Here is a 42729-nt window from a genome sequence, read left to right on the forward strand (position 1 = left end):
GGCGGCGCACCGGCGGCGCCGCCGCCGCCGGACGGCGCACCGACGCCGGCGCCACCCGCCAACCCGGACGCCTTCGGCGACTTCAGTTCCGCGGCACTGGGCGTCGGCGCCGCGCTCAACGGTGCGGTCGCCTTCCCGGCTGACAACGCGTGGAACACCGACGTCTCCGCAGCCCCGGTCGACCCGAACTCCGATGCGCTGATCGCGAGCATCGGCCTGACGACCGGCCTGCACCCGGACTTCGGCGCGGGCCTGTACAACGGATCGCCGATCGGCATTCCGTACGTCGTGGTCGCCGGCACGCAGGCGCTCGTGACGATCGGCTGGACCGCCTACGGGGACGAAAGCGATCCCGGTCCGTACCCGGTGCCTTCGAATGCGCCGGTCGAAGGGGCGCCCGACACCAGCGGCGACCGGCACGTGATCGTGATCGATCGGGATCACGACCGTTTGTACGAACTGGCGCGCGCGTTCATCCATCCCGACGGCTCCTGGAACGCCGACTGCGGCGCCGTCTTTCACCTCGACAGCAACAACGTGCGGCCGACGGCGCAGGCCGGCTGGACCAGCGCCGATGCGGCCGGACTGCCGATCTTCCCCGGGCTGGCGCGCTACGAGGAGGCCGCGCTCGGGCCGGGTGGCATCCGGCACGCGCTGCGGTTCACGGCGCAACGAACGCGCCGCGCCTATGTGCCGCCGGCAACGCACTTCGCGTCGAGCAACACCAGCCTGAACCTGCCACCGATGGGCATGCGCGTGCGGCTCAGGTCGAGCTTCGCGATCCCGGCCGGCTTCAGCGCCGCGACCCGCGCGCTGCTGACCGCGATGAAGACCTACGGGATGATCGTGGCCGACAACGGCAGCAACTGGTACGTCAGCGGTGCGCCCGACGAGCGATGGGACAACGACGCGCTGGTGAGCGAACTGTCGCAGGTGCACGGCAGCCAGTTCGAAGTCGTGCGCATGGACGGGCTTGTCGCCGGCTAGGGCCTGTTAACAGGCCCTAGGAACGCGCTCGCTTCGCTGCCGACAATCGGTGGCGTGCTGCCGGGCCCCGGCTGAGCGCCCGTGGCGCCGACCCGTGGGCACGTCGTTTCAGGCTCGCGGTCTCGCTGCGAACCTTTGTTGCGATCGAGTGGGCCGGCAGCGCTGCCCGCGCGACCAGATACCTGGACAGGATCTGCTTCAGCGCACTCAGCTCGAACGGCTTGCCGAGGACCGCGTCGGCCCCGACTTCCGTGGCTCGCGCGTAGTCCACGCCCAGCATGCTGGCGGTCCAGATGACGATCGGAAGGCGCCCGCCTTCGCGCCGTTGCGCACGGATGGCGCGGCAGGCATCCAGCCCGTCCATGTCCGGCAGAAGCATGTCCAACATCGCGAGGTCGTAGTGCTTTCGCGCCGTCGCCGCGACGGCAGCGGCGCCGTTGTCGACCACGTCGACCGTGAGTCCGAGGGCGTTGAGATGCAACTTCGCCACCAGCTGATTGACAGGATCGTCCTCGCAGATCAGCAGGTGGCCGCTGAAGCTTTGCGACGCGTCCGCGCACCGGGTCGGCACCGGCGCGATCGCCGCGCCTTTTGGGAGGCACACCGTGAACCAGAAGGTGCTTCCCAGGCCGAATTCGCTGCGCACGCCGACCTCGCCGCCCATCAGGTTGGCGAGCTTCTTGCAGATGGCGAGGCCCAGCCCGGTGCCCTTGTACCTTCGCGTCATGGACGCATCGGCCTGGGTGAAAGGTTCGAACAAGGTTCGCTGCGCCGTCTCGGCGATCCCGATGCCGGCGTCCTCGACCTCGAGCCTGATCGTCGCGTGGGTGTCCGTTTCGTCGAGCAGGGCACAGCGCACGCTGACCCGGCCCGAGTGCGAGAACTTGATGGCATTGCCAAGGTAGTTGGTCAGTACCTGCCGGACGCGCGCCGGATCGCCCTTCAATTCGTCCGGCGTCTCGAACGCGATGTCGAGTTCGACATCGATTCCCTTTTCACGGGCCTGGTACTCCAGCAGCTCGACCACGTCGCTCACGGTTCGCCGCAGGCTGAAATCGATGCTCTCCAGATCGAGCTTGCCGGCCTCGACCTTGGAGAAGTCCAGGATGTCGTCGATGATGCCGAGCAGTGTCTTTCCGCTCTTCGCTGCGGTCGCTGCGCAGTGGCGCTGGTCCGGTGACAACCCGTCGGCGAGCAGGTAGTCGAGCATGCCCAGCACGCCGTTCAGCGGCGTCCTGATCTCATGGCTCATGACCGCGAGAAATTCGCTCTTCGTTCGATTGGCCTGCTCGGCAACCTCGGTCGCCAGCATCGCCACCTTCAGATTGTCCTTCTGCTCCTTCAGCCTTCGCGACAGTTCCTGCGCATCGGCCAGGGCCTTGTTCTTCGTCTGCAGCAGGAACAGCAGGTCGACGGCGGGGTCGTGCACCGCGAAGTCGTTGAGCGACAGCCCGGTCTGCTGCACGTCGGTCATGCCCGTTACCCAGGGCGAACCCAAAAAGAAAAGCTGCTGCCCCTGTGCGACGATTTCCCCGCGCAGCCGCAGTGGCCCCCCTCGATGCTGCAGCACGAGCAGTGAATTGTGGTGCTTCAGCAGCGCGTCGAAGTCCACGCGCGGCAGCACGGGGCGCTGGACGGAAAAATGGTCGCCAAGCGCCGCGCCCTCGGTCAGCCCCGGACAGAGCCGGCTCAGCACCGCGCCGGTTTGGAGCACGCGCAGCCGATCGTCCAGGACCATGTGAAACGGGAACGCTGCGGCGAACGCTTGCGCAGACAGGTTCAGTGCAGCGGCACACATGGCATGGCTCAGCGCGACGCGCCCGCTCCGACGTAGTCGATGCGAAACACGTCGTGGTCGTCGAGGCCGCGATGAGCCGTCTGGCGGACGTCGATGTCCTGCGAGAACCGGCGCCCCAGGCCCTTCAGCAATCCGATCACCATCGGCGCCAGTCCCGCGCGCTCGCTGCGGTAGTGCAGCAGCAAGCCCTGTCCGCGTTCGATGCGCTCGACCTGGAACGATGGCGGCCGAAGTGCGGGGAACGTCAACCCGACGTGGCTGTGCAGGTTGTCCAGGTTGAGGAGGAATTCCTCGAGGTTCGAGCCGAACATCGACAGCATCTGCCCGTAGCCTTCTTGCGCGGTGTAGAGCACCCAGTGCTCTCCGAAGGCCTCGAGGATTCGCGCCGCATCGAGATTCAGCACCTCGGTGGCAGCTCCGACGAGCTTGTACGTGACCTCGTCCGGATAGCTGTCCATCGAGACGAACATCTCCAGGTTGACGCCTGCGTCGTCCCGAATCTGCTTCCATGCGGCATCGCCGAATCCCCGCCTGACGAAGTCTTCGAGCGCCTGATTGACCAGACCGTACATGCCGTGTCTCCCCGAACCGTTGTGTTGATGGTCATGCTCACTATCGGCCTCGTCCTGCCGTGGGGCCAGTCGGCAGAGTGCCGAGGGCTGTCGGTGCATTGACTACAGGGGTCGTCCCATTTCGGCGAGTCGGCCGGCAAATTCAGGGACGATCTGCAGCAGCCTCTCGAGCTCCGTGCCCTTGTGCAGAAAGTGATCGGCGCCACAAGCGAAGGCCTCGGTGCGCATCGCGTGCTCGGAATGCGCCGTCAGGATGATCGCCAGACAGCGCGTCTTGCCCTCTTTCGCGCGAATCGCCTGCAGCACCTGGAACCCGTTGAGTTCGGGCATCTCGATGTCGAGCACCACGGCATCGGGCGAGGCGTCGTCGAACAGCCGCAGCGCCTCGGCCCCATCGCGGGCCGGGCCGACGATCGCGGCGCCGGCTTCGCGCAGCAGTGCGCTGACGAGGGCCGCCATCGCCGGCATGTCGTCGGCGACGAGAAACCGGGGCCGTGCGCGCTGACTTTCCATGCGCAGATCGTGCCACCGCGCACCCGCCGGGCCTGTGCGCAATTGCGCTGGCCGCTGTAGGCATTTTGCCGACGCGGCGGCGCGCGTCGCACTCAGTCGACGAGGCCGTTCTTCAGCGCGTAGCGGGCGATCTCCACGTGGCTGGTGAGGCTCGTTTTTTCTCGGATGCGGGCCAGATAGGTCGCCACTGTCTTCTCGCTCAGGCCCAGATCGAAGCCGATCTCCTTGATTGCCCGCCCGAGGGCGATGCGCCGGAAGATGTCGAGCTCGCGTGCCGACAAGTCATGGTGAGGCAAAGTGGGTTTGCGCGCCTGCAGCGTCTTCGCAATCGCGGCGGCCGTGTCTGCGTGCAGATAAGTGCCGCCGTCGGCAATGCGCTGCACGGCGCGCAGCAGATCGTCGACCGCGTGGTGTTTGTGGATCAGGCCGTTCGCGCCAGCCTTCATGGTCTCGATGACGTATTCGATTTCGTTGCTGGCCGTCAGGACAAGCACCGGTACGCTCGGGTTCACCCCGCGGATCAGGCCGAGCAATTCGAGGATGCTCGGGCCCGGCATCATCACGTCGAGCAGAATCAGATCCCACGCCTGTGACGGGAGCGCGGCCAGCGCGGCGTCACCGTCCCCCACGCCGACGACCTGCACCCCTTCGAAAGCGTCGCGCAGGAGCTCCTGGATTCCGTGGCGCGTCACGGCATGGTCGTCAGCGATCAGAACGTGCTGCATGCCTGCTCTCCGTGTCGGGTGGGCGAGGGATCGTCACGGTGGCGAGCGTGCCGCCGTCCGAGAGACGCTCCACGCAGAAGGTGCCGCCGATGGCTTCGGCGCGCTCGATCATGCCCAGCAGCCCCAGCGAGGATACGCGGCCCGTCATCTCGACCGGGATGCCGACCCCGTTGTCGCGCACCCGCATGACCCAGGCCGCGGCTTCGTCCGCCAGCGTGATGTGGAGCGAAGACGCATGGGCGTGGCGCGCGGCGTTCGTCAGCAACTCCTGCAGGATGCGAAACAGCGTCGTCGCGGCCACTCGATCCGGAGGCGCCGACGTGCCGGCCTCGACGACAGTGATGACCCCGCTCCGGTCTTCGAACCGGCGCGCTTCGTCGCGGATCGCGGCCGGCAAGCCGAGCGCATCCAGCACGCTGGGGCGCAGTTCGACCGCGATTCGCTGCACCGATGCGACGGTCTGATCGACCAGCGCTTCGGTCTCGGCGAGTTTGGCAAGCAGGTCTTCGGCCGCAGCCCCCGCCGTCAGCCTGCGGATCATCCAGCGTATGTCCATCTTCAGGCAGGTGAGCAACTGCCCGAGGCCATCGTGAACCTCGCGCGAGATGCGTGTGCACTCCTCCTCGCGCAGCGTTCGCAACCGGGACGTCAGATCGCGCAGCAGCCGTTCGCGGGTGGCCTGTTCGGCAACGAGTCTCTGCAATTCGGCGTCGCGGCGCTCAGCCACGGTGACGATCGCGTCGTCGGAGGACTCGACGATGGCTGCCAGTCGCTGGCGTGCCTCGTCCACGCGTCTGCGCTCGGTGACGTCGAAGAACGTCGCCAGGAAGTCGTTGCCGATGCCGATGCCGGAGATCACCATGGCACGCACGGCACCGCTCTTGCACGTGACGCGCGTTTCAGCCGGCTCCATGGGTGTGGTCGTCGCGCCGACACGCGCGACGGCAGCGTTCCAGGCGTCGATCGCCGAGGACCGGGCGGCCGGGTCGGGATAGGCGCGCGGCCACCAGTCGGACAACGTGGGCACGTCTTCCAGGCTGTAGCCAAAGACCTGCTCGAAGCGCGCGTTGAGATCCACGAACGTGCCGTCCCTGGCGATCAGTGCCTGCGGCAGCGGCCCTTCGTAGAAGAGGCGGCGAAAGCGCTGTTCGCTGGCGAGCGACGTGACTTCGGCCGCCTCACGCCTTTGCGCGGCTTCGTCGAGCAGGCGCCGCACGGTGGCGATTTCGGTGATGCCCGGCGCCTTGCTCCCGGGCGCCGATGGCTGCGCCAGCGATGTCACCGATCTTCCGAGTCGGCGACCGGCCAGCGTGCCGCCGACGACACCCGCCAGGGTCGCACCGAGGACGGCGAGCGCCAGCACCACAGCGGCTTCCAGCAGTGGTGCCCGATAGACGTCGCGCGGGATTTCGAGCGCGACGGACCACGGCGATGCCGCCGACTTCACGACAAAGCGCCCGCTGGCGTCGACGTCCGCGGCAGGGTCGAGGCCCGGCGGCGAGCGGCGGGCGATCGTCGCGCCGTTGCCGTCGAGCAGAGCGAGCGACCAAGCGGATGGCAACGCCATCGGGTCCATGTGCTTCTGGAACTGGTGGGCCTCGAAGACCGTGAGCAGCAGCGCGACGGTCTTCCCGTCGCGCAGTGCCGGCACGGCGACTGCAACCAGCGGCAGCGTCGCGAGCGGGCCCTCGAAGGTATCGCCGACCGCGGGTCTTCCGCTTTCCGCCGCGATCGGCGCAGCGGCGCGACCCTTCGGCCGCGGCAGCATCGGCAGCGGCGATCCGAACGGCACGCGCGTGTTGAACAGCATGTGCATCTGCAGGTCGGCAAGAATGACGTGGCTGCCGAAACTCCGGCGAAAGCCTTGAGCCTCCTGGTAGAGATCCTTCCAGCGCGAAGCATCGTCCACCAGCGGCGACTCGGCCAACATCTTCAGCGCGGCGATGCGCGCGTTCAAGTCCTGGTCGACCGCGGTCGCGAGGGTCTTCGCCAATTGGGTCGCTTCGAGCCGGCGCTCGTCATGCACTTGGCGGACGCGGTCAACGGCCAGATAGGCAGCCAGCAGCACCAGAGGCCCCACGCACAACCAGATCAGGCGAATGAGCAATGCATCGAGCGACATCCCCGGATGAGTGCGAGCCATGTCACGTCGACCGAAAAGACGGACGTTCATGGACGCCGGGGGTCTTCACGGGTCCCAGGTCCGGCACCTGGTGCGGATGGCCTCGCCCAGGCCATCCACCCCGCCGGTCGCAAGCGCTGCTCGATGTTTTGTCGGTCCTTGCGCCACATCTGCCTGCTTCCCGCGCGGAGCTGAAGCGCCGACCGACGCGCCCGCCTAAGCCGCCTGCAGCGAGGCGAGCCGCGCGGCTGCCTCCTTCTTGCCCAGGTGCCTGAGCGCCGCGATCGCCGACAGGTGCTTGGCCCGCGGGCGCACCGTGCCGGCCTCCCAGTTGTAGATCGACTGCCCCGAGGCGCCGACGAGCAGCCCGCAGTCCTCCGCCGAGAGCCCGAGGCGCTGGCGCTGCGAGGCCAGGCCCTTGGCACTGAAGCGCAGCGCCTGCGGCGACGACTCGTCGGCCGTCGCGGCCGGTGTGGCGCTCGCGCCGGCCTTGGCGAGGCGGCGCAGTTCCTGCTCCAGCGCCTGGGCACGTCGTTTCAGCGCGGCGATCTCGGCGCGGTACGTGCTGACCGCTTTCTTCAGGCTCGCGGTCTCGCTGCGAACCTCTTTGCGGGCGACGCGCGAAATCTCGTCTTTGAGGATGGAGGCAATGTTTGGCATGAACGTGATTGTGCCCGGGTCGCGAGCGTGCCGATTCCCCAACAACCCGCACCTAGAATCGCCCGGCCCGCAGATTTCGGGCGCATCTCAATTTCAGGACACACACGACCCCATGGCAACTGCAAAGAAGACGACGACCAAAGTTCCGGCCAAGAAGGCCGCGCCGGCGACCAAGGCGGCGAAGACCGCGAAGACCGCGGCCCCGGCGAAGAAGCCCGTCATGGCCGCGAGCCTGAAGCCGATCAAGAGCGCGTTCAACAAGACCAGCCTGATCAGCCACCTGGCCGAAACGGCCGCGGTCGAGATCAAGGCGGTGAAGGCGATCATCGCGTCGCTGGAGGCCACGATCCTGGCCTCGGTGCACAAGAAGGGCCTGGGCTCGTTCACGCTGCCGGGCCTGCTGAAGGTCAACGTCATCAACGTGCCGGCGAAGAAGAAGCGCACCGGCATCGACCCGTTCACGAAGGTGGAGCGCGTCTTCGCGGCCAAGCCCGCGACCGTGAAGATCAAGACGCGCGCGCTGAAGAAGCTGAAGGACGCCGCGCTCTGATCTGAGCCGAGCGAATCGCGAATCGCGCACCTTCGCGGGTGCCGGGCCGGCCGTGGCACGCAGTGCCGCCGCCGGCCTTTTCGTTGTCGAGAATGTCGTCGGGAACGTCGAGTGCCGGCCATCTGTCGTATCGAGGGCGTGAACTCGATCGCGCGCGAAAGGACCGGAAATGGACGAGCCGAGACACGACGAGGCGGGGTCATCGCCGCCGCGATCACCGCAAGACATCTATCGACGCGGCCGAGACCGAGCCGCCGACCCAGACCGAGCCCTGACCGCATCGGCGCAGCGCGTGAGCTGTGGTTATCCACAGTATCATCGCGCGATGCCGATGCGCCGCCACCCAGGGTTTGCAGGCTGTCCGAGTGGCGGCGGCGGCTGACTGTGCAGTGGCCGTTCGCGAACTCTGCGAGTTCGCGGCCAAGCAAGGTGACCTCGACCTGCGGTTCACGCCGTCGCCGACCGCCGAAGAAGGCATCGCCGGGCATCGAAAGGTCGCGGCGCGGCGTGGCGCGGCGCATCGCGCCGAGGTCGTGGTCAGCGGAAGGTACGAGGAGCTGCTGGTACGCGGCCGGGTCGACGGCTACGACCCCACCCGGCAACGGCTCGAAGAGGTCAAGACCTACAAGGGCGAGCTCGACCGACTGCCGGCGAACCACCGCGCGCTTCACTGGGCCCAGGCCAAGGTCTACGGCTGGCTGCTGTGCCAGCAGTTCGGTCTGAGTGCGTTGACCGTCGCGCTCGTGTACTTCGAGATCGGCTCGCAACGCGAGACGCCGCTGCAGCAGCACTGCAGCGCCGACGAGCTCCGGCAGGTGTTCGAGACGCTGTGCGCGCGCTTTCTCGTGTGGTCGCGCCGGCAGGCGGCGCATCGCGCCGCGCGCGATGCGAGCCTGCTGTCGCTGCAGTTCCCGCACGCGTCGTTTCGCGCCGGGCAACGCAGCCTGGCCGAGAACACGTTCCGGGCGGCGCGGCTCGGGCGTTGCCTGATGGCGCAGGCGCCTACCGGCATCGGCAAGACTGTCGGGACCCTGTTCCCGTTGCTGAAGGCCGCGCCATCGCAGAAGCTCGACAAGGTCTTCTTCCTCAGCGCGAAAGGGTCGGGGACGGCGATCGCGCTCGAAGGCATCGAGCGGCTCCGGCGCGATCAGCCGACCATGCCGTTGCGCACGCTCGAACTGGTCGCGCGCGACAAGGCCTGCGTGCATCCCGACAAGGCCTGCCACGGCGATTCGTGCCCGCTGGCGAAGGGCTTCTACGACAAGCTGGCCGATGCGCGTCGGGCGGCCGTCGCGGTCAATGGGCTCGTCGCAGACGCGCTGCGCGAGCTGGCGCTCGCACATGCGGTCTGCCCGTACCACCTGGGTCAGGAGCTCGCCCGCTGGGCCGACGTGATCGTCGGCGACTACAACCACTACTTCGATGCCGGCGCGCTGCTGCACGGCCTGACCGTCGCGAACCAGTGGCGCGTGGCGGTGCTGGTCGACGAGGCCCACAACCTCGTCGAGCGGGCCCGCGCGATGTACAGCGCCGAGCTGAGCCGGGAGTCGCTCGGCGCGCTCGCGCGATCGGTACCGCCGGCGCTGAAGGCGCCGCTGGGCAAGCTGAAGCGCGCGTGGGACGCGCTGACGAAACAGCAGCACGGGCCCTACCAGGTCCACGACGAACTGCCGCCGCGTTTCATCGCGTGCCTGCGCGAGTTCACCGGCGCGGCCGCCGACGTCCTGTCGGGCCCGGGCGGGCCCATCGCGGACGACCTGCTGCGCTTTCACTTCGAGGCGCTGCGCTTCTGCGGTCTGAGCGAGTCGTTCGGCGCACACTCGCTGTTCGATGCGCGCGCTGCGCCGGCCGACGTGGGCGCGGTGCCGTCGGCGCGGGCTTCGTCGACGCTGTGCATCCGCAACGTCGTCCCGGCCAGTTTTCTCGCGCCGCGCTTCGCCGCGGCGCGCACGGCGGTTCTGTTCTCGGCGACCTTGGCGCCACAACGCTTCTATGCCGACACACTCGGCTTGCCCGCCGACACGGCGTGGCTCGATGTCGACGCGCCGTTCGGCGCCGACCAGCTCTCGGTTCGCATCGTCGACGGCATCTCGACCCGTTACCACCGGCGCGCCGCGTCGCTGGTCCCGATCGCCGCACTGATCGCCGCACAGTACGCGGCCGCGCCCGGCAACTACCTCGCGTTCTTCAGCAGCTTCGACTACCTGCGCCAGGCGTTCGACGAGTTCGCGCGGCGCCATCCCGCGGTACCCACCTGGCAGCAGACGCGCGGCATGAGCGCCGCCGACCGCGAGGCCTTCCTGGCGCGCTTCGCGCGCGATGGCGCGGGGATCGGGTTTGCCGTGCTCGGCGGCGCGTTCGCGGAAGGCATCGACCTGCCGGGCACGCGCCTGATCGGCGCGTTCATCGCCACGCTCGGGCTGCCGCAGTTCAACCCGGTCAACGAGCAGATGAAGCGCAACATCGACCGTGCCTTCGGGTCGGGGTACGACTACACCTACCTCATCCCCGGGATCCGCAAGGTCGTGCAGGCCGCGGGCCGGGTCATCCGCACGCCGACCGACCGCGGCCACGTGATCCTGGTCGACGACCGATTCGGGCAACCCGAGGTGCTGCGCCTGCTGCCGCGCTGGTGGCGGATCGAGCGCGGCCCGGCGCGTGCCGTTCAAGTTCGCCGTGACCTGCCGATAACCATGGATGCAGCCGACATCGAACCCGAGACACGTGGCCGACCAGATGGTGATGGCAGACCGCATCCTGAGCGCGTTCGCGAACGGCGCGATGCCGATGCACCCGGTCGGCTACCACGAGCTCGCGAGCTGGGTGACGGCGTCGTTCCGCGCGTTGGAGTCCGGCGCGTTGCGGATCCTGCGTGAAGCCGCGCCGCCCGAATTGCGCGAAATCGTCGAGAACGTGCTACACGAGCGCCGCGTGATCTCGTGGGCGTTCGACGACAGCGTCGGGCTGAGTTCGCTCGCGGAGTCCGCGTCGCTGCTGCGTCGCTGTCGGCGCGGCGGGAACATGTAGAAGCGTGCCCGCGCTCGCCGCACAATCGCGACGAGCCCGACACCGCGGTTCGACCGCGATGGCCTGATCCATGCACATCGACATCCGCTCCCTGCTGCTCGCCATGACCATCGGCATGGTGACGATGGCCGTCGCGTTGCCGGCGGTGATGGGGCGGGTCGACGCGCCGGCCCGCCGGGCGCAGATCGGGGTCATGATGCAGGCCGCGGGCTGGGCGCTGCTGCTGGCCTCCGGCCTCGTCATGGCCGGTTCCTGGGCCGATCGTTCGCTCTCCACCCTGGCGATGGCCGGCATCTCCGGCGGGCTCGCGCTGAACGCGACCGCCTTCGACCTGTGGTGCGGCCGGGCCGCCCACGACCGCGCGCCGGCGCTCATCGCGATGCTGCTGACGACCGGCTACGGTGCAGGCTTCTCCGACTATCCGTTTCGCGTCGGCTGGGCCAACGGGCTGCTGACGCTGCAGATGGCCTTCGTCGCCTATGCGTTGTGGCGCGCGCCCGCGGTGGCGGTCGGGAGGTGGCGCTGGCTGCTCGTGCTGAGCCTGGGCGTGCAGATGGTCGTCACGGCGTGGCGCGGTGTGCTCGGCGCCTTCTTCACCGCGAGCTATCCAACCTTCCTGACACCGCATCCGGCGAACTACGCTTTCGCGATCGCCGGCAATGCGACGGCCGTTCTGTTCCTGGTCGCGATCCTGCTGGCGCACCGCGAGGAGGCGGCGCGCGAACTCGAGCGCCTCGCGACGCTGGACGGCCTCACCGGCGTGTTCAACCGACGCGCCTGGCTGATCCAGGCCGAGACCGAGATGGCGATGAGCGCGCGCTACGGGCACCCGGTCGCCGTGCTGATGATCGACCTCGATCACTTCAAGGACATCAACGACACGCGCGGGCACGAGATCGGCGACAACGCGCTGAAGTTCGTCGCCCGCGCGCTGCAGGCGGCGGTGCGGGTCGGCGACGTGGTCGGGCGCTACGGCGGCGAAGAGTTCTGCGTGCTGATGAACCATGCCGACGACGCCGCAGCGATCGCGTTCGATGCGCGCGTGCGCGAGTACCTCGCGGTCGCGGCGCCGGCAGAACTCGGCTTCGACCTCAGCTACAGCGCGGGCATCGCGATGCGCGGTTCGCCCGACGACACGCTCAAGGCGATGTTGCGGCGCGCCGACGCGACCCTGTACCGCGCCAAGGCGCAAGGCCGCGCGCGGACGCTAGATGCTCGCGGCTTGCGCGTGCAGGTGGAATAAGCTGCGGGTTCGGCCCCGGGCGGTCGGAACGTGGAGGGCAGGCCGTGAAGGATGACGACCTCGGCAGGTTCGTTGCGGCGCAGGGTCCTGTGTACGAGCAGGTGCGCGCCGAGCTCGCGGGCGGGAAGAAGCTCAGCCACTGGATGTGGTTTGTCTTTCCGCAACTGAGCGGCCTCGGCAGCAGCGCGATGGCGATGCGCTACGCGCTCGCGTCACGGGCCGAGGCAGCGGCCTATTGGCGCCATCCGTTGCTCGGGCCCCGGCTGCGGGAGTGCAGCGAACTGGTGCTGGCGATCCGCGACAAGTCGGCGTTCGAGATCTTCGGCCAGCCCGACGACATGAAGTTGCGATCCTGCATGACGCTGTTCGCGAACAGCGTCGAACGCGAGCCCTTGTTCCAGCAGGTGCTTGCGCGCTACTACGCCGGGCGGCAGGATGAGCGGACGCTGGCGCTCCTGACGTAGCGGCGGCGAACCACGGGGAATTTCAGGATTCACGGATGTATCCAAATGCGCGGCGTTAGCATGCAGCGCTTCAGGAGAATCTCATGCACAAGACCGACCTCATCGACGCAATTTCCAACAAGTCTGGCCTGCCGAAGGCCGATGCCGCGAAGGCTCTCGAAGCCACGCTGCAAGCCATCACCGAAACGCTGGTGGCGCGCGACTCCGTCACGCTCACCGGCTTCGGCGTCTTCAAGCCGAAGGAGCGCCCGCAGCGCGAGGGCCGCAACCCGCGCGACGGTTCGACGATGACGATCGCCGCATCCACCTCCGTCGGCTTCAGTGCCGGTGCGGGGCTGAAGAGTGCGATGAAGGCGGGCAACGGCGGAGGTGATTCAGACCAGACATGAGCAAGGCTTTCACGCGCGAACCCGATGCGGCCAGCGACGACGACGAAGACGATCTCGCGCTGCCGGCGCTGCCGGCCGGCACGAAGAACTACCTGACGCCGGCCGGCTATGCGCGGCTGCGCGCCGAGCTGCTGGAATTGCTGGATGTCGAGCGGCCGAAGATCGTCGAGATCGTTTCGTGGGCCGCCAAGAACGGCGATCGCTCGGAAAACGGCGACTACCTGTACGGCAAGAAGCGCCTGCGCGAGATCGACCGGCGCATCCGCTTCCTGACGAAGCGGCTCGACATCGCCGAGGTTGCCGACCCGTCGCTGCACCACGGCCACGATCAGGTCTTCTTCGGCGCGACCGTGACCTACGTGAACCAGCGCGATGAACGGCGCACCGTGACGATCAAGGGCATCGACGAGGTCGATAACCTGAAGGGCGAGATCAGCTGGATCTCGCCGATCGCCCGCGCGCTGCTGAAGGCGCGCGTCGGCGACGAAGTGCAGCTGATGACGCCAGGCGGTATCGAGCACATCGAAGTGATCGCCGTCAGCTATCCGGCACCGCGCTGAGCCGCGATGCTTGTTCGGGCTGGCGCAACCCGCCGGTCCAGTCAGGGTTTGACGCGGGCGACGCGCAGGACCGTCGGCGAGCGCTTCAATGTGCGCATCACGTCAGCCAGGTGCAGCCGGTCGCGCACGCTGAGCAGCAGCTGCAGCTCGGTCGTCTCGGCGGCCGGCTCGTTGCCCATCTCGATGTGCGTGATGTCGGCTTCCGCCTCGCTCACGGCCTGAGCCACCTGCGCCAGCACGCCCTTGCCGTTGTTGACGAGCAGCGTCACCGCGGTCTCGAACGGGCGATTCGGCTGCTCGGCCCAGTCCACACCCATCCAGTGCTCGCGATCGCGCTCGAACAGGCGCTTGCCGACGCTGCATTCGACCGTGTGCACCATCAGCCCCTCGCCGCGGCCGAGGTAGCCGACGATCGCGTCGCCGGGGATCGGCCGGCAGCAGGGGGCGAGCTGCACCGAGGCGCCTTCGCTGCCGTCGATCAGCACCATGCCTTGCGCGGGCGCGGCGTCGTCGGCAGCGTAGCGACCCATCGTCAGCGTCAGCGCGTCGGGCTTGGTGCCGCGCTCGGCCATCAGGCGGGTCAGGCGCTTCGCGACGATGGTCGCGATCTTGCGGCCCAGGCCGATATCGGTGAACAGGTCCTCGCGCGTCTTGTTGCCGCTCCAGCGCGTCAGCTGCTGCCACAGCGCAGCGTCGACCGCTTCGCCGCCGGGCAGCTGCAGCCCTTCGGCGCGCATCGCCTGCGCGAGCATCTTCTCGCCCAGGTCCTGCGACTCTTCCTGCTCCATGTTCTTCAGGTAGTGGCGGATCTTCGAGCGCGCGCGGCCGGTGCGCACGAAGTTCAGCCAGGCCGGGTTCGGTCGGGCGCCGGCCGTGCCGATGATCTCGACCACGTCGCCGCTGCGCAGCTCGGTGCGCAGTGCGACCGGCTCGCCGTTGACCTTGGCCGCGACCGTGTGGTCGCCGACATCGGTGTGGATCGCGTACGCGAAGTCGACCGGCGTCGCGCCGCGCGGCAGCGCGAGGATCTTGGATTTCGGCGTGAACACGTAGACCGCATCGGGGAACAGGTCGATCTTGACGTGCTCGAGGAACTCGTTGGCGTCGTGCGTCTCATCCTGGATGTCGATCAGCGACTGCAGCCACATCGCGCCCAGGCGCTGCGCCTCTTGCACCTGCGCACCGCCGCTCTTGTAGAGCCAGTGCGCGGCAATGCCCTTCTCGGCGACCGCATGCATCTGGTCGGTGCGGATCTGGAACTCGACCGCGGTGCCCAGCGGGCTCACCAGCGTGGTGTGCAGCGACTGGTAGCCGTTCGCTTTCGGGATCGCGATGTAATCCTTGAAGCGCCCGGGCAGCGGCTTGAACAGCTGGTGCAGCACGCCCATCGCCATGTAGCACTCCATCAGCGTGCCGACGACGATGCGAAAGCCGAAGATGTCGTTGACCTGCGCGAAGGTCAGATGCTTCTCGCGCATCTTCTTGTAGATCGAGAACAGCGTCTTCTCGCGCCCGTAGACCTGCACCGGCAGCTTGGCCTGGATGAAGGCCTTGTCGACATCGTGCTGGATGCGCTCGACGATGTCGCGCCGGTAGCCGCGCGCCTTCTGCACCGCCTTGAACAGCGCCGCCTGGCGCCACGGCCGCAGGTGCTGGAACGACAGTTCCTGCAGTTCGCGGTAGGTCTGGTTCAGGCCGAGGCGGTGCGCGATCGGCGCGTAGATCTCGAGCGTCTCGCCGGCGATGCGGGTGCGCTTGACCTGCGCCACCGCGTCCATCGTGCGCATGTTGTGCAGGCGGTCGGCAAGCTTGATCAGGATCACGCGCACGTCGCGCGCCATCGCCAGCAGCATCTTGCGGAACGACTCGGCCTGCGACTCCTCGCGGGTCGAGAACTGCAGCTTGTCGAGCTTGGTCAGGCCGTCGACGAGATCGGCGACCGGCGCGCCGAAGCGCTCGATCAGCTCGGTCTTCGTGATGCCGCAATCCTCCATCGCGTCGTGCATCAGCGCGGCCATGATGGCCTGCGCATCGAGCTTCCATTCGGCGCAGAGGCCGGCCACCGCGATCGGGTGCGTGATGTACGGCTCGCCGCTGGCGCGGAACTGGCCGAGGTGCGCTTCGTCGGCGAAGCGATAGGCCTCGCGCACGCGCTTGATGTCGGCGGCGTCGAGGTAGTCGAGCTTGTGGGTCAGCGTCGCGAAGGACGCGGCCGCAGCGTCGGTGACGGTCGGCGGCGTCCGCGGCGGCGCGCGCTTGGCCGGGGCACCGTTCGGTGCCGGGTCTCGCAGGGCGTGTGGGGCGCGGGCGCTCATGTCCCGAATTTAACGTGGAATGAGCGCCGGGGTCGGTCAGGGGGTTCCCGCGCATCGTCGAGAACTCGGCCAGTGCCGGGCCGCTGCCAAGCGGTCGAGTACCGGCTCGGCGGGTGGTGGCGGTACACCGCCACCGGGTGCTCCGTTAAACGGGAACCTTGCGCAGCATCTCGATGCCGACCTCGCCGGCGGCGATTTCGCGCAGCGCGGTCACGCCGGGCTTGTTCTTGGTTTCGATCTTCGGCGCGTGGCCCTGGCTCAGCATGCGTGCGCGGTAGGTCGCGGCGAGCACGAGCTGGAAGCGGTTCGGGATCTTGACGAGGCAATCTTCGACGGTGATGCGGGCCATGGTTTCTTTCGGGGTCAGCTCAGCTCAGATCGAGCGCGGCAAAGACAGCAGGCTTGCTTCTTTGGAGTGCAGCGTACTTGAGCCGCTGCGAATGAACGATCGCTTTCAGATCGAAAAGCGCCGTCTCAAACAAGGCATTGATTATAACGAAGTCGAATTCCCGCGCCTTGGAGACCTCGATGCGCGCGTTCGCCATGCGCTGGGCGATGACCTCCGGCCGGTCTTCGCCGCGGCGATCCAGGCGCTGGCGGAGTTCTTCCCAGCTTGGCGGCAGGATGAAGATCAGCACGGCGTTCGGGAACAGCTTCTTGATCTGCAGCGCGCCCTGCCAGTCGATCTCGAGCACGACATCCTGACCGCTGGTGATCAGCGTCTCGATCGCGCCGCGCGAGGTACCGTACAGGTGGCCGTGGACCTCGGCCCATTCGAAGAACTCGCCGCGCTCGATCATCGAGCGGAACGTCGGCCCGTCGGTGAAGTGGTACTCGCGGTCCTGTTGCTCCTGGCCGCGTGGCGCGCGTGTCGTGTGCGAGACCGCGACGACCAGGTGCGAATCGACCTGCAGCAGCGAACTGACGAGGCTCGACTTGCCGGCCCCGCTGGGCGCGGCGACGACGAACAGATTGCCGGGATAGTCCATGCGTGCTGCGCCCTATTCGATGTTCTGCACCTGCTCGCGCAGCTGCTCGATCGCGACCTTCATCTCGACCGAAATGTTCGTCAGCTCCAGCGCCGCGGCCTTCGATCCGAGCGTGTTCGCTTCGCGCAGCAGCTCCTGGATCAGGAAGTCGAGGCGCTTGCCGACCTCGCCGCCGGCCTTCAGCAGGCGCGCGATCTCGTCGAGGTGCGAGCGCAGGCGGGCCAGCTCTTCGGCAACGTCGATGCGGATCGAGTAGGCGGCGGCCTCGTTCAGGGCGCGCTCCTGCAAGGCCTCGCGCGAGATCGTCTGCGCCGCACCGGTGGCTTCGAGCGCCTCGGTCCAGCGCTCGAGAAAGCGCTGCTGCTGACGCTTCACGACTGCGGGCACGAGCGGCTCGGCCTGCTCGCTGAGTTCGCGCAGGCGGTTCACGCGCTCCATCAGCACCTTGACAAGCCGTTCGCCTTCGCGGGCGCGCGCATCGCGCAGGCCGGCGATGCAGCGCTTTGCCGCATCGAGCGCGGCCTCGTCGAGCTTCTCGCTCGGTGCGCTGCCCTTGCACCACTGCAGGATCTCGTGCACCGACAGTCCCTGCGCCTTCGGCATCCAGCCCTGCACCGTGCTCTCGAGTCGAACGAGCCGGTTCAGCTGGTCGGGCTGGGGCTGTGGCCACTGCGTCTCGGTGTCGTTGCGCGTGCTCAGCCGCAGCTCGATCTTGCCGCGCTTGAAGGCCGCCGAGAGCAGCTCGCGCAGCGTGGGTTCGAGCGGGCGGAACTCGTCGGGCAGGCGAAAGCCGAGGTCGAGGAAGCGGCCGTTGACCGAGCGCAGCTCGATGTTGACGGCGGCGTTCGAGGGGCTCGCGGCGCTTGGCGCTCGGGGTGCCAAATTGTCCGCAGCGGCCGCCGTTTCATGGGTGGGAGCGGCACCGGCCGAGGCGCTTGCAAAGCCGGTCATGCTGTAGACTGCCATGAGCTATTACCCAAAGAAAATCGGATTATGTCAAAGCCCAAACCCGCCCCTTTGCCGTCCGGCACCGTGGTGGGTGGCTATCAGGTCATCAAGAAGCTGGCCGCCGGCGGCTTCGGCGTGGTGTACCTCTGCGAAGACGCCGATCGGCACCTCGTCGCGCTGAAGGAATACCTGCCGTCATCGCTGGCCGAGCGCTCGCCGGGCGAACTGACGCCGCGCGTCAAGCCCGAGAAGCAGCCGCTGTACCGCCTCGGCCTGAAGAGCTTCTTCGAAGAAGGCCGCTCGCTCGCGCAGATCAGCCACCCGAGCGTCGTCTCGGTGCTGAACTTCTTCCGCGAGAACGAAACCGTCTACATGGTGATGAACTACCTGCAGGGCGACACGCTGCAGGATTTCATCGTCACCGCGCGCGACCTCAAGCGTGACAAGGTGTTTCGCGAATCGACGATCCGCTCGCTGTTCGACGAGATCCTGCGCGGCTTGCGCATCGTGCACCAGCACAAGATGCTGCACCTCGACATCAAGCCGGCGAACATCTTCATCACGAACGAGAACAAGGCGGTGCTGCTCGACTTCGGCGCCGCGCGCGAGGTGCTGAGCAAGGAAGGCAACTTCATCCGCCCGATGTACACGCCCGGTTTTGCCGCGCCCGAGATGTATCGCCGCGACGGCACGCTCGGCCCCTGGACCGACATCTACGCGATCGGCGCCTGCATCTACGCCTGCATGCAGGGCTACCCGCCGAACGACGCGCCGCAGCGCATCGAGAAGGACCGCCTCGCGCTGAGCCTCTCGCGCTTGCGCAACGTCTACTCCGACAACCTGATCGAAGTGACCGAGTGGTGCATGTCGCTCGACCCCTTGTCGCGCCCGCAGAGCGTGTTCGCGCTGCAGAAGGAGCTCGCGCGCGAGACCGAGCGCCGCTACACGAAGCTCAGTTTCAGCGAGCGGCTGAAGCTGCAGCTCGAGAACATCACCGCCGGCGCGAAAGCCTGAACCCAGGATGAAACCCCCACGCTCACTTCGTTCGCTGCCCCCCAAGGGGGCGCGTCAGTACCTTCGGACGGCCGGGCGGTACTGACATGCGATTTTCGGTATACCAAGTCAGCCGCAAAGGCGGCCGCGAAAAGAACGAAGACCGGATGGGCTATTGCTACACGCGCGACGCGGGCCTGTTCGCGCTCGCCGACGGCATGGGTGGCCATCCCGAAGGCGAGGTCGCGTCGCAGCTCGCGCTGCAGACGCTGGCCGCGATGTTCCAGCGCGACTGCAAGCCGACCTTGTCCGACCCGCTGCGCTTTCTGCAAGAGGCGACGATCGCCGGCCACCACCAGCTGCTGCGCTACGCGACCCAGAAGGCGCTGATCGATACGCCGCGCACGACCGTCGTCGCCTGCCTGCTGCAAGGCAACGCGGCGTACTGGGCGCACTGCGGCGATTCGCGCCTGTATCTCGTGCGCGGCGACAAGCTGATCGCCCGCACGCGCGACCATTCGTATTCCGAGCTGCAGGAGACGATGAGCCAGGTCGTGCCGATGCCCGACCGCTTCAACCGCAACGTTCTGTTCACCTGCCTGGGCAGCCCGGGCAAGCCGGTGATCGACACGGTCGGCCCGCTGCTGCTGCAGACCGGCGACCGGCTGCTGTTGTGCTCCGACGGCCTGTGGGGCACGGTCGACGACGCGACCATCACCGACCAGCTGTCGCGCAACGTGATCTCCGACGCCGTGCCCGAGCTCGTCGAACAGGCCTTGCGCAACGGCGGGCCGAAGAGCGACAACGTCTCGGTGCTCGCGTTGGAGTGGGAATCGGCCGAAGACAGCGACAGCACGACCGGCATCTCGACCCAGCAGCTCGGCGAAGAGGTCTTCGCATCGACGATCCAGGCCAGCGTGCTCGGCAGCGATGCGCCCGACGAACTCGACGACGCCGAGATCGAACGCTCGATCCGCGAGATCAACGAGGCGATCCGGCGCTCGTCGCAGAAGAAGGGCTGATGGTGCCCCCCGATCACCGAGTACGGTGATCGACCCCCCGCGGGGATGCGGGCCGGCGCTCGGCCCGCCCCGCGTCGACGGTCATGGACAATAGCGCCATGACATTCCAACGAACTGAATCCCGCCCCGCGGACGCCCTGCGCCCGGTCACCATCACCCGCCGCTACACGAAGCACGCCGAAGGCTCGGTGCTCGTCGAGTTCGGCCACACCAAGGTGCTGTGCACCGCGTCGGTCGAAGAGAAGGTGCCGCCGCACAAGCGCGGCTCCGGCGAAGGTTGGGTCACCGCCGAATACGGCATGCTGCCGCGCGCCACCCACACCCGCAGCGACCGCGAGGCCGCGCGCGGCAAGCAGAGCGGGCGCACGCAGGAGATCCAGCGCCTGATCGGCCGCTCGCTGCGCTGCGTGTTCGATCTTCGGCTGCTGGGCGAGCGCACGATCTCGCTCGACTGCGATGTGCTCCAGGCCGACGGCGGCACGCGCACCGCGGCGATCACCGGCGCGTTCGTCGCTGCCCACGATGCCGTCAGCTGGCTGCAGGCGCAAGGCAAGTTGAGGGCGTCGCCGATCCGCGAGTTCGTCGCGGCGATCTCGGTCGGCATCGTCGACGGCACGCCGCTGCTCGACCTCGAGTACACCGAAGACGCCGCCTGCGACACCGACATGAACGTCGTGATGACCGGTGCCGGCGGCTTCGTCGAAGTGCAGGGCACGGCCGAGGGCGCGGCCTTCTCGCGCGACGAGATGGGCCTGCTGCTCGGCCTGGCCGACAAGGGCATCCGGGAACTGATCGCGGCGCAGCGCCGCGCGCTGGGGCTGTGAAGTGCGGCTCGTCCTGGCGTCGAACAATGCCAAGAAGCTCGCCGAACTGCAGGCGCTGCTGGCGCCGGCCGGTGTCGAGCTGATCGCGCAGGGCACGCTCGGCACCGCCGAAGCCGACGAGCCCTTCGGCAGCTTCATCGAGAACGCGCTGACGAAGGCGCGGCACGCCGCGCGCCACACCGGCCTGCCGGCGATCGCCGACGATTCGGGCCTGTGCGTCGACGCGCTGGGCGGCGCGCCGGGCGTGATCTCGGCGCATTACGCGGCGCTCGATGCGCCCGCCGCGGCCGATCGCGAAGACCGGCGCCGCGCGCAGGACGCCGCGAACAATGCGCTGCTGCTGGAACGGCTGCATGGCGTGGCGGACCGGCACGCGCGCTTCGTCAGCACGCTGGTCGCGCTGCGCTCGGCCGACGATCCGGAACCGCTGGTCGCGGTCGGCCGCTGGTTCGGCGAGATCCTGCACGCGCCGCGCGGCGCTGGTGGCTTCGGCTACGACCCGCTGATGTTCATCCCGGCGCTCGGCGGCGCCGCGGCCGAACTGCGGCCCGAGGTCAAGAACGCGCACAGCCACCGCGCCCTCGCGGCGAGGCAGATGCTGCTGCTGATGCGTGAGGCATGGCACCTTGGCTAACCGGATCGTCATCCGCGCCGATGTTTCAGCGAACAGCGCGCCCGCGGAGCCCATGGCCGACCGCCTCGCGCGCTACATGCGCGCCGGCACTTTGTCGCTCGCCGCGCAGCCGCCGCTGGCACTGTACGTGCACCTGCCGTGGTGCCTGAAGAAGTGCCCGTACTGCGACTTCAATTCGCACGAGCTGCGCGGCGAACTGGAGCAGGCGCGCTATCTCGACGCGCTCACCGCCGACCTCGAAGCCGCGCTGCCGTTCATCTGGGGTCGGCGTGTGCACACGATCTTCATCGGCGGCGGCACGCCGAGCCTGTTCACACCGGCGTCGATCGACCGGCTGATCGCCGACATCCGCGCGCGCCTGCCGCTGGAGGCGGGCTGCGAGATCACGCTCGAGGCGAACCCCGGTACCTTCGAGCGCGATCGCTTTCGCGGTTACCGGGCGGCCGGCGTCACGCGGCTGTCGATCGGCGTGCAGAGCTTCGACGACGCGAAGCTCGCCGCGCTCGGCCGCGTGCACGATGCCGCCCAGGCGCGCGCGGCCGTCGAAGAGGCGCGCGCCGCGTTCGAGACCTTCAACCTCGACCTGATGTACGCGCTGCCAGGCCAGACGCTGGCCGAATTCGAGGCCGATCTGGCGCAGGCGCTGGCCTTCGAACCGCCGCACCTCTCGGTCTACCACCTGACGCTCGAGCCGAACACCGTGTTCGCGAAGTTCCCGCCGCGCGATCTTCCGGACGACGACACCGCGTTCGAGATGCTCGACCTGATCGCCGCGCGCACCGCGGCGGCCGGCCTCGAGCGCTACGAGGTCTCGGCCTTTGCGAAGCCCGGCCACCGCTGCGAGCACAACGTGAACTACTGGCAGTTCGGCGACTACCTCGGCATCGGCGCAGGCGCGCACAGCAAGCTGTCGTTCCCGCACCGGGTGGTGCGTCAGACGCGCTACCGCGAGCCGCTGCAGTACATGAGCCGCGCGCTCGCCGGCGATGCGGTCGCGTCGGACGAAGACGTGCCGCGCGAGCAGCTGCCGTTCGAGTTCATGCTGAACGCGACGCGGCTGAAGGAAGGCTTCGAGCTCGCCCGCTTCACCGAGCGCACCGGGTTGCCGCTCACCGCACTGGCGAAGGGACTGGACGCGGCCGAGCGCCAGGGCCTGATCGCGCGCGACTTTGTGCGCGCCTGGCCGACCGAGCGCGGCTTCGACTTCCTCAACGACCTGCAGGCGCTGTTTCTGCCCTAGGGCCTGTTAACAGGCCCTAGGTTTCAGCCGAGCGTCGCCAGGCCGGTCATCACCGGTGCGAGTTCGCGCGCCGCCGCCGCCATCAGTGCTTCGATCGCGGCGTCGTCGAGCTCATCGCGGCAGGCGGCTTCCAGTGCCTGTGTTTCGCGTTCGAGCGCCTTCGCGCCCAGCGTGCCGGCAATCGCGCGCAGGTCGTGCGCGAGGCGGGTCGCGCCGACCGTGTCGCCGCGCGCGCGCGCGGCGCGAAAGGCCTCGGGGAAGCCACGCTGCGCATCGCGAAAGCGCCGCAGCAGGCCGGCGTAGAGCTTCTCGTTGCCGGCCGTGCTCGCCAGGCCGATCGCGCTGTCGATGCCGGGCAGCATGAGCGGATCGACCGCTGGCGCGACAGCGCATCGCGTGGCCGCTGCCGCGGCCGGCGCTGTCGCGCCTGCCGGGACGAGCCAGCGCGCGATCGTGCCGAACATCGTGCCCACGTCGATCGGCTTGGCGATGTGGTCGTTCATGCCGGCGGCGAGCGCCTTGCGCTGGTCGCTGGCCATCGCGTTCGCGGTCAGCGCGATGATCGGCAGCCCGGCCCATTCGGGGCGCGCGCGGATCGCGCGCGTCGCCTCGTAGCCGTCCATCATCGGCATCTGGCAATCCATCAGCACGAGGTCGAAGGCCTTGCGGTCGAGCATCGCGAGCGCCTCGCCGCCGTGCCCGGCGACTGTGACCAGCATGCCGGCGTCGCGCAGCAGCTCGAGCGCGAGTTCCTGGTTGACGAGGTTGTCTTCGACCAGCAGCACACGCGCTCCATGCAGTTGCATCGGCTGCGGCGCGGCGCGCTCGTCGCGACGCAGGCCGCGCGCATCGGCGCGACTGCCGCCGCCGAGCGCTGCGATGCAGGCGTCGAACAGTGTCGACGCGCTGAACGGCTTCGCGAGCACGCCGCTCGGCGTGACCCGCAGCGCCGCGAGCCGCTTCATCAACGTGTCGCGCGCGAACGCGCTGCTCATCATCACGATCGGGCGCTCGCCGTGCTGCGCCTGCGCGAGCTTCTGCGCGCACTCGGCGCCGTCCACGCCCGGCATCTGCCAGTCCAGCAGGATCAGGTCGAACGGGTCGGTGCCGGCGAGCGCGACCTCGCGCATCGCCGCCCAGCCGTCTTCGGCGGCCTCGGCACGCCAGCCGAACTGGCGCAGCCTGGCGAGCAGGATCTCGCGCGCGCTCGCGTTGTCGTCGACGACGAGCACGCGCTTCGCCTCGGGCGCGACGCTCGCGGCCGGTGCCGCCGCGGCGGCCGGCAGGCCGAGGTGCGCGGTGAAGTGAAAGGTGCTGCCGGCGCCGGGCGCGCTGCGCACATCGATGAAACCGCCGAGCAGCCTGACCAGCTGGCCGCTGATCGCCAGGCCCAGGCCGGTGCCGCCGTAGCGCCGCGAGGTCGACGCGTCGGCCTGCATGAAGGGCCGGAACAGCCGCTCGCGCTGTTCGTCCGACATGCCCACGCCGGTGTCGCGCATCGTGAAGCGCAGCAGCACGCCGCCGGCGTCGCGCTCGGCGACTTCGATGCGCACCGCGATCTCGCCGCGCTCGGTGAACTTGACGGCGTTGTTGCCGAGGTTGATCAGCACCTGGCCGAGCCGCAGCGGGTCGCCGACGAGCGCGACGGGCACGTCCGGCGCGCAGTCGAACAGCAGCTCCAGGCCCTTCTCGGCAGCCTCCTGGCCGATCACGCTGGCGAGGTTGTCGAGCACCTCGCGCAGGTCGAACGCACGCGTCTCGAGATCGAGTTTGCCGGCCTCGATCTTCGAGAAGTCGAGGATGTCGTTGATCAGCCCGAGCAGCGCGCGCGCCGAGTGCTCGACCTTCTGCACGTAGTTGTGCTGCTGCGCGTTCAGCCCGCTGCGCAGCGCCAGGTGTGCCATGCCGAGGATCGCGTTCATCGGCGTGCGAATCTCGTGGCTCATGTTGGCGAGGAACTGGCTCTTCGCCTGCGCCGCCGCCTCGGCATCGACCTGGGCGTTCTTCAGCGCGGTCACGTCGATCGCGATCGAGCCGACCGCATAGACCGCGCCGCCCGCATCGCGCACCGGGAACTTGTGGATCTGGAAGGTTCGCAGCCCGTCGAGCACGGCCACCTCTTCCTCGGCGCTGAGGCCGGCGCCGGTCGCGATCACGTGGCTGTCCTGCTGCTGCGAGCGTTGCGCGAACGCGACCGGCATCAGGTCCGCGGCACGCAGCCCGAGCAGCGAGGCGCCGGCGCGACCGAACTGCTCGGCATAGCGCCGGTTGTGCATCAGGTAGCGCCCGTCGAGACCCTTCAGCGCGACCAGCGCCGGCATGCCGTCGAGCATCGCCTGCAGCACGGCCCCGCTGCGCTGGAGATCGAGCGTGCGCGCCGCAACCTGGGCTTCGAGCGTGCGCCGTTGTTCGGCGAGCTCGGCGTAGAGCCGCGCGCTCTCGAGCGAGATCGCGGCCTGCGCCGCGAGCTGCTCGACGACCGCGACGCTGGCGCGCGAGAACGCGCCGGCGACGCCGCGGTGCTCGAGGTAGAGCACGCCGATCACGGCGGCCTGGCGCACGATCGGCAGCGCCAGCAGCGAACGCGCCGAGCCGCCGGCCAGCGCCGGGTCGGCCGAGAAACGGTTCGGCGTGCGCGCATCGTCGAGCAGCACGCGCTCGGCGCTGCGCCACACGTAGGTCGCGATGCTGTTCGCGAACCAGCCCGGTGCGGCGTCGGCCGGCGCGCCGCCCTGCAATGCGACCTCGATGCGCGGGCCGTCGCCGCGCGCCGTGGCGGCGAGCGCGAGCGCGTCGTCATGCACGAGCAGCAGCGCGCCGAACTGCGCACCGGCCTGCTGCAGCACGAGGGTCAGCAGCTCGCGCAGCAGCTGATCCGGCAGCATCGGGCCCGAGATCGCGCGCGCGGCCTTGACGATCGCCAGCGCATCGAGCTGCGTGACGTCGTCGCCCTCGGCGCGGCGCTCGCGCGGACGTGCCAGCCGCGGATGGGCCGCGTCGATCTGGCGCAGCTTCGCGTCGGCGCCCCAGCGCGCGTACGCATCGCGTGCCGCGAGCAGGTAGGCGTCGGCGACCGGCACGACGCCGCTGGCGCGGTAGAAGCTCGCGGCCCGCTCGTTCGCGAGCGCCTCGAACTGCGCGTAGCCATGCGCACGTGCGGCCGCGAGTGCCTGCTCGTACAGCGCCATCGCGTCGAGCGCTCGACCGTCGATGCGAGCGATCTCGGCCGTCACGAGCAGCCGCGCGTGCGCGAAGGTCGCCGGATTCAGCTCGGCCCATTCGCGCAGCTGGCGCTCGTGCGCGAGCAGCCGTTCGTGTGCCGGCTGCCGCTCGTCCTCGCCGAGGCGCCCGAAGCGCCCGGCGGTGCAGAGGGCGTCGTAGACGTGGTACTCGTGCGTCGCGAACAACCCGGCGACGGCGCCGAGCAGCGGTTCGGCGGCACGCGCCGCGGCCCAGCCGGCGTCGTCGTCGCCCGCGACGCAGAGCACGGCCAGCCGCGCGAGGTGGAACCAGCACGCGAAGATCGGTGCGCTCCCCGGAAGCGACCGCGCGGCGAACACCGCTTCGTCGAACGAGGCATCGTCGAGGCTGCCCAGGCGCTGCGTGAGACCGCGCAGCGACCGGATGTGCTGGCGCCGGATCGTCAGCAGATCGATGCTCTGCGCGAAGTTCGCTTGCGTCGCCATCGCAAGGTACTCGTCGGCGCGCGACGCGAGCTCGGCCAGCGGATCGCCGTGCATGATGCCGTCCATCAGCAGGCGCTGCGCGCAGACGCACGAGGCGATGCGGTCGCCGCACTCTGTGAGGCCGCGCAGCGCCTCGCGCTCCAGCGCCTGGACCTCGCGCAGCGGCCGCACCCAGGTGCCGATCAGCCCGCGGTGGTATTGCACCATCGCGACGTCGTGCGGCGTGCCGTGGTGGCGCGTCAGCTCGAACGCGAGCTCGCCGTAGCGGTAGGCGTTGCGTCGTTCGAGGAAGTACATGCCGATCATGTTGCCGAACACCGCGTAGCCGCTGACCGAGGCGTCGGTGTGACCGTGGCGCTGGGTCAGGATCACCATCCGCGTGGTCAGCAGCGCCCACAGGTCGCGGTTCGTGAAGAAGGTGACCGAGTGCAGGCTCGCGAGCACGCGCAGCGCGGCGACCTGGCACGCGTCGGTCATGCGCGGCAGCTCGGCCAGGCTCTCGATCGGCCGCCCGTCGAGCAGCGCGAGATGCTCGTCGTAGGCCTCGCGCACATGATCGCGCGTCGGCCGTGCCGGCAGCTCGAGCCCGAGGCGCCGCAGGCACGCGAGCGCGACCCGGCAGGCGGTGTCGATGTCGTGCCGGCTCACGTTCAGCGCGATCGCGACGTGCGCACCCTCGGCCCAGTCGAGGTCGTCGCGCGCGCGCGCCAGCAACTCGTCGATCCAGGCGGCGGCCGCGTCGAACTCGCCGGCCAGCCAGGCGCACTTGGCGCGGCCCAGGTGCAGCGCGAAGGCGAGCGGGTAGTCGTCGTCCCAGCCGGTCGGCGCGAGCAGCGCGATGCCGGCGCGGTAGTGCCGCGCCGCCGCGGCGTACGCGACCGCGGCCTGCGCCTTCGCGCCGGCGCGAAGGTTCAGCCGTGCCGCGGCCTGGCGCCGCGGCAGGTCGTCGGCCGCGCTCGGGTCGGTCGCGCCGGCATTGAAGTGCTCGGCGATGTCGAAGCTGCGCTCGTCCAGCTCGGATGCGCTCAAGCCCTGGTGCAGCCTGCAGGCGATGCGCCAGTGCCGCGCCGCGCGCGCGGCCGGCGGCGTGAGTTCGCAGGCGGCTTCCTGGACGCGGTCGTGCAGGAAGCGGTAGGCGCTCGGCGAGCGCGCCAGCAGCCCCACCTCGAGCGCGGGGCGCAGCGCCTCCTCGGTGTCGGCGAAGGGCTGCTCGCTGACCAGCGCCAGCGTCGCGCGCGTGAAGCGGTGGCCGAGCAGCCCGGCCAGCGCGAGCGCGTCGCGCGTGGCGGGTGGCAGCCGCATCATCTCGGCCAGCATCAGCTCGACGACGTTGTCGGTGAAGTTGCGCGCGGCGATCTGCTGTGCCTGCCAGACCCAGCGCCGCTGCGCGCGGTCGAAGCCGATCAGCCCGTCGCTGTGCAGCATCGTGACGAACTGGCAGGTGAAGAACGGATTGCCGCGCGTCTTCGCGTGGACGACCTGCGCGAGTTCTGCGACCTGGGCGAGCCCGCAGTGCAAGGTGTCGGCCAGCATGCGCGTGATCTGTGCCGGCTGCAGCGGCGCGAGGGTGACGGTGGCGTTCGGGACCGCGCGGCTGTCGAGCGCGGCGCGCAGGCCCGTCAGCGGGTGCGCGGTGCCGACCTCGTTGTCGCGGTAAGCGCCGAGCACGAGCAGATGCTGCGTCTGTGGATCGCCGACCAGTTGCGCCAGCAGCTCGAGGCTGGCGGCGTCGGCCCATTGCAGGTCGTCGAGGAACAGCACGAGCGGGTGCTCGACGCGCGCGAATACCGAGATGAACTGCCGCACGCTGCGCTGCAGCCGGTGCTGGGCCCGATCCGCCGGCAAGTCGGGCGGCGGCGGCTGCGCGCCGATGATCAGGTGCAGCTGCGGCACCAGTTCGACGATCACCTGGGCGTTGTCGCCGAGCGCGTCGACGATGCGGCGGCGCGACGCCGCCAGCCGCGCGTCCGTGTCGGCGAGCAGCGGCTGGACCAGCCCGCGCAGCGCCTCGGCGAGCGCGGCATGCGGCAGGTCGCGCCGGTACTGGTCGACCTTGCCGTCGACGAAGTCGCCGCGCTGCGCGACGATCGCCTGGTGCAGTTCACCGACCAGCATCGACTTGCCGATGCCGGCCTGGCCCGCCACCAGCATCAGCTCGGGCCGGCCGCTCGATGCGACGCGCTCGAAGGCGGCCAGCAAGGTGGCGGCCTCGGCCTCGCGGCCGTACAGGCGCTGCGTCGGCTGAAAGCGGTCGGACACGTCGTCGCTGCCGAGCCCGAACGGCTCGACGCGCCCCGCGGCGCGCCACTCGCGCTGGCAGCGCTGCAGATCGGCGCGCAGCCCGGCGGCGCTCTGGTAGCGGTCCTCGGCGAGCTTGGCGAGCAGCTTCGCGACGATGTCGGAGAGCGATTGCGGGATGTCCGGCCGGCGCTCGATCGCCGGCACCGGCACGCGCGCGAGGTGGCAGTGCACGAGCTCGAGCGCGTCGCGCGCGTCGAACGGCGCCTCGCCGGTCAGCATCTCGCAGAACGTCGCGCCGAGCGCGTAGAAGTCGGCGCGGTAATCGACCGCGCGGTTCATGCGGCCGGTCTGCTCGGGCGCGATGTAGGCGAGCGTGCCGTCGAGCTGCTCGGGCGGCAACGGCAGGCTCGGCTCGCGCAGCAGGCGCGACGCCGCGCCGAACTCGACCAGCTGCAGCTCGCCGCTGGCGAGGTTGACGATGACGTTGCGCGGTCGCAGGTCGCGGTGCACGATGCGGCCGCGGTGCACGTGATCGAGCACGTCGACCAGCGGCAGCGCGATCGCGAAGAAGCGCTCGATCGACAGCGGCGCGGCGCGCAGCAGCGCGTCGAGCCGCTGGCCGCCGACGTCGTCGAGCACCAGCACCAGCGAGGGGCCGCGCGGCAGCAGCGCACGCGGCCGCGGCACGCCGGCGCCGTCGCACGCGTGCAGGTCGCGCAGGATCGCGTGCTCGAGGCGCAGCCGCTCGAGGGCACGCGGTTGCGGGGCATCGCTCGCCGTCGTCTTCAGGATCACGGCCGCACCGTCGTGTCGATCGATGCCGCGGTAGACGCGGTGGCGCAGGTCCTGGTCGAAGAGCAGGACGCGCTCGTAGCCGGGCAAGCTCAGCACGAGGCTGCGCCGCGCAGCGGCGGTACCGGGCAGGGCGGGTCGGCGGACGGCGTCATCAAGCGTCAACTCCGGGATGGCAGCGCGCGTGACGGCACGTCGGCTGCGGCGTGGCTCCGCATTCTGCCTGCGGCCGCGGCGCGTCCCCGCGCTCTGCCTAGACGCGCGTGTGCGTGAGCCCCGAGCTGCTGCGCAGGCGCTCGATCAGGCGCGGCGCGATCTGCGTCAGCGGCAGCACCTCGTTCGCGGCGCCGGCGGCGATCGCCTCGCGCGGCATGCCGAAGACGACGCAGCTCGCCTCGTCCTGGACCAGGTTGTAGCTGCCGGCGTCGCGCATCTCCTTCATCGCGCTCGCGCCGTCGGCGCCCATGCCGGTCAGCATGATGCCCACCGCGTTCGGCCCGACGACGCGCGCGGCCGACTTGAACAGCACCTCGACCGACGGCCGGTGCCGGTTCACCGGATCGCCATCGACGACGCGCGCAATGTAGTTCGCTCCGGAGCGCTCGACGCTCAGGTGCGCGGTGCCGCCGGGCGCGATGTAGGCGTGACCGGGCAGGATGCGCTCGCCGTCGCGCGCCTCGGCGACGCGGATGCGGCACAGCCCGTCGAGCCGTGCCGCATAGCTCTTCGTGAAGCCCGCCGGCATGTGCTGCGTGATGACGATCGCGGGGCAATCGGGCGGCAGGTTCACGAGCACTTCCTTGGTCGCCTCGGTACCGCCGGTGGAGGCGCCGATGAAGACGATCTTCTCGGTCGACAGCCGGCCGATCGCGCTCACCGGCGCGGCCGGCTTGTCGCTCGCCGGCCTGCTGGCGCCGGCGGCTGCCACCGGGCGCCGCAGATGGGCCTGCGCGGCGATGCGAACCTTGTCGGTGATGTCGTCGGCGAGCAGGCGCAGCCCATCGGCGACGCCGACCTTGGGCTTCGCGACGAAGTCGATCGCGCCGAGCTCGAGCGCGCGCAGCGTCACGTCGGCACCGCGCTCGGTCAGCGTCGAGACCATCACGACCGGCGTCGGCCGCAGCCGCATCAGCTTGCCGAGAAAGTCGATGCCGTCCATGCGCGGCATCTCGACATCGAGCGTGATCACGTCCGGGTTCAGCGCGCGGATCATCTCGCGCGCGATCAGCGGATCGGCCGCTGCGCCGACGCACTCCATGTCCGGCTGGCGGTTGATGATCGCGCCGAGCAGGCTGCGCACCAGCGCCGAATCGTCCACCACCACCACGCGGGTCTTGGCCATCGCCTGCCGCTCCTAAAAGAGGTCGACCGAGCCGCCGCCGGTGCTTTGCGGCGCGGCCTGCTGCACCGCCGCGCGGTCCTGCGCGACCAGCGCCGCGGTGTTGGCCGAGGCGAGCCGCTTGACCATCGCCTTGCCGCTGGCCGGCAGGAAGCACACCTTGCGCGGATGGATGCCGAGCACGTCCTTCGACATGATCGGGATGCGTTCGGTCTTCAGGTAGTCGACGATGAACGCGGTGTTGCGCTCGCCGATGTTCATCGTGTTCATGCCGTCGATGACCTGGCCGCCGCCGAAGACCTTGGCCTCCATCGTCGCGCGCGTCGCGCCCTGCTTCATCATCTCGTTGATCAGCAGCTCCATCGCGTACGAGCCGTAGCGGCCCGAGCCGGCGTCGCCCTCGGGCAGCATGAAATGGTTCATGCCGCCGATCTTGGCTTCGCGGTCCCACAGGCAGGCGGCGATGCACGAGCCGAGCGTCGTCATGATCAGGATGTCTTCGTGGTAGACGAAGTACTCGCAGGGCAGGATCTTCACCGCGTCGTTCTTGAAGAACGCGTCGTAGAAGAAGAACGAGGCTTCGCCGGGCTTGCGCGACTTGGCCTTCAGCGCCTGCAGGCGGTCGGGCTGGGGGCGCGGCGCGATGCCGCTGGCGAGGGTGGACATGGTGGGGTATCGGCTCGGGGCGAGGGCGGCTTGAGCCGGGTGCGCGGCGCTGCGAGGCGGCGGGTCAGAGCCGCTCGTAGATCGTCTTGCCGCGCAGGTGGAACGAATCCTTCAGATCCGTGAAGTTCTCGGAGTGGCCGACGTACATCAGGCCCCGGGGCTTCATCACGCCGTGGATCTGGCCGAGCACGCGGCGCTGCGTCGCGTTGTCGAAATAGATCATCACGTTGCGGCAGAACACGATGTCGAACGGCTCGCCGAGCGACCAGCGCGCATCCATCAGGTTGTGCGCGCGAAACTCGATCAGCCGCGCCAACTCGGGCTTGACGCGCATGAAGCCGCCGTTCGAACCCGTGCCGCGCAGGAAGTGGCGGCGCTGGCGCTCGGGGCTCAGGCCGCGTGCATCGATCGGGTAGACGCCGCGCGCGGCGGTCGCGAGCACCTTGGTGTCGATGTCGCTGGCGACGATCTTCGCGTCGGCGTTCGCGCCGAGCGCCTCGGCGACCGTCATCGCGATCGTGTACGGCTCCTCGCCGGTCGACGCGGCGTTGCACCAGATGCGCAGCGACTTGCCGGCGCGCGCCTTCAGGTCGTCGGCGAGCGCGTCGAAGTGATGCGACTCGCGGAAGAACGAGGTCAGGTTGGTCGTCAGGCAGTTGACGAACTCCTGCCATTCGTCGTCGGCCTCCGTGCCGACCGCGGCGTCGAGCCACTGCAGGTACGTGCCGAACGAGCGATGGCCGGTCTCGCGCAGGCGGCGCGACAGGCGGCTGTAGACCATCGCCTGCTTGCCTGCGTGCAGGCTGATGCCGGCGCGGTCGTAGATCAGGCGGCGCACGCGGTCGAAATCGCGCGCGTCGAAGCTGAACTCGCTGTTGCCTTCGGCGGGATGGGTGGCGGGCGGCGGCGCCTTGGCTGGGGCAAACGACAGGGCGGCGCTCATGATCTCTCCGGATGGCAGGGTCTCTGGCCGACCCCGCCTTCGCCGGGCCGGTCGTTGCTGGCATATCGGCGCAGGCGGCGAAGTCTTGAGGCGGCGCTCGCGGCCGGCGCTTGAAACCGCCCCCGTTCCCCATGCAATTCTGGGGATTGACACGACGGCTCGCTGCTAGACTCGACTGCATTCCCCCGCAGCGCGGCGCCGCTTTCGTGCATTCCCCCACCGAACCCGATTCACCCGATGCCGCGCGACTGCGGCTGGCGCCCGCCCTGCAGCTGCTCCAGCAATCGGGCCGCGAGCTGCCCGATCGGCATGCCGTCGGCCCGGTCGTCTGGATGCAGGCGGTGATCGACGCGCTGTGCGAGCTCTCGAGCCGCGACCCGCTGACGGGCTTGTCGAACCGGCGCCAGTTCGAGCTCGCGCTGGCCAGCGAGATCGACCGCGTCGCACGTGCCGGCGAGCCCGCGCTGGTGCTGATGATCGACATCGACCATTTCAAGGCCGTCAACGACGCACACGGCCATCCGGCCGGCGACCTCGTGCTGAAGGGCGTCGCGCAGGCACTGCAGGATTGCATCCGCCCGATGGACACGGTCGCGCGTTTCGGCGGCGAGGAGTTCGCGATGATCCTGCCGAACTGCCCGCCGTCGTTCGGCCTCACGGTGGCCGAGCGCGTGCGCAACAAGGTGCAGAACCGCGCGGTGGCGATCAGCGCGGGCCAGCAGGTGCACGTGACGGTCAGCATCGGCGGGGCGTTCGCGCCGCAGTGGGTGCGTTCGAGCGCGCCGCTGTGGATCGAGCGCGCCGATCAGCAGCTCTACCGCGCGAAGGCCGAGGGCCGCAATTGCGCCTGCCTCGAACAGCCCACCGTCTCGCTCGTCAGCGCCGAAGAGAAAGGCCTGCTGTTCGGCACCTCTAAGTTCGCGGAGTTCGAATGAGCAGTACCGGCAATGGGCGCAGGGCCAGGATCATGGCCATCACGAGCGGCAAGGGGGGCGTCGGCAAGACCTTCCTGTCGGCCAACCTCGCCGCGGCACTGGCCAAGCGCGGTCAGCGCGTGCTGGTGCTCGATGCCGATCTCGGTCTCGCGAACCTCGACGTGGTGCTGAACCTGCACCCGAAGATCACGCTGCACGACGTCTTCACCGGCAAGGTCCCCCTCGAAGATGCGATCCTGCCGGCACCCGGCGGCTTCTCGGTGCTGCTCGCCGGCTCGGGAATGGTCGAGTACTCGCGGCTGACGCCCGAGGTGCGCGAGCAGCTGCAGCGCATCATCGACACGCTCGCGCCGCGCTACGACCATATCCTGCTCGACACCGGCGCCGGCATCTCCGATGTCGTGCTTTACGCCGTTTCGCTGGCCGACGACGTGCTCGTGCTCGCGACACCCGAGCCGACCTCGATGACCGATGCCTACGCGACGATCAAGGTGCTGGCCACGCAGCAGCAGCGGCGCGAGATCCGGCTCGTCGTGAACCAGGTCGGGCGCATCGGCGAAGGCAAGGTGATCCGGCACCAGCTGCAGCTCGTGGTCGACCGATTCGTCGCGCCGACCCTGCCCGAAGGCAGCGCGGCGCCGACGCTGGTGCTCGTCGGCGAGGTGCCACTCGACCCCGCGGTGCGCGAGGCCGTGCAGAAGCGCCGCCTGCTGCTCGAGCTGCTGCCGGGCTGCGATGCGGCGCAGGCGGTCGAGGCGATCGCTGCGAAGATCGCGCCGTGAGCGAATCCGAGAAGCCCGTGGCGGCACCGTTCGAGCGCATCGGCGGCGAGGCCGGCGTGCGCGCGCTGGTCGATCGCTTCTACGACCTGATGGAACTGGATGCGCGGTTCGCCGAGCTGCGCGCGCTGCACCCGACTTCGCTGGCCGGTTCGCGCGACAAGCTGTTCTGGTTCCTGTGCGGCTGGCTCGGCGGCCCGCAGCATTACACCGATCGCTTCGGCCACCCGATGCTGCGCGCGCGGCACCTGCCGTTCAGCATCGGCATCAAGGAGCGCGATCAGTGGCTCGCGTGCATGCAGCAGGCGATGGCCGAACTGCAGGTCGAACCCGCGCTCGCGCAGCGCCTGGCCGAATCGTTCTTCGGCACCGCCGACTGGATGCGCAACCAGAGCGGCGCCTAGTTCGAGGCCGATCGAGGCGCGCTCGGCCCGAGCAGCACGAGCAGCGCGCCGGTTCCGCCATCCGAGGCCCGCGCCTGCGTGAACGCGATCACCTCCTGCTTCTGAACCAGCCAGGTCTTGACCTTGGCCTTGAGCACCGGCTCGCGGCCCGGCGAGCCGTTGCCCTTGCCGTGGATCACGCGCACGCAGCGCAGCCCGGCACGGCGCGCCTCGAGCACGAAACGGTTGAGCCGCTCGCGTGCTTCGTCGCGGCGCAGGCCGTGCAGGTCGAGCTGGGCCTGGATGGCCCAGACGCCGCGGCGCAGCTTGCGCACGACTTCGGGGCCGATGCCGGGCCGGCGAAAGCTCAGCGCGTCATCGGTGTCGAGCAGCGACTCGACATCGAACTCGTCGGAGATCGCCTCGTGCATCACGGCGGCCTCGTCGCGCTCGCGCTGGCGGGCGCGCACCGGCGGTCGTGCCGGCGCCGGCGCGACGGCGACCGCGCGCAGCGGCGTGACCGCGCCGACCGTCAGCGCGAACAGGTCGCGCTCGCGCTGTTCGCGTGCGAGCCGCTCGCGTTCGCGGCGCGCCGCTTCGGCCGCGTCGCGTCGCGCCTGTTGCAGCGTCTGGCGGATCGCGCCGAGTTCGCCGAGCGTGCGCGCCTTCATCGTGTGGCCCTCACATCAGCCCGCGTTCGGCGAACGAGATCACCTCGTTCTCGCCGACGACGAAGTGATCGAGCACGCGCACGTCGACCAGCCTCAGCGCGGCGCTCAGGGTTTGCGTCAGGTACTCGTCGGCCTTCGACGGCTGGGCCGCGCCGGAAGGGTGGTTGTGCGCGAGGATCACCGACGCGGCGTGCAGGTCGAGCGCACGCTTGACGACCTCGCGCGGGTAGACGCTGGTCTGCGTCAGCGTGCCGCGAAACATCTCCTCGAGCTTCAGCAGGCGCGTCTGGGCATCGAGGAACAGCACCGCGAAGACTTCGTGCCGACGGCTGCCGAGCTGCAGCTTCAGGTAGTCCTTGACCTTCGCCGGCGAATCGAATGCCGGACGTGCGGCGAGCTCCTGCAGCAGCGCGCGGCGCGCCAGCTCGATCACCGCGGCGATCTCGGCGCGCTTGGCCGGGCCGAGGCCCTTGATCGCCTTGAGGTCGTCGGCGCGCGCATGCAGCAGGCCCTGGATGCCGCCGAAGCGATCGAGCATCTGCTGCGCGAGCTGCAGCACCGAGATGCCCTTCAGCCCGGTGCGCAGCAGCAGCGCGATCAGCTCGGCATCGGCCAGCGCGGCCGCGCCGTTGGCGAGCAGCTTCTCGCGCGGGCGCGCGGCGGCGGGGATGTCCTTGAGCACCATGGATCGATGGCAGGAAAAGTGGCAAGCCAAGGGCATTGCGGCCGGCTCGTAAAATCGCCCCAGTCTATCGGCACCCAGCCTTGTCAGGATTTCGCTTGAACCAAGTCCAACCGGGGTCGTTCCTGACCCTGCACTACCGGCTGTCGGGGCCCGACGGCGCCGACCTCATCAACACCTTCGACGACAAGCCCGCGACCCTGTCGCTCGGCACCGGCGAGCTCGCGCCCGCGATGGAGGCGCGCCTGCTCGGCCTGGCCGAAGGCACGCACCGCTCGTTCGAGCTCGCGGCCGGCGAGGCCTTCGGCGAGCGCAACCCCGAGCTGCTGCAGCGCGTCAAGCGCTCGCTGCTGAACGAGCTCGGCGACCCGGACGAGCAGTACCGGGTCGGCGACGTGGTCCAGTTCCCGACGCCGGACGGGCAGGGCGCCTACGCGGGCGTCGTGCGCGAGGTCGACGGCGACGTGCTCGTGTTCGACTTCAACCACCCGCTGGCCGGTCGGCCGGTGACCTTCGAAGTGCAATTGATCGGGGTGCTTTGATGAATGCCGAACTGCAAGAGATCGTGCTGGCCGAGCCGCGCGGCTTCTGCGCCGGCGTCGACCGCGCGATCGAGATCGTCGAGCGCGCGTTGACGAAGTTCGGCGCGCCGATCTACGTGCGCCACGAGATCGTCCACAACACCTATGTCGTCAATGACCTGAAGGCGAAGGGCGCGATCTTCATCGAGGACCTCGACGACGTGCCGCCCGGCGCGACGCTGGTGTTCAGCGCGCACGGCGTGTCGCAGCAGGTGCGCCGCGAGGCCGCGGCGCGCGGCTTCAGCGTGTTCGACGCGACCTGCCCGCTCGTGACCAAGGTCCACATGGAGGTCGCGAAGCTGCACCGCCTCGGCTACGACTTCATCATGATCGGCCACAAGGGCCACCCCGAGGTCGAGGGCACGATGGGCCAGCTGACCGAGGGCATCTACCTCGTCGAGGACGTGGCCGATGTCGAGCGCGTGCAGGTCGCGCAGTCCGCCAAGCTCGCGGTCGTGACGCAGACGACGCTGTCGGTCGACGACGCCGCGGAGATCCTGCGCGCGGTGAAGCGACGCTTTCCGGAGGTGCGCGAGCCGAAACAGCAGGACATCTGCTACGCGACGCAGAACCGCCAGGATGCGGTCAAGGTGCTCGCGCCGACCGTCGACGTCGTGATCGTCGTCGGCAGCCCGACGAGCTCGAACAGCAACCGCCTGCGCGAAGTGGCGCAGCGCCTCGGCACCGCGGCCTACATGGTCGATTCGCCGGACGATCTGAAGGCCGAGTGGTTCGAGGGCAAGGGTCGCGTGGGATTGACCGCCGGCGCGTCGGCGCCCGAGATCCTCGTGCAGCAGGTCATCGAACGGCTGCGCGCGCTCGGCGCGGTCTCGGTGCGCAAGCTCGCGGGCGTCGAAGAGACCACGCACTTCCCGCTGCCGATGGGCCTGGGCGACAAGGCGATGGGCCTGGCGCCCAAGCGTTGATCAGTGGCGCGCGCGGCGGTGGAAGGTCACGACTTGCGGCGCCGTCTTCGGCGCAGCCTTCGCCGGCGCGTGATCGCAGCCGTCGCAGCCGCAGCCCGCTGACGCGGTGGCGGCGCGGCGCAGCTTTGCGGCGAGCGCCTCCGGCGGCGCCAGCTTCAGCAGCGAGCGCGCGAGCGCACGGCGCGCCGCGGCGGGCATCAGTGTCCAGCTCGCGTAGACGACGCAAGCGACAACGAGCAGCGCGACGATCAGGGTCTGCATCATTCAGCCTCCAAGCCAGAGCGTGACGCGGTAGGTGACGAACGCCGCCGCATAGGCGAGCGCGAACAGGTAAGCGGCCATCAGCAGCGGATAGCGCCAGGAGTTGGTCTCGCGCTTCACGACCGCCAGCGTCGAGATGCACTGCGGCGCGAACACATACCAGGCGAGCAGCGAGTACGCGGTCGCGAGCGACCAGCCCTTGGCGATCACCGGCGCCAGCGCGTCGGCGACTTCGCCGCCGGCCGCCGACGACATCGAGTACACGGTGCCGAGCGCGCCGACCGCGACCTCGCGCGCCGCCAGCCCCGGCACCAGCGCGATCGAGATCTGCCAGTTGAAGCCGATCGGCGCGAACACGTGCTGCAGCGCCTGGCCGAGCCAGCCGGCGATCGAGTACTGGATCGCCGGGCCCGTCGCGCCTTGCGGCGGCGCCGGGTAGCTGGACAGGAACCACAGGATCACCATCAGCGCGAAGATGATGCCGCCGACGCGCGCCAGGAAGATGTGCGCGCGCTCCAGCAACCCGAGCCCGAGGTTGCGCGCACCCGGCATGCGGTACGGCGGCAGCTCGAGCATCAGCGGCTGGTAGCGGCTCTTCATCCAGATGCGCTTGAAGACCCAGGCCACCGCCATCGCCGAGACCACGCCGGCGACATACAGCCCGAACAGCGTCAGCCCGCGAAGATTGAAGGCGCCGACGCTGCGATCGGGCACGAACGCCCCGATCAGCAGCGCATACACCGGCAGCCGCGCCGAGCAGGTCATCAGCGGCGCGATCATGATCGTCGCGAGGCGATCCTTCCAGTTCGCGATCGTGCGCGTCGCCATGATCCCCGGGATCGCGCACGCGAAGCTCGACAGCAGCGGGATGAACGCACGCCCCGACAGGCCGACCTTGCCCATCAGGTTGTCGAGCAGGAATGCAGCGCGCGGCAGGTAGCCCGAGTCCTCGAGGATCAGGATGAAGAAGAACAGGATCAGGATCTGCGGCAGGAACACGATCACGCTGCCGACGCCGGCGATCACGCCGTCGACCAGCAGCGAGCGCAACGGCCCGTCGGCCATGTGCGCGGTGGTCTGTTCGCCGAGCCAGGCCATGCTCGCCTTGATCGCGTCCATCGGCACGTTGGCCCATGAGAACACGGCCTGGAAGATCAGGAACAGCACGACCGCGAGGATCGCCAGACCCCACACCGGGTGCATCACCACCGCGTCGAGCCGGTGGTGGAAGCGTTTCGCATGCGCCGCCTCGGTCGTGATGCCGGGCTCCACCGTGGTTGCAACAGCGGCGAGGATGCGCCGCACCTCGCGCTGCAGCTCGGCCGGCGCGCTGGACGCGGAGGGCCCGCCGACGGCCGCGGCCATCGCGGGCGGCGCAGCGGCGAACTCGCGTGCCATCAGCGCAAGCAGTTGTGCATGGCCGTCATGCCGGACCGCGACGGTCTCGACGACCGGGCAGCCGAGCTCGGCCGAGAGCTTCGCGGTGTCGATGTTCAGGCCCTGCGCGCGCGCCACGTCGGCCATGTTCAGTGCGACCATCATCGGCCGGCCGATGCGCTTGAGTTCGAGCACCAGGCGCAGGTTCATGCGCAGGTTCGTCGCATCGACGACCGCGATGACCGCGTCCGGCGCATCTTCACCGCGACGTCGGCCCTCGATCACGTCGAGCGTGACCTGCTCGTCGGGCGTCGCCGGCGTCAGGCTGTAGGCGCCGGGCAGGTCGATCACCGAGACGCTGCGCCCGTCGGGCAGCCGGGTCGTGCCGACCTTGCGCTCGACCGTCACGCCGGCGTAGTTCGCGACCTTCTGGCGCGCGCCCGTGAGCAGGTTGAACAGCGCCGTCTTGCCGCAGTTCGGGTTGCCGACCAGCGCAACGCTCCAGGGTGTGCTGGCGAGGGCCGGATGCGAGGTCTGCGACATGGGCGGCTCTCGGACCTCTCAGGCAGCCTGGGCTTCGACCCGGACTTCGATGCACTGCGCCTCGAGCAGGCGCAGGCCGAACATCGTGTCGCCGATCAGCACCGCGAGCGGTTCGCGCCCGCCCGGGCCGCGCCGCAGCAGCTGCACCGGCTCGCCGGGGATGAAGCCGATCTCGGCCAGGCGGCGCAACGCGACCGCGTCGACATCGCTCGATGTCGAGACGACGCGCGTCACGATGGCGTGCGCGCCGTTGGTCAGTTCGTTCAGCAGCATGGTGGTCCGGGCAGAGGAGCGCGCGCATCGGAATGCGCATGCAAATGAGATTGTCTCTCATTTGGCTCTGAAGTTCCGCACCGGGGCGTGTGACCCTGGTCGAAATGTGTAAAGCGTTTGCGCCGCGTCAAACGCCGCGCCGATGGCTCGCGACGAGCGCCGCCATCGCCAGGCCGATGGCGGTGTGCGCCCAGCCCAGCGCGGGCCGCACCGACTCGGGCGCGAAATAGAACAAGGCGTAGCCGCTGAGCACCAGCAGCGCGCCGGCCGCGCAAAGCTGCAGCCCGGAACTGCGCTGCCCGGCCCAGCGCCTGCGCTGGCTCAGGCGCCAGCCTTGCGGAATGTGCGCGGCCGCCAGCGCGCCGAGCACGAAGACCGCGCCGAACGCCGCGAGACCGTGCAAGCGCAGCATCCAGGCCTCGAGCGGGTGCGGCAGCTCGCCGGCCCCGGCGCCGATGCTGTAGTGGATCGCGAGCCAGGCCGCGCCGGTCAGCAGCAGCAATGCGCCGGTCAGGTACAGCGCGAGGCGCTGCCAGCGGATCAGGCGATGCGCGTGGTGCGGGGTGGGATGAGGCGGGCGGGCCATGCCGTTCGGCGCGGTGTCGTTTCAGTGAATCCAGGCCTGCGCGTCGAAGCGGGCGAGCAGCGGGTGCGCAGTATCGCCGCTGATGGCGACGATCTTCGTCAACGCGTCGGCCCACAGGCACAGCGGCGCCGCGACGCTGACGTGCGCGCGCGCCGCGATGCTGTGGAGCGCGCGTGCCGTGCGCTCGCACCGGCCTCGGGCAAGCCTCGAACGGCTGTCGCGATCGAAATGGCTGGTCGCGAATGCGCCATCGCACAGCGTGGCGAACGCTCGCGCGCCGCCACCGGCCTCGTCGCGCAGCCGGACCGGCAGCTCGGCGTCGCCGAACGCGCGCAGGTCGCCGCCCGCGTTGACCCATCCGGCGGCGCAGCCATGTGCGCGCAGCACGTCGACGGCGCGATCCACCGCATAGCCCTTGCCGATGCCGCCGAGGTCCAGCCGCACCGCATCGTCGAGCTTGTGCAGCCGGTCAGCGTCGCATTGCCAGCCGCGCGGTGCGGTGCCGAGGCTGATGTCGAACGCGCCATCGCTGGCCGTGCGCAGCGCGTGCGCAGCCGCCAGGACCTGCTGCGTCGCTGGCCGCAGCGCCAGCGACCCGCCGCAGGGCAGCGCATGAAAGCGTGCGATGTCGCTGTCCGCCTCGAAACGCGACAGGCAGGCCTGCAGCTCGCGCAACGTGCCGAAGGCCGCATCGAGCGCGGCGCTGTGTGCTTCGCCGCTGCCGGCGACGCCGATCTCGACCAGCGTGCCGAGCAGCGGCTGCGCGCGGCGCAGCCACGGTCCCGAGGAGGCGAGCGACGTGTTCACGCCAATGCGCCGGTGCGCCGCGCCAGCGCCACCACAGCGACGATGCGCCGCACGCCGTCGGTCACGTGGTTGCAGCTCAGCGTCGCGCCGCTGATGTTCGAGATGTCGTCGCCGACGCGCAGCGGCGCGGCGCTGTCCTTGCCGACGAACTGCCTGCGCCAGGCCGGCAGGCGGATCTCGAAGCCGTGGCTCTCGCGGTACGACAGGATCTCGAGCTGCTTGACGCTGCCGTCGAGCGCGATGCCGACCGCATAGTCGATCAATTCGACCTTGCCGATCACCGCGTCGGTGACGACGAAGCCCAGGGTCGCGCCGGCGCGCTTCGCGATCCGCACCGGCCAGTTCGCCGAGCGGCCGCGCACGCCCTGTGCCTCGAGCTGTTGCAGCTGCGCCGCATCGAGCGTCACGTTGCGGGCCTCGAAGGCATCGGCGTCGGGGAACATCAGCTTCGCGGCCTGCTCGGCGCTGAGGTAGTCGACCGCGAACGCGCTGGCCGGCACGGCCGCCGCGGCCAGCACCGAGGTCGCCAGCACCACGCGCATCAGAAGCTCCAGCCCAGCCCGAGGTTGAACCGGTTCAGGTCGGCGTTCTCGCGGAAGCGCTGGTAGTCGGCCTTCAGCACGATGCCCTGCGAGACCTGGAAATTCGCGCCGACGGTGACGACACGCTCGGCGCGGCCTGCCTCCGGCGTCAGGCCGACGCCGAGATCGGCGTAGGACTTGGCGGTGTTGAACTGTTCCCAGCGAACGAACGGCGATAGCGCGTAGTCCTCGTGCGACCAGGCCTTGTAGGCGCCCTGCACGTAGAAGCCGTCGAAGGACTTCGGGATCAGCGTCGGGTTGCCGACCAGCGCCGCGTTCAGCGCCGCGGTGTTCGAGATGGTGCCGCGCGAGTAGACGGTCGAGAAGTCCCAGCGGCCCGGCGTCCAGCGTGCATGGATGTCCCATAGCGTGATGCGCGCCTTGTCGACCGCCTGCGCGTGCGTCGCCTGGCCGGTGAAGAGCGAGCCGCCGACCAGCAGGCCGGGGACGCCGCGCCAGTTCAGCGCACCGAACAGCGCCAGGTCGTGGGCCTTCGCGAGCGCGAGTTCCTGGTGGATCGAGCCGAGCGGCGATTCCTTGCCTTCGCCCGAGGCCGCGTCCCACTTGTTCAGGTCGAAGCCGGTCGTGATGCCGCCCTGCACCGTCAGGCCGTTGTCGAAGCTGCCGACGAGCTGCAAGCCGCCTTCGCGCCAGGTGCTCGGGATGATCGCGGTCTCGACGAAGTTGCGCTCGACGCCGTAGAACGCGGTCGGTTCGTGGTTCTCGTTCAGCAGCCCCGCCGGGATCAGGAACAGGCCGGCGCGCGCCGCCCAGGTCGGCGTGATCTGGCGCTCGATGTAGGCCTGCTCGACCTCGACCTCGCCGGGGTCGCTGGCCGACGAGACCGCGTGCTCGACCTCGAGCTCGGTCACGACCTTGGTCTTCGCGTCGAAGCGGTGCTGGTAGCCGAGCACGAAGCGGCGCATGTCGACCTGCGTGTTCTGGTTCGCACGCGTCGGCCGGTTGTAGTTGATCTCGCCGTAGCTGGTCAGCACGGTGCCGGGGCCGAGCAGCGAGGCCGAGTAGGCTGGCTCGGCCGATGCGGCCGGCGCGGTCGGCGGCGTCGGCGCCGCCGCGGCCACCGGCGCGGGCGCTGCCTGCG

41 protein-coding genes are annotated in these 42729 nt (G+C 69.5%); 18 read left to right on the forward strand and 23 right to left on the reverse strand.

Translation table 11 applies throughout. The annotated features are described in order from the left end of the window. Positions 1-987: hypothetical protein (locus tag AC1DTW_RS25615; protein WP_477984389.1), on the forward strand; the 987-nt coding region annotated here is incomplete at its 5' end. A 16-nt stretch (positions 988-1003) separates the two neighbouring features. Here AC1DTW_RS25615 and AC1DTW_RS25620 read toward each other — a convergent pair. From AC1DTW_RS25620 to AC1DTW_RS25645, 6 genes are all read right to left on the reverse strand, one after another. After that, positions 1004-2785, reverse strand: a complete 1782-nt coding sequence (locus AC1DTW_RS25620; protein ID WP_477984391.1) for an ATP-binding protein — start codon at positions 2783-2785, stop codon at positions 1004-1006. Positions 2786-2793: 8 nt separating this feature from the next. Beyond that, on the reverse strand, positions 2794-3456 hold the full coding sequence (locus tag AC1DTW_RS25625) for a heme NO-binding domain-containing protein (protein ID WP_477984393.1): 663 nt from the start codon (positions 3454-3456) through the stop codon (positions 2794-2796). Positions 3457-3459: 3 nt separating this feature from the next. Beyond that, positions 3460-3870, reverse strand: coding sequence for a response regulator (locus tag AC1DTW_RS25630; RefSeq protein WP_477984395.1), 411 nt, complete (start codon positions 3868-3870; stop codon positions 3460-3462). Positions 3871-3962: 92 nt separating this feature from the next. Then, complete coding sequence (locus AC1DTW_RS25635; protein WP_477984397.1) at positions 3963-4595, reverse strand: response regulator; 633 nt, start codon at positions 4593-4595, stop codon at positions 3963-3965. Beyond that, positions 4573-6717 carry a sensor histidine kinase gene (locus tag AC1DTW_RS25640; protein ID WP_477984399.1) on the reverse strand — a complete coding sequence of 715 codons (2145 nt, stop codon included), beginning with the start codon at positions 6715-6717 and terminating at the stop codon, positions 4573-4575. The genes AC1DTW_RS25635 and AC1DTW_RS25640 overlap by 23 nt, the downstream gene beginning before the upstream one ends. Before the next feature lie 216 nt (positions 6718-6933). Beyond that, on the reverse strand, positions 6934-7377 hold the full coding sequence (locus AC1DTW_RS25645) for a helix-turn-helix domain-containing protein (protein WP_477984401.1): 444 nt from the start codon (positions 7375-7377) through the stop codon (positions 6934-6936). 112 nt (positions 7378-7489) lie between these two features. On the opposite strand from AC1DTW_RS25645, the gene AC1DTW_RS25650 reads away from it, so the two are divergent. The 7 genes from AC1DTW_RS25650 to greB all read left to right on the forward strand — a co-directional run bounded on the left by AC1DTW_RS25650 (position 7490) and on the right by greB (position 13610). Then, positions 7490-7927, forward strand: a complete 438-nt coding sequence (locus AC1DTW_RS25650) for an HU family DNA-binding protein (protein WP_477984403.1) — start codon at positions 7490-7492, stop codon at positions 7925-7927. Positions 7928-8316: 389 nt separating this feature from the next. Next, on the forward strand, positions 8317-10803 hold the full coding sequence (locus AC1DTW_RS25655; protein ID WP_477984405.1) for an ATP-dependent DNA helicase: 2487 nt from the start codon (positions 8317-8319) through the stop codon (positions 10801-10803). After that, positions 10787-10954: a hypothetical protein gene (locus tag AC1DTW_RS25660; RefSeq protein WP_477984407.1), complete on the forward strand. Its 168-nt coding sequence runs from the start codon at positions 10787-10789 to the stop codon at positions 10952-10954. The genes AC1DTW_RS25655 and AC1DTW_RS25660 overlap by 17 nt, the downstream gene beginning before the upstream one ends. Before the next feature lie 70 nt (positions 10955-11024). Next, positions 11025-12197: a GGDEF domain-containing protein gene (locus AC1DTW_RS25665; RefSeq protein WP_477984409.1), complete on the forward strand. Its 1173-nt coding sequence runs from the start codon at positions 11025-11027 to the stop codon at positions 12195-12197. A gap of 44 nt (positions 12198-12241) precedes the next feature. Continuing rightward, positions 12242-12661: a DUF1810 domain-containing protein gene (locus tag AC1DTW_RS25670; RefSeq protein WP_477984411.1), complete on the forward strand. Its 420-nt coding sequence runs from the start codon at positions 12242-12244 to the stop codon at positions 12659-12661. A gap of 83 nt (positions 12662-12744) precedes the next feature. After that, positions 12745-13050: an HU family DNA-binding protein gene (locus AC1DTW_RS25675; protein ID WP_477984413.1), complete on the forward strand. Its 306-nt coding sequence runs from the start codon at positions 12745-12747 to the stop codon at positions 13048-13050. Next, complete coding sequence (greB, locus tag AC1DTW_RS25680; RefSeq protein ID WP_477984415.1) at positions 13047-13610, forward strand: transcription elongation factor GreB; 564 nt, start codon at positions 13047-13049, stop codon at positions 13608-13610. The genes AC1DTW_RS25675 and greB overlap by 4 nt, the downstream gene beginning before the upstream one ends. 41 nt (positions 13611-13651) lie before the next feature. Here the strand turns inward: greB and AC1DTW_RS25685 are convergent, their stop codons facing one another. The 4 genes from AC1DTW_RS25685 to AC1DTW_RS25700 form a co-directional block, all read right to left on the reverse strand. Then, positions 13652-15925, reverse strand: coding sequence for a RelA/SpoT family protein (locus AC1DTW_RS25685; protein WP_477984417.1), 2274 nt, complete (start codon positions 15923-15925; stop codon positions 13652-13654). Between the two features lie 145 nt (positions 15926-16070). Further along, positions 16071-16274 (reverse strand): DNA-directed RNA polymerase subunit omega, encoded by a 204-nt coding sequence (gene rpoZ, locus AC1DTW_RS25690; protein WP_054155240.1) that lies wholly within the window; start codon positions 16272-16274, stop codon positions 16071-16073. A gap of 19 nt (positions 16275-16293) precedes the next feature. After that, a complete protein-coding gene (gene gmk / locus AC1DTW_RS25695) occupies positions 16294-16914 on the reverse strand; it encodes a guanylate kinase (protein WP_477984419.1) in 621 nt (206 codons plus the stop codon). A 12-nt stretch (positions 16915-16926) separates the two neighbouring features. Beyond that, the gene (locus AC1DTW_RS25700) at positions 16927-17880 is read right to left on the reverse strand and encodes a YicC/YloC family endoribonuclease (protein ID WP_477984421.1); all 954 of its coding nucleotides are present in this window, start codon (positions 17878-17880) and stop codon (positions 16927-16929) included. 27 nt (positions 17881-17907) lie between these two features. Here AC1DTW_RS25700 and AC1DTW_RS25705 point away from each other — a divergent pair, with 27 nt between their 5' ends. From AC1DTW_RS25705 to hemW, 5 genes are all read left to right on the forward strand, one after another. Continuing rightward, a complete protein-coding gene (locus AC1DTW_RS25705; protein WP_477984423.1) occupies positions 17908-18876 on the forward strand; it encodes a serine/threonine protein kinase in 969 nt (322 codons plus the stop codon). Between the two features lie 86 nt (positions 18877-18962). Further along, on the forward strand, positions 18963-19877 hold the full coding sequence (locus AC1DTW_RS25710; RefSeq protein WP_477984425.1) for a PP2C family protein-serine/threonine phosphatase: 915 nt from the start codon (positions 18963-18965) through the stop codon (positions 19875-19877). Between the two features lie 98 nt (positions 19878-19975). Then, positions 19976-20701, forward strand: a complete 726-nt coding sequence (gene rph, locus AC1DTW_RS25715; RefSeq protein ID WP_477984428.1) for a ribonuclease PH — start codon at positions 19976-19978, stop codon at positions 20699-20701. A gap of 1 nt (position 20702) precedes the next feature. Then, positions 20703-21335, forward strand: a complete 633-nt coding sequence (locus AC1DTW_RS25720; protein ID WP_477984430.1) for a non-canonical purine NTP pyrophosphatase — start codon at positions 20703-20705, stop codon at positions 21333-21335. 52 nt (positions 21336-21387) lie between these two features. Beyond that, a complete protein-coding gene (gene hemW, locus AC1DTW_RS25725; protein ID WP_477984432.1) occupies positions 21388-22575 on the forward strand; it encodes a radical SAM family heme chaperone HemW in 1188 nt (395 codons plus the stop codon). Between the two features lie 23 nt (positions 22576-22598). Here the strand turns inward: hemW and AC1DTW_RS25730 are convergent, their stop codons facing one another. From AC1DTW_RS25730 to AC1DTW_RS25745, 4 genes are all read right to left on the reverse strand, one after another. Next, a complete protein-coding gene (locus AC1DTW_RS25730; protein WP_477984434.1) occupies positions 22599-29393 on the reverse strand; it encodes a response regulator in 6795 nt (2264 codons plus the stop codon). Positions 29394-29547: 154 nt separating this feature from the next. Continuing rightward, complete coding sequence (locus AC1DTW_RS25735) at positions 29548-30636, reverse strand: protein-glutamate methylesterase/protein-glutamine glutaminase (RefSeq protein WP_477984436.1); 1089 nt, start codon at positions 30634-30636, stop codon at positions 29548-29550. A 12-nt stretch (positions 30637-30648) separates the two neighbouring features. Beyond that, the gene (gene cheD, locus AC1DTW_RS25740) at positions 30649-31299 is read right to left on the reverse strand and encodes a chemoreceptor glutamine deamidase CheD (RefSeq protein WP_477984438.1); all 651 of its coding nucleotides are present in this window, start codon (positions 31297-31299) and stop codon (positions 30649-30651) included. Positions 31300-31363: 64 nt separating this feature from the next. Next, positions 31364-32242, reverse strand: a complete 879-nt coding sequence (locus AC1DTW_RS25745; RefSeq protein ID WP_477984440.1) for a CheR family methyltransferase — start codon at positions 32240-32242, stop codon at positions 31364-31366. A 206-nt stretch (positions 32243-32448) separates the two neighbouring features. On the opposite strand from AC1DTW_RS25745, the gene AC1DTW_RS25750 reads away from it, so the two are divergent. From AC1DTW_RS25750 to AC1DTW_RS25760, 3 genes are read left to right on the forward strand one after another with little or no spacing between them, the layout of a single operon-like run. Next, entirely contained in the window at positions 32449-33177 is a 729-nt protein-coding gene (locus AC1DTW_RS25750) for a GGDEF domain-containing protein (protein ID WP_477984442.1), read from the forward strand. Further along, positions 33174-33959 carry a MinD/ParA family protein gene (locus AC1DTW_RS25755; protein ID WP_477984444.1) on the forward strand — a complete coding sequence of 262 codons (786 nt, stop codon included), beginning with the start codon at positions 33174-33176 and terminating at the stop codon, positions 33957-33959. The genes AC1DTW_RS25750 and AC1DTW_RS25755 overlap by 4 nt, the downstream gene beginning before the upstream one ends. Next, a complete protein-coding gene (locus AC1DTW_RS25760) occupies positions 33956-34360 on the forward strand; it encodes a group II truncated hemoglobin (RefSeq protein WP_477984446.1) in 405 nt (134 codons plus the stop codon). The genes AC1DTW_RS25755 and AC1DTW_RS25760 overlap by 4 nt, the downstream gene beginning before the upstream one ends. On the opposite strand, the gene AC1DTW_RS25765 is transcribed toward AC1DTW_RS25760, so the two are convergent. Further along, positions 34357-35010 (reverse strand): Smr/MutS family protein, encoded by a 654-nt coding sequence (locus AC1DTW_RS25765; protein ID WP_477984448.1) that lies wholly within the window; start codon positions 35008-35010, stop codon positions 34357-34359. The genes AC1DTW_RS25760 and AC1DTW_RS25765 overlap by 4 nt on opposite strands. Positions 35011-35020: 10 nt before the next feature. Then, a complete protein-coding gene (gene radC / locus AC1DTW_RS25770; protein ID WP_477984450.1) occupies positions 35021-35695 on the reverse strand; it encodes a RadC family protein in 675 nt (224 codons plus the stop codon). Positions 35696-35790: 95 nt separating this feature from the next. Here radC and AC1DTW_RS25775 point away from each other — a divergent pair, with 95 nt between their 5' ends. Together AC1DTW_RS25775 and ispH are read left to right on the forward strand one after the other, a co-directional pair. After that, a complete protein-coding gene (locus AC1DTW_RS25775) occupies positions 35791-36234 on the forward strand; it encodes an FKBP-type peptidyl-prolyl cis-trans isomerase (RefSeq protein WP_477984452.1) in 444 nt (147 codons plus the stop codon). Next, positions 36234-37199, forward strand: a complete 966-nt coding sequence (ispH, locus tag AC1DTW_RS25780) for a 4-hydroxy-3-methylbut-2-enyl diphosphate reductase (protein ID WP_477984454.1) — start codon at positions 36234-36236, stop codon at positions 37197-37199. The genes AC1DTW_RS25775 and ispH overlap by 1 nt, the downstream gene beginning before the upstream one ends. Here the strand turns inward: ispH and AC1DTW_RS25785 are convergent, their stop codons facing one another. The 7 genes from AC1DTW_RS25785 to AC1DTW_RS25815 form a co-directional block, all read right to left on the reverse strand. Next, positions 37200-37463 (reverse strand): DUF6587 family protein, encoded by a 264-nt coding sequence (locus AC1DTW_RS25785; RefSeq protein ID WP_477984456.1) that lies wholly within the window; start codon positions 37461-37463, stop codon positions 37200-37202. Beyond that, entirely contained in the window at positions 37464-39380 is a 1917-nt protein-coding gene (feoB, locus tag AC1DTW_RS25790) for a ferrous iron transporter B (RefSeq protein ID WP_477984458.1), read from the reverse strand. An 18-nt stretch (positions 39381-39398) separates the two neighbouring features. Continuing rightward, positions 39399-39653 carry a FeoA family protein gene (locus tag AC1DTW_RS25795; protein ID WP_477984460.1) on the reverse strand — a complete coding sequence of 85 codons (255 nt, stop codon included), beginning with the start codon at positions 39651-39653 and terminating at the stop codon, positions 39399-39401. A 127-nt stretch (positions 39654-39780) separates the two neighbouring features. Next, a complete protein-coding gene (locus AC1DTW_RS25800) occupies positions 39781-40239 on the reverse strand; it encodes a DUF4405 domain-containing protein (RefSeq protein ID WP_477984462.1) in 459 nt (152 codons plus the stop codon). A 21-nt stretch (positions 40240-40260) separates the two neighbouring features. Beyond that, positions 40261-41046 (reverse strand): FAD:protein FMN transferase, encoded by a 786-nt coding sequence (locus tag AC1DTW_RS25805; RefSeq protein ID WP_477984464.1) that lies wholly within the window; start codon positions 41044-41046, stop codon positions 40261-40263. Beyond that, entirely contained in the window at positions 41043-41588 is a 546-nt protein-coding gene (locus AC1DTW_RS25810) for an FMN-binding protein (RefSeq protein ID WP_477984466.1), read from the reverse strand. Before AC1DTW_RS25810 ends, AC1DTW_RS25805 begins: the two co-directional genes overlap by 4 nt. After that, positions 41588-42729 (reverse strand): hypothetical protein (locus tag AC1DTW_RS25815; RefSeq protein WP_477984468.1); only part of this gene is annotated, 1142 nt, incomplete at its 5' end. The genes AC1DTW_RS25810 and AC1DTW_RS25815, both read right to left, overlap by 1 nt.

The sequence above is a fragment of the Rhizobacter sp. P5_A1 genome (assembly GCF_056400745.1).

Excerpts from the sequence above, each read along its gene's own strand:
- AC1DTW_RS25620 (WP_477984391.1), bottom strand. The coding sequence starts at position 2,785 with ATGTGTGCCGCTGCACTGAACCTGTCTGCGCAAGCGTTCGCCGCAGCG.
- AC1DTW_RS25625 (WP_477984393.1), bottom strand. The coding sequence starts at position 3,456 with ATGCACCGACAGCCCTCGGCACTCTGCCGACTGGCCCCACGGCAGGAC.
- AC1DTW_RS25630 (WP_477984395.1), bottom strand. The coding sequence starts at position 3,870 with ATGGAAAGTCAGCGCGCACGGCCCCGGTTTCTCGTCGCCGACGACATG.
- AC1DTW_RS25635 (WP_477984397.1), bottom strand. The coding sequence starts at position 4,595 with ATGCAGCACGTTCTGATCGCTGACGACCATGCCGTGACGCGCCACGGA.
- AC1DTW_RS25640 (WP_477984399.1), bottom strand. The coding sequence starts at position 6,717 with ATGTCGCTCGATGCATTGCTCATTCGCCTGATCTGGTTGTGCGTGGGG.
- AC1DTW_RS25645 (WP_477984401.1), bottom strand. The coding sequence starts at position 7,377 with ATGCCAAACATTGCCTCCATCCTCAAAGACGAGATTTCGCGCGTCGCC.
- AC1DTW_RS25650 (WP_477984403.1), top strand. The coding sequence starts at position 7,490 with ATGGCAACTGCAAAGAAGACGACGACCAAAGTTCCGGCCAAGAAGGCC.
- AC1DTW_RS25665 (WP_477984409.1), top strand. The coding sequence starts at position 11,025 with ATGCACATCGACATCCGCTCCCTGCTGCTCGCCATGACCATCGGCATG.
- AC1DTW_RS25675 (WP_477984413.1), top strand. The coding sequence starts at position 12,745 with ATGCACAAGACCGACCTCATCGACGCAATTTCCAACAAGTCTGGCCTG.
- greB (WP_477984415.1), top strand. The coding sequence starts at position 13,047 with ATGAGCAAGGCTTTCACGCGCGAACCCGATGCGGCCAGCGACGACGAC.
- AC1DTW_RS25685 (WP_477984417.1), bottom strand. The coding sequence starts at position 15,925 with ATGAGCGCCCGCGCCCCACACGCCCTGCGAGACCCGGCACCGAACGGT.
- rpoZ (WP_054155240.1), bottom strand. The coding sequence starts at position 16,274 with ATGGCCCGCATCACCGTCGAAGATTGCCTCGTCAAGATCCCGAACCGC.
- gmk (WP_477984419.1), bottom strand. The coding sequence starts at position 16,914 with ATGGACTATCCCGGCAATCTGTTCGTCGTCGCCGCGCCCAGCGGGGCC.
- AC1DTW_RS25700 (WP_477984421.1), bottom strand. The coding sequence starts at position 17,880 with ATGGCAGTCTACAGCATGACCGGCTTTGCAAGCGCCTCGGCCGGTGCC.
- AC1DTW_RS25705 (WP_477984423.1), top strand. The coding sequence starts at position 17,908 with ATGTCAAAGCCCAAACCCGCCCCTTTGCCGTCCGGCACCGTGGTGGGT.
- AC1DTW_RS25710 (WP_477984425.1), top strand. The coding sequence starts at position 18,963 with ATGCGATTTTCGGTATACCAAGTCAGCCGCAAAGGCGGCCGCGAAAAG.
- rph (WP_477984428.1), top strand. The coding sequence starts at position 19,976 with ATGACATTCCAACGAACTGAATCCCGCCCCGCGGACGCCCTGCGCCCG.
- hemW (WP_477984432.1), top strand. The coding sequence starts at position 21,388 with ATGGCCGACCGCCTCGCGCGCTACATGCGCGCCGGCACTTTGTCGCTC.
- AC1DTW_RS25735 (WP_477984436.1), bottom strand. The coding sequence starts at position 30,636 with ATGGCCAAGACCCGCGTGGTGGTGGTGGACGATTCGGCGCTGGTGCGC.
- cheD (WP_477984438.1), bottom strand. The coding sequence starts at position 31,299 with ATGTCCACCCTCGCCAGCGGCATCGCGCCGCGCCCCCAGCCCGACCGC.
- AC1DTW_RS25745 (WP_477984440.1), bottom strand. The coding sequence starts at position 32,242 with ATGAGCGCCGCCCTGTCGTTTGCCCCAGCCAAGGCGCCGCCGCCCGCC.
- AC1DTW_RS25755 (WP_477984444.1), top strand. The coding sequence starts at position 33,174 with ATGAGCAGTACCGGCAATGGGCGCAGGGCCAGGATCATGGCCATCACG.
- AC1DTW_RS25765 (WP_477984448.1), bottom strand. The coding sequence starts at position 35,010 with ATGAAGGCGCGCACGCTCGGCGAACTCGGCGCGATCCGCCAGACGCTG.
- radC (WP_477984450.1), bottom strand. The coding sequence starts at position 35,695 with ATGGTGCTCAAGGACATCCCCGCCGCCGCGCGCCCGCGCGAGAAGCTG.
- ispH (WP_477984454.1), top strand. The coding sequence starts at position 36,234 with ATGAATGCCGAACTGCAAGAGATCGTGCTGGCCGAGCCGCGCGGCTTC.
- AC1DTW_RS25785 (WP_477984456.1), bottom strand. The coding sequence starts at position 37,463 with ATGATGCAGACCCTGATCGTCGCGCTGCTCGTTGTCGCTTGCGTCGTC.
- feoB (WP_477984458.1), bottom strand. The coding sequence starts at position 39,380 with ATGTCGCAGACCTCGCATCCGGCCCTCGCCAGCACACCCTGGAGCGTT.
- AC1DTW_RS25795 (WP_477984460.1), bottom strand. The coding sequence starts at position 39,653 with ATGCTGCTGAACGAACTGACCAACGGCGCGCACGCCATCGTGACGCGC.
- AC1DTW_RS25800 (WP_477984462.1), bottom strand. The coding sequence starts at position 40,239 with ATGGCCCGCCCGCCTCATCCCACCCCGCACCACGCGCATCGCCTGATC.
- AC1DTW_RS25810 (WP_477984466.1), bottom strand. The coding sequence starts at position 41,588 with ATGCGCGTGGTGCTGGCGACCTCGGTGCTGGCCGCGGCGGCCGTGCCG.